Below are 45378 nucleotides of genomic sequence, written 5' to 3'. Positions count from 1 at the left end.
TTCATGAAGCCGATGAAGAACGAATTCAACGGAAGTTACAAGAAAAATAGTCTTCATATAGCCGATGAAGAACAAAGTCAACGGAAAATCCATGAAAAGCGGTCTTCATAACGCCGATGAAGAACAATTTCAACAAAAATTACAAGAAAAGTTGTCTTCATAAAGCTGGTGAAGATAATACCCACGCGGTATCACCCTGGCAGCAGGCATAATAAATAACCCCGGCACCAACACCGGGGTCATCAACTAAAATCTATAGATAACCTGTCTTATTACGCAGATTTTTACCATAAAGCACTGGTAAAACTTATCCCCAAATCTCCTTAGAAATATCAACGATGTACTTCAGCTTAGCCCATTGCTCTTCCTCGGTCAGGATATTTCCGTGATGAGTTGAAGCAAATCCGCATTGTGGACTGATGCATAACTGCTCTAATGGCACGTATTTTGTTGCTTCTTGTACACGTGCTTTGATATTTTCCTTATCTTCCAATTGGCCGTGTTTTGAAGTGAACACACCCAGCACGACTTGCGGGCCGCCATTTGGAATGTATTCGAGTGGCCCGAAATCGCCTGAACGGTCATCATCGTACTCAAGGAAAAATCCGTTGACTTTTTCCTTTGCGAATAATGTTGGGGCAATTTTAGCATAGCTGCCTTCGAATGCCCATTTTGAACGGTAGTTTCCGCGGCAAAGATGGGTAGTGACCACTAGATCTTCCGGCTTATCTTCCAGAACCCCATTTATGACACGCAATGCCAGGTCGATTAATTCTTCACGAGAATAGCCGCTGTCATTGAATGGAATTTCCGGTGCATTTAGGCCAGCAATATAGACATCGTCCAGCTGCAAGTAACGGCAGCCTGCATCATAGAAGGCTTTGATCGCATCACGGTATGCAGCGATAACATCCTTTGTATATTCTTCAATGTCCGGATAGATATCCTGGTTGCGAATGCCTGCATTGAATAATTGGTTTGGACTTGGAATCGTTTGTTTTGCAACAGCGCGGTCCCCGACGATTTCTTTAAATTCGATAAAGTCCTTGATATGCGGGTGGTCTTGGTTAAACGAAATTTTGCCGATCACGCGCACATCGTATCGTTCCGTTTCTTCCCCTTTAAAGGCAAAACCATGATTGGGAACATAGCCCTCGACACCGTTTAAATGCTCAAGAAAATCGGTATGCCAGAATCTGCGGCGGAATTCTCCATCTGTTACAGCCTGCAGTCCGACTTCAATTTGCTTGTCTACGATGTTCTTAATTTCTTCTGTTTCAATTGTGTGCAGCTCTTGCGCTGTAATTTTGCCTTCCTGGAAATCCTTTCTGGCATTATGTATTCTTTCAGGACGTAATAAACTTCCTACATGGTCCGCTCTGAATGGAGCTTTAACGAGTGTTTGTGTCATAACTAATCTCCTGCTTTCTCTATGATTTATTATCTTGATTTGATGTTAACGTAAGTGTAGCACAGGAAAATTATTATAACGTAACACATAAAATCTATCTCTTGTTATAACTTTAGACTATAACTACTGTAGTTCTTCCAGAATCGTTTCTTTTAAATACTGAATGTAGATCTTGGCCAGCGGGCTGGTTGTGACATTTTTATGAGTAATATAGCCAACATTGATCACTTCATCTACCTTTAAAGGAACAGCAATAATATCTTTACTGTTTAATTTATGACTAATGACACCAGTTGAAATCGTATAGCCATTTAACCCGATCAGCAAGTTAAACAAGGTAGCCCGGTCACTCACCCGGATATTCTTCGGCCTGGACAGTGTGCTGAGTATCTCCTCCGAAAAGTAGAAAGAATTATAATCTCCCTGCTCATAGGACAGATACGGATAAGGATCCAGGTCCGGCAAGGTTACATAGTCCTTTTTTGCCAGCGGGTTTTGGGATGAGATAAAGACATGCGGCTTTGCCTCAAATAGCTCATGGAAACTTAAATTGCCTTCCCGCAGAAATTTATGAATGACGTTTTTATTAAAATCATTCACGTACAGTATTCCAATTTCACTGCGCAAGTTTGTCACATCATCAATAATTTCATAGGTCTTTGTTTCTCGTAAACTGAACTCATATTCCTCCCTGTCATATTCTTTCAACAGTCGTACAAAGGCACTCACCGCAAAGGCATAGTGCTGGGCAGATACAGAGAAATTTTGCTGCGGGGACCTTGTATCGGTATAGCGATTTTCCAGGAGTTCTGCCTGTTCAACGACCTGCCTCGCGTACCCTAAAAACTCCGATCCTTCGGGAGTAATCAGAATTCCCTTATTGGTACGGAAGAAAATCGTGATCCCTATTTCCTCCTCGAGCTCTTTCAGTGCGTTTGACAGACTTGGCTGACTAATAAACAGCTTCTGTGCTGCTTTGTTAATCGACCTGCTTCTGGCTACTTCAATCACATATTTCAGTTGCTGTAACGTCATCTTCCATCCCTTTTCTTACGTATGTATTTTCAATCTTATTAGTTTTATTTGACTATCAAATTAGCTTTTATTCCTGTTCTCTCATAAAAAAACACCTCACCTCTGCCAGGACAAGAGGACAAGGTGATTTTAATACCCTTTGAATACGTTCATTCAGCCTTTTGCTTTTAAACACCGTTTTATAACAAAGCAATCAGCAAACAGTTATAGATTACAGGCTTAGCGTGACTCCTTTGGCGGCTGGCACGCATCGCATTTACGCTGGTGATTATTTTTAAATTTCGTAAAAGTTTTCTCGAAATTACTGCCACAAGAACATTGAAATTGCAGCTTTTGAGAAAAACCGTGATATTCCGTCGTTAGAAGCTTACTGTCCGAATTTTTCTCCACAAATTCTTTAATTTTCCCAATTGTCCACTTTTTATTCATCATCAAACACCTCTATTTTTTATCGCAAGGAAAAGCCCTTTTTTGGCATCTGCTTTTTCTAAGTAAATGCCATTAATCCTAAGCTACTTATTATAGCATGCGCCGTCCTACAATGAAACGGTTGTTCTTTTCATGCATATCCGGGAGATTTTAAACTGCACATTGGTACTAATCACCGTTATGCAAAACCTTTCCATGGGTTTTTAGGATGCCTCCCTGTGATATTTGCATCCCCATTGCTACATAAATTAAATAGGGATGTGACACACCCGCCTGCACATTTCTCAATTGGGTGAGTTGGCAGTCTGTTTACTCCGGTTCTTCCATTCCGACTGCAGAATCGAATATTGATACTCATCCACCCACTGCCCCTTTGACATGTAGTTTTCCAGGAAATGACCTTCTCTCCTCATGCCGAGTCGTTCGAGAAGAGTGATGGATTTTTCATTTCTAACATCCGTAAGAGCAATCACTTTGTGCTTGTTGAGAACTGTAAAAATATACTTCAACAACCCGCTAACCGCCTCACTTGCATAGCCCTGTCCCTGGTGCTCCTCGGCCAGGGTGAAGCCTATTTCAACAATACGGGGTTCATCCAGCAGGGTATGAAGTGCGCAATCCCCAATTAATTCATTCGTATGTGCAAACGCAATCGCAAACTGAAACCAAGTTCCAGGCTGATCCGGCTTGAACTTAGACTGCCTTTGAACAAATGACTCCGCTTGATGATATTGATAATCCTCCCAAGACTGAAATTTAGCTACGTTTGGACTACAACGGTACATATAAAAGGCATCGACATCCTCGTGTGAAAATTGTCTTAAAATCAGACGTTGTGACTGCACATATATATGTTCGGGTCTCTCCACTTTGATCCCACTCCCCGCATTCAGGCTTCTGCTAATGGTTAGAAGCAAACCTGTGTTTGTTCCATAAATTCAACAAAAAGGTGCGTTCATCCTGCAAGGAAGACGCACCCCCAAATTTTATATGATGAAAATCACAATACAGGATTCATCCAGGTGATTCTCGAAGTAAGCAAACAGAGGTTGCACTCGGCATAAAAAAACTGTGCATAAAAGCTGCCCTGTACCCTCTCACTGCTCCATCAGTTCACCCAAAAGCATATCTGAATAACCCGTAATACAAAGGTCCCACCATGACGGCAAATGTGGCCAGCATCCAGATTCTTCTTGCCAGTACAGGCATCTCGTCCAGGATCTCTTCCCCTTCATAACCCTTGAGGAGCATGGTGAACGTTAAATCCCACACAAAGGCTGCCACTCCTATGATTTTCCAGGCTGCAGGATTTAGAATCGCTGTTTCCGTAACGTACCCGAACAGTCCTATCCATGGAATGATGGATACAACAAAATCAATTTTGCTAAGTTTCGTCTTATATTTACCTTTTATTAAAAAAGCAAGGGATGCCGTAGCGAGCAGCCCCAAATAAATTGTCCATAAAAAGTCTGCCATATATACTCCTTATTCTATTAATCTATTATTGTACTGTTTGTGTCGCCTTCAACGTCACTTTGCTATTTTAGCTAATCTCCACTGTAAAGGATAGATAAGATGTGCTGTCCTCTCGTATTCCTCTTTTTAAGCGAAACGGGCAAAAAATCCGGCCATTTAAATAGCCGGATTGTATTTGAAGCAAACTTCTGTTACAGACTGGGCTTACACCTATGCAGTTGGTTTTGATTGTAATTGCTTGATTTTCATACGATCAATTCGTCAATAATGCGACTTTTCTTGGTCACTTTATCCATATACATGTTTTGGTCGGCCTGGGAGAATAACCGATCCATTTGTCCTGCTGAATTGGTGGTATAGCTGTAACCAACAGACATCTTCATTGAAGCTTTTGGGTGAGTCGAGTTAAACAGCGCTATTTCCCTGTGCAAATCGACTAACAATTGACTTACTTGATGTTCAGAATGATCCGTTACCACTAAGATAAATTCGTCCCCTCCGATTCTGGCCACAGTAATCGAATCTGAAGCATGCTGATCCAGAAGCTTCGCAAAATCTTTTATTCGTTCGTCTCCGGCTTTATGGCCAAAATGGTCATTTACATATTTAAGATCGTCCAAGTCGCAGACGATTAAGGCGGCAGGAACATTGGCGATATTGAGCTCCTGAAATTTCTTCTCAAAATATGCCCGATTATAAATATCCGTCAAGGGATCATGATGAATCCTGTATTCCAACTCCTCCTGTAACTTTACCTTTTCGTCGATATTCCTCATAATTCCCTGAATGGCGACCAGCTGCCCATTTTCATAAATAGGTGTTGAATATTCTTCAAACCACCTGTAGTTTCCGCTGGTATCCTTCCATCGCTGTATATGGGTCTGTGAATAATCAAGGTCACCTTTTATCTTTTTCATTAATATTTCATGATCATCAGGGTGAACCCTTTCAAATGGTGCTTTAGGATTTACTATCGCTTCCTCAATGACCCCTTTGCCAAGAAACGTTTCAATGGAAGGGCTAATATATTTAAATTTCATTTTTGACAGCTCATAGTGATAAACGACATCTTTTGAACTTTCTATTAGATTAAAAATCGTTTTAAAGTTTCTCTTCCATTTTAACTGCCGGATTATTATGCCAACCTGAAGAACAACGACCACTGCTAATAAAATGATTCCTGTCAGCTTCATTTGTTTACTCCCGCCTTCACAAAAAAGCTTCTCTATTTCTTTCCAATAAAAAATAGACCAACCCAACATAGATTAGTCCATTGATTTGGAAAATGCATATTGGTAACTGGCTGACATTGTCTCGCGACTTTAGTCCCTATAGTTTTGCGTCTTCATCTTTCAATGAATTTGCCCTGACATGATATGTATTTAATATAAAATTTTATCATTATTTTCCTTTATTTCATTATAGTGGTCATTTTTATGCAGGTCAATAGTCTCATATGTTAACTGTGATTTTTTCCCTTTGTAGATATTCCCTAATAGTAAGTCACCAAAAGGGCATCCTCCTGGGGTGTCTTTTGCTGTATAAAGGATTAAATGGAGTCCTTTAAGGAATGCAATACCATCAATATCTTGATGCTTTTACATTCCTGACCACTTTTTCTACAGTGTACTGATATCCATATATTACGATTGCTAAAAATACAGTTATACACCAGTACATACTAGGAGACATTTTTTTGAATTTAAAAAACCCCATCCTTTTCCACATGCCAGCAAAAGGAAAAGCATTAATCCAATCAAACACTATGTTTGCAATTAAATATTTTAGAAATGAACCGTATGTTAGTTTAAATATCCAAAGAGTTGCTACAAAGTGAGGACCTAAAATATAGGTAAAATCGATGGGCACATTAGGAAATAAAGGATTCTTGTATATACCATTTTTTTCGATTAGCAATGACACTTAATACAGTTATGAATAAATTAACGAAAGTTGCTGCAGGTAAAAAACGGAAGAACGATTTCCCCAAAAAAGGAACTGTTAACCAAGGGAGCAATAACATACTTAAAGAAGCCACCATTTTTTTATTCATAAAAATCTCCAATTCCAATTAAAGAATGTCGTAAATGTATTTTTACCTCTTTAAGTACATTTGATGTATTTTTTACAATCATAACTAATTAACTAAAAACAACAAGGTACTTATCACATGTACTGATGCGGAAACTTTAGCTAAAATAATGGCAAAAGGGGCCATATCATCCTTGGAGACGAAGGAACGTTTTACAGTTTTACCATGCACGTGGTTTTCCAATTGCTATGGAAAATGCAATACTTGATCGAAAGGATGATGCATTCTTTGTTATCAACGCGAATGATAAGAAGGCTATGGAATTCTAGGAGTAATAGAAAATGGAGATAAGAATAGCAGGATGACATTTATTTAAGGTAAAAAGGAGCAAGGTTTATGTACAGTGCTCTGTGATGGGGTTAGCGTAACCTTGCTCCTGTTCAGATTGTGTCCATTAATTGTAAAAATTAAACAATTATACGAAGCCCCTATATTTTTTGACCCCATTTTTGGGTAAAAGAAAACGGCTAAATTCGGATATAGCCGTTTATTACTATTAAATAAAATTAGACCGCTTTAACGGTCATCCATCTCTAAAGGTATTTTTTTAAGGTTTCTTGGAGTGTTCCTTTAGTTTCTGCATTTTTTTCAAATCGGATTCCAGCGTGCACCATTTTTCTAACAAGGTCCGGTCGAAGTCCCGTTAGGATTGCCTTACATCCCATCATAGAAACCCCAGCCAAGATTTTTTCAAAATGGTCAATGACATCCTTTTCCATCATGGCTATACCTGAAAGGTCTATAACCAGTGTTTGAATTCTAGAATCACCTATATCATTCAATACTTTTTCCTCGATGATTTCAATCCTAAAAGAGTCTATTGAACCAATTAGAGGCAAAACAGAAACATGTTCGCTTACAGGAATAATTGGAACGGACAAATGCTCCACTATCTCTCTCTGTTTTAAGAACATCGCATCTTTATATTTCGAATAGCTAATAAAAAAACCGTTAAGGAACTGGTCAATCTTATCATTAATCTTTTTTTCCAATGCATAAAAATCATTACGATCTTGCGTAATAATCTTCGTCTCGTCAAGAGTACTTACAAATTGCCATAACGTTCTTCTAATGGCTTGCACCCACTCTAATTTCAACTCAAGCGTTAAGGCGTGTTCCGCCCAGGCAATTCCTTCTATTTCAGCGAAAGATTTTAATTCTTCTTCTTTTTGATCCATCACATAAAAAATCAACCTTCTTGCATTTCTCAATAAATCGATATTTCCTTTTTCTAATATATCCGAGATCTTCGATGAGACATTTACTGCTTCTGCAAGTAAACTATCCTCAAATTCTTGATCATTCTCTTCAATAAAATCCTTTATTTCCTGGCTTAGATTATAGATGGTTTTCATTATGTTTACTCCTCTGAATTAAGTATTAACCATGTAAATCAAAAATTTAACGTTAAAATGATTTTTTTAATTGGAAACTCATTAACCAATTATTTATACCCTGCAGGGAGAGGATTTAAACATATATTTTTAAAATACAACTTGGGTCTAATATCTTATCCCTTTTCTTGTGGTAGCGTTTATTATGAGGGTAATTGGAATAACGTTAGATAAGAGAGATGATAAAAAGTTACTCATCCGGAGCATGATTTCACTAGTCTTATCTCTTATCCATATTTTGCAATTAGGATTAATCTTCATATCTCCAATTTTATTCCCGTTTGGAATACCGCCTTTGTAAGTCCGTTTAGCGAACTCTACAATTCTTGGTTCGCTTTTATGTATACATCAGTGTACCTTTTCTGAACTTTTTTTCTATCTATATTGTTAAATACTGTACTTAAACAAACGTGCGCTCTCATTTAACAAGCAGCATAAAAGGACCCTCACTGTGCGAAGGTCCTTCTTGCGCCTATAACAAAGTTTGAACCAAGCTTTAAGAGTAGAGAAAAGATGTAACATCCTTGCTCCGGCACCCTTTCGTAAAATAAATGTACTTTAGGCTTCTAATTTCATCAAAGCACCAAAATACTGTGACGCAGTAGTAAAGGTAAGAAATGCACAAAGTTCGCTAATTTCCTCATCAGTGAAATGCTCTTTCAATACATGAAAGGCAGCATCCGGCATGTCTCCTTTTTGTTTAATAAATACATCCGTAAATCCTAAGGCAATGGCCATTTTTTCATCGAAGAGATGAGGTTCGGGTTTACCCTTTGCTTTACAATATTGACATCCATTATTTTGCGCCAGTGCTCTCCTTACTTGTTCTTTTAAATGGGCCGAAAGCTTCCCGTCTTTCCCCAGTTCTTCTCCCAGTTGATTCCACGAAGTCATAATCGCTTTGTTATGACCTAAAAGTTTTTGGAAAGGTGTGGATCCGTGCTGTGAATCACTAATTCTTGCCATCCTTTATTACCCCCTTGTATTATTATCATATCGAATTCATTTTTCGTTTCCCATTAAATACAAAACCCATTTTCGAATAACTCTTTCACTTTTTAATGAAATATAGGAGGTTATCTTTAAATATGAAAACAGATTCCATTGATAGGAAAATACTCGATGAATTAATCGAAAACAGCCGATTATCGATGAGCGAGCTTGGCAGAAGAATTAATTTATCTTCTCCATCTGTAACCGAGCGGGTAAGACGCATGGAGTCATTGGGGATCATTAAGAAGTATACAATGGAGGTTGATTACACAAAGATAGGACTTCCAATCCAGTGCATCATTGAGGCTACAGTTAAAAATGGGGATTATAACTCTTTTAGAAAATTTATTGAACGATTGCCGAATGTGGAATTTTGTTACCGAATTGCGGGAAACGCCTGTTATATGCTTAAAATGCATTTTGATACTTTTGCAAAGGCAGAAGAATTTATTGAACTTGCCAATCCATATGCCCATACCGTGACCCATTTTATTTTTTCGAAGGTTCAAACCTCTCTACAGTTTAATTCTCAATAATTACTATAAGTCATTGGTTAAAACTTCATGCTTGCTCAAAAGAAAAAGGCCGCCGGAGCAACCTTGCTTTTGTGTTTGGCACCCAATCACTTTTTTTCTATTAACGAGCCAGTTTCTGGAAATAACGTCCTGTTTAGTTTTGGCATATCCCATAATAATTCCCTGTTACCCCATAACATCAACAAACGTCCCAACCTCTTTTTCAAAAAACAGCTTGACGCTTCCGACGGGGCCGTTCCGCTGCTTGGCAATATCAATTTCAATCAAGTTATTGCCTTTACTATCATTATCGTAATATTCCTCCCTATATAAAAGCATGATAACGTCAGCATCCTGCTCGATGCTTCCCGAGTCCCGGAGGTCGGACATCCGCGGCCGCTTGTCCATTCTTTGTTCCACTCCCCTGGAAAGCTGGGACAAGAGGATGATCGGCACCTGGTATTGCCTGGCAATCTGTTTCAATTCCTTCGTAATGCTTGCAATGGCGAGGTCATGGCGGTCGTACTTTCCGGTTGTCGCAATCAACTGGAGATAATCGATGGTCACGAGATACTCTCCCTCGGGAAATTCTCTCCGTGTCTTTTGAATTTGGGCGCGAAGGTCGGAGACGGTCTGCCTGGACTGGTCATGAATCTGGACGTTCCACTTATGGTAAATATCAAAAGCCATATTGGCTTTATTTTGATCATCCTCATTAAACAGACGATATGGATTCCGCCACTTGGCACCGTCAATCCTGGTCAGGCTGCTAAGAATCCGTTTGACCAGCTGCTTATCCGGCATTTCCAGCGAAAAGATATCCACCACTCCGCCTTTCTTGCAGCAATTGATTGCCAGGTTCAAGGCAAAGGCGGTTTTACCCATCGACGGCCTTGCGGCAAGGATGATCAAATCGCCTTTGTTCCAGCCACCGGTCATCCTGTTCATGGTGGAAAAACCGGTATCGATTCCCTGCAAGCACCCACGGTCTTCATACATCTCATCGAAGATATCCATAAGTACGCCGGTTTTGGTCCCTTCTGCCACACGTCCAACTCCCTGCATCGAGATGAAAGTCTGGTAAAAGTTTTCTGCTTCCTCCAAGCTCCCTTTGTTCAGGAACCCCGCAGCAGCCCGCTTCAGTTCGCGGATTTTATATTGTTCAAGCACGATTCGCTGGTAATCCTCCACATGCTCCGTTGTCGGGCAGGACACCGCCAGACTTGTGAGATAGCTCATCCCGCCAATGTTTTCAATCTGGCTCCCAAGCTGCTCCAGCATCGTAACAGGGTCAATCGGCTGAGCTTTATCCCGAAGCTCAGCCATCGCATGAAAGATCACCTGATTCTTTTTGCTGGAGAAATGACAGGGTTCTAAAATCAGTTCATAAATCGTTTCAGGTTCCAAAAAAATTGCGCCTAGCACCATGTTTTCTGCTTCAAGCAGATCATGGTGTGACTGGTATGGATAGCCATGGCGGCTGTGGTTTTCTCCGGCCGCATTTCTTGTCCCGTTCAATCCGTTCACGTCCTTCCAGCTCCCAACTCATGTTTTTCTCAAGAAAGTGATTCCCTTTATCGGCAAAGGCCGCAATGTCCGCAATCGCCGGGGGAAATGGGCTTTTCGCCATATGAACCAGCAGCTTTTGCATTACCAGGTCAAAGTCCATATCACGAAACATATTCATCCAGATGACCAGCATTTCGTCATTGATTTTGAACTGTGGGTAGATTGCCTGTACCTTGGCCACTATTTCGCAGACTTCATCCGTGCCCACTAAACCTTCCCTCCCTGCATCAGGTTACCTTGCTTTTCAAGCCGGGCCATCCGCTCCTTTAAGGATTCTGCTTTCCTGCCAGCGTCCGTGCGAGCGTCCTTCATTCTCGTTAAGATAGCAGCATGATAGTATTTCATACTGAGGATCGGCTGCACACCGTAATGGTTCTGGATTTCCTCCATCCACGCCAGGAGCTGGTCTAAAGGAATCTCGAGTGCGGCCACTCTTTCCAATGCATTTTGATCCTTGGCCGATAGTGCCGGACCCCGGCTGCGCAGGTCGACGAACTTTTGAGTTAATGTGAAAATCCTGCCATCCTTTTTCGCATCCTCCTTTTGGCCTTTTGGAAGGGCCTGGATGGAATCATCCTTCTTTTCCTTCTTTTCCATCTCTGCCTTCTTCTCTCTTTCTTGATTTTGTACCGGATTCGTTTCACCCTCGTTTTCTCTTCGTTCTGCCACCGTTCCGCGAACAGAAGGGTAAAAAAAATCATTGAAGCCGCCGGTTTGTCCTTCTTCATATTTTGTAAGCGTAAAAAGCGTTCCGACGCTCGTTTCTTCCGTCGCAATCAGGCCTTTTTTTACCAGCGCTTTTGCTGTATTGCTTTTCTCCTCTGCCTTCCCGGTAGCCAAGGTCCTCCGCAAGTTTAGAATACGCCCTGATGTACTGCCCTCGTTTCAGCTGTATGCCATTCACACTTCGGCCATCTTCCCGCGAAGCCTGCATCAATAGCAGCAAGAACAGCCGAAAAAGAACCACTTCCCTCCAAAGCTCCGTCTCCAATACATCCCGATACAATTTCACCCAGCCACACATATCCTTCACCTCGTCATAGTCTTCTCACCCTTTATATATAAAGAAAAGCCGGAAAAGGACAGGGTGATTTAAAATTTTTTATCTCACACGTATGACGCGATTAAAAAAATCCGGCTGATTGTCTGCCGAATCCTTTACTTCGATATGTAGATTGTGTTTTCCAGGCGACTTTTTACTGACACCCACTCACTGTCGATTATGCTGTAGAAAACGGAATGACGATACGTTCCATCTTCTCGGATCATATGGTTTCTTAGAATCCCTTCTTTTACTCCGCCAATTCGTTCGATGGCTTTTTGTGATCGTATGTTCTGCTCATCTGTCTTGAATTGAACACGAATCATCTTTAGTGAATCAAAACAAAAAGGGTCCTCCAGAGCCTTAATGGACTAATTTCGCAATAAGACGAAAAGTGAGTGGCGTTTTTTTGTTCCTTTTTTTTTATTTTTACACTTTGTTTACATAATATTATTATGTAAATCTTCTCTCTTGTCATGCCTTGGGTCCAGTAAATGTGCAAGAATCTAAAAAAGGAATGACTTCGATCATAAAACCGACCATCATTCCTTTCCAGATATCAATCCAAATACTTCCCGACGAAACTCCATACACCATTCCAATAAGTGTCCGGAGCCACTTTTTCGGCTTCCCCGTGACCCGCTTTTGGAATGATGAGTTTTTCCTTCTCTACGTTTGCTGCCTTATAGACTTTGTCCAGCATTTCAAATGGGACGAATGTGTCTGCGTCCCCATGGATGAACATGATTGGCGCTCTGCTTTTGGCTACCTGTTCCACCGCGCTGGCTTCGTACAGGTCATACCCTGCACGAAGGCTGGTAATGGTATTGGCCGCCTGCATCACAGGGAATTCCGGCAGTCCGAAGAGATCATCCAATTGATAGATGAACACATCACTGACGGCAGCATAGCCGCAATCTTCCACAATCACCTTGACGTTTGATGGCAAGTTCTCCTCCCCAGCTGTCATCATCACTGTTGCCCCGCCCATAGAGACACCGAATAACGCAATTTCTGCTTTTGGATCCTTTTCGATGATCTCATCGATCCATAAGAGCATATCTTTCCGGTCATGCCAGCCCATTCCGATATAGTCCCCTTCGCTATCGCCGTGTCCGCGCAGGTCAGGAGCCAGAACATGATAGCCTTTTTCATAGAAATTCCGGACATATCTTGTCATCGAGGAAGCGTTGCCGCTGTAGCCATGGACCACGATTGCCCATTTATGTTCAGAGGAGTCGTTTTCATAGACATTCGCATTTAATTTGTATTGATGCTCATCGTTCGAAACGACGGAGATTTGGGAAGGCTGATGCTCTTTTTTAAAAGCTGCATCCTTTTGTTCCCCTTCCTTTGCAACAGACGCAAGAACCGCCTCGCTCTCCTCCAAATGAGGATTATCTTCCAAAAACTCTTTCTCTCGATCTGCATTTAGAGCAAAATTATAAAAGTAGTTGCCCACCAGCACGTACGCCATGGCGAGAAGGATCACGAGCGATCCAATAATGATTCCAAACTTTTTCATACTGTTTCTCCTGCTTTTATACTAGATTATAAGATCCTTCCTTACTATATACGGTTCATGCCCTCCTGTAAATCCAGCTTACCTGCCAAATTATATTACGGTTAAAATAGGCACATTTCCCTTCAGCCTTACTGTACAAGCTTTGCTGGCTGACACCTTAGCTTCTAAAGGAAAATAGCTCTTTTTATTCCCTTTTAAATGGGAGGGATTTTACTTAATCAAATCACGGATATTTTCTATAGTGAAGGAAACAAACAGTTTCACATGCATAGCCATTCCTCTGTTAATCGCAAATCTCGATCCACTCCCAACGCCATTGGCAATTCATATACATCATTGACAAGTGGGGCATGCACTCATTCCCATGGAGACTCGACTAGATCTTAGGCGTGTAACCATGTGTACAAGCAATATTTCCTCGCTTGAAACCTTGAGTCTACGGCCATCTAAAAGGAACACTATTAAATTGTACACCGTCAAAACCTGATTATAGGTAGTACTTATTTTGTAAATAATGAATACTAATATATAAAAGGGAGAGCACGAGAGGAAGAAATTAAAATGGGCAGTAAAAAACACAACAATAAAGATAAAATAATGAAGCATTTACTTAAAGATGCAAAAGAGTTTGTTGACGCCAAGCCTGAACTTATTAAATATCCCGGCTTAAAGAAATCCAATACGAAGAATAAAGACGTCTAAAAGAACAGCCGTTAATGGAACAGTCCAAACTGGAGAAAATCTTGACGAAATCGGGATGCCCTCCAGTCTTTTTTATTAAGATCGTTTGTGGAGACCGTTTTTCTGACCGGAGCTTCACTTTTGCAAACCGGGGGTGATCTGTACAGCATCTAGAGAAGAGTAATCATAACAATAAATAGGGTTCGGCATGGGCATCCCGAACCCCTTTAGGCAACAAACTGCATGGCGGTGTTTATTTTATCTAAAAATAGTAAATCTGTTATTGTTCTTTGGCCTGCTAACTGGGATTTTTCCTCTTCTATATCTAATGGCCTCTGATGGTACTGGGCTAGTTTTGACGAATTCTTCAGCATCTTTGAGAAGTGATTTTACATTCGCTCCTCCTACCACGCGCTCTTTGTCTCCTCCAATTTTGTCCATCTGGAATCCCTCCTTATAGTAATCTCTTCCCTCTTCTATTATTTTTACTACTGTTTCTTTCCAGCAGACGTTTCTTTTAAAACCCTTATCTCATTTTCTCGTTCGACGAGCATCTCATTAAATTCTAACATCGCTGAAGATTGTACAAACAATTTATGAACAGTTGCAGCAATCGAACTTAATGCTGCAATCACAATCTTGTCATTTTCATCAAATCCATACTCATAACTCTGCAGCACAATGATATATTCTATTGTACCATCCTCATCGAGCCCTTCCACTTTATAGATTAAGTAATTTTTATGAAAAGGCAAATTCTCTTCTTTCCCTATAAAGATTCCGCAGCCGACATCATTGATCGCCTCAAGAGATCTTTTAATGATGCGGGGATAGTTCGATTTTTTTATTTGTTCCCTGGTGAGAATTTCAACATCAAAAAACGATCCGAACTGTTCGTGATAGGTTGCCTGCATTTGTTCAAACATTACAGTTAAATAACCTAAGAGGGTCTTGTCTTCCACACTGCCAGAATACCTTTTTTGGTTACCCAGTGTGATCCAGTGCTTTAAAATATCAAGTTTCGTTCTTTGATTGACAATCATTTGATTTTCAGTGATCGACGTTTGTTCCGATTTCATCCCAAAACCTAAAAAGTTAAAATCGCTAACACCCTTTATTGTGATTAAAACGAAAAGATACAAAACGAAGGTGATAAAGTATACAAGTAAATGAAAGGACCAAACTCCGACTTTCCCTGGGTTCTCCAACAACCCACCTAATACTTCAACCAGATTTTTCGGATTACCTTCGCTTTCTTTAGTGCTTTTTTCTGTTGTAATCTCTCTTTTATTATCTACCGTTTTTTCTACTGTTTTGGTAATGGTTTCTATTTGTTTGTTCTTGTCAAGAATTTCTTTTGGTTCCTTAACAGTAAGTAATCCCCACCCTAAACTGACAGTATTAATGACAAACACGGCAGTCACCACAAGCAATAAAATCCTTTTCGCTTTATCTCTTTGAGTACTAGCATTATTCGGGTTTTCTCGAAAAACCAACTGCCCCGCCCCCTGCCCTTATTAACAAATTACAGTCCAGTTTTATTCATTTTACTAGAGCGGAGCGAACAAAAGAAGCGGTGTTCGCAAATATTTGAAGACTTCCCGCTTACATGTAGAAATTGGATATACGAGATTAATTAAAGGATTATAAATTAGGCTTACCTTTTTACTGACTTATCCATTATCTCACCAGAAATTTCCCTCATAATAAGTATGTCTTCGGCAGCCTTACCGCTTCCCTCTTTAGGCAACTTAATATGCGTGATCAAGTTCAAACTCTATCAGTAAAAAAAGCCTGTATGGATTTTGAATAGTATTTTACAAACGTAGTCACACATCGCTTGGAAGCAATAGTCCACTCACCAATTCTACCTTCCATTTCTTTTCCCTTAATTCATATTGACCGAATTGGTCCTAAAAATAAAGGTACTCATAAGGTCGATGAAGACCAAAACCACGGAAACGAAGCAGGAAAATGGCCTTCATAAGGTCGATGAAGACCAAAATCACGGCAACGAAGCAGGAAAATGGCCTTCATTAGGTCGATGAAAACCAAAGCCACGGCAATGAAGCAGGAAAATGCACCGCAGAGGCAAATCATAATTTTAAATCCCAAATGCACCAGGAAGTTGATTAAAACTTAAACAGTCCTTGCTCCTTCCATTGGTCGAAATACTTTTGATAACCCATTTCATCAGCAGTCATCGTATATTTCGTATCTCCTAATTTAAATGTATGAGTTCCCGACAAGCTTTCATAGGTCGGATTCCTCTCTGCCCCCCCGAAGAGAGTTTCAAATGTTTTCACATCGACTGAATGTGTTCTTCCATTCTCGTAGGTTTCTAGAAGTATGAAATCGGCCTCCTCCAGTCCTGTATGCCCCTTAACCATCAAGCCTGCCTCATTTAATGACAAATACAATGGACCCATATTCAACCTTCCAATCTTCCCTAGAATGTACTCCCTTTTGATTGCTGCACCGTTTGTTCTTTAACATGAGGTTATTTTCCTTGTTTCACGAGCGATTATTTAGATGGTTTGTTTATTAAGGGTTTGGCATTTTCATCAAAAATTTATCATTTTTTTACCTGAGTTAGGTTTGATTTTCGGGAAAAATTCAAACTACTGAAGATTAAATTTACCTTCCCTTTCATCAAATCTTCAACAGAATAAACAGGTGTTCGTTTAATTTCATTCGATTTTACACTTCACCAAAAAAACCACCTATTCGAAAAATCAAATAGATGGTTTTTTGTTAAAATCATTTTGCGGGCTGGCAAGATGCCTGGTCCCTAAACTTACAAGTACAAACACAAGCAGTGATACCAGTACCGGGATTGTTACACTGTTCATCCCAAATACATTATTATGGAAGTGATAAATATAAACATAAGAAACAAGTCCGACGACCATGGAAGCAATCGCTCCGTATTTATTCGCGCCTTTCCAGTAAAGACCCAGCACGACGTTCCACAAAAAGGCCGATTCAAGCCCGCCAAACGCAAATAAATTTAACCATATCAACAGTTCCGGAGGATTTAGAGCAAATAGCACAACAGCGATTCCAACCGCAGTTGTCACTATGAAGCTCATCCGTTTAATTTCTGCATCCTTTGCACTTGGCTTAATAAAGTTTAAGTACACATCTTTTACAACCGTTGAGCTGACTAAAATTAATAACGCATTCACCGTTGACATAATCGCTGCCATTGGTGCAGCCAAAACAATCCCCGCAAGAACCGGCGGCAGAATATCAAGTGTTAGGGTTGGCATTACTTTATCGCCTATTTCAATCCCCGGAATCACGGCTCGTCCAAAAACACCGATTAAATGCATCCCGAACATAATGGTGCCAATCCCGATGGTTCCAATGATGATGGCGCGATGCATCCCCTTCGAATCCTTATAGCTCATCGCACGCACGGCAATTTGCGGCAGGCCGATTACACCGATTCCTATTAAAATCCAGAAGCTCGATACATAAAGTGGCGAAAGGCTGGCATCCGCTCCATACGGGGAAACCAAATTTGGATTCTCTGCAACCAGTTCAGCCATAATTGCAGAAACCCCGCCGCCTTCGATGATCACCGCTACAAGAAGGATCACTGTCCCGATCATCATCACTGTACCTTGCAGCGCATCGGTCAAAGCCACTGCCGCAAAACCGCCAATAATGACATAGACAAGCACGGCCACTGCAAAAATTAGCAGTGCCCCTCGATAAGAAAGCCCTGTTAATGATTCAATCAAACGTGCTCCGCCCACCCATTGTGCTGTCATCGAAGCGAATAAAAACACAAAAATAGCAATCGCAGAAAGCAGCACGATCGCATTGGATTGATAACGGCCTTTGAGAAAATCAATCAACGTAATGGCTTCATATTTACGTGCAATGATTGCAAATTTCTTCCCTAATATCATCAGGACAAAATACCCGGCAGGCAATTGAGCCATAGCAAGCAGCACCCAGCCGAGCCCTGTTTGATACGCTACCCCGGGACCGCCAATAAAGCTTGATGCACTTCCATAGGTCGCCATCATGGTCATTGCGAGCAGGAAGCCGCCCATTTCACGCCCGCCAAGGAAATAGTCGGACAGAAACGAGTCCGATTGCCGGACCTGTGCATTTGCCCAAAACCCAATAAAGAAAATAATAACTAAAAATAGTGCAAGTGGAATAATTACTTGCCAGTGCATTCTTCATCTTCCTCTTCAAGTGAAACTTCGGTAAAGCCGAACTTCATAACCGCAACTATTAACAAGATCATGAAAATCGTACCGGCAATGCAGCTGTAAAAGAACCATGCCGGAAAACCGAGAATGTACGCATATGTCGCCGGATCCTGATTTCCGAGACCATACGCAAAGCCATACCAGATGGCAAAGTTGACTAACACAAGAATGACACCGATGATTGCTTCCCGGTGTGCAATTTTAAATCGCTTATCTTCCATATGTCCACACCTTTCCTTCCTTATTTTAAGGATTATTTACTGAATGACAAGTAATAAACACAATTAAGTGCCCTGCACATCTCTTCTGAAAAAAACATTTCCATGCTGTTCAGTTTCACAGCCCAATTAAACTTATCTTTGTTTCTATCTTTGTCAGGTTACCAACTTTCATGATTTAAAAACAATCTTGCTAATTTTTACCACCACGAGACCATATCACTACTGGAATTAGCAATAAGGATAAAATTCCTCCAGTTAACGATAATGTAAGAAAACTGGAGCCTTCTACAACCATTCCAGACAAGGCTCCCCCAGCTGCTCCTGACAGTGCAATCAAAACATCCACTGTACCTTGAGTTTTAGCTCGTGTAGAACTTTCAGTTGAATCAACAATAAGCGCAGTCCCGCTTATTAAACCAAAGTTCCATCCTAACCCAAGTAAAGAAAGAGATATAATCAGCAGAACTATAGAATCTCCTGGTGCAAATCCTCCTATTACCCCTGCCAGAAGCAATGTAGTTCCCGAGGCAATAGCCATTGCCGTTCGCCCCAGCTTATCAACAAGGACACCTGTAACCAGTGAAGGAAGATACATGGCACCTATATGAAAACCAATAACAAGACCTACTGCACCCAGGTCGTGGCCATGATGTCTCATATGAACTGGTGTCATCGTCATGATCGCTACCATTACAATTTGAGTAAGAACCATGACCGTTGCACCAACGATTATGCCTCTTTTATTTTCAGTATGATCAATTGCTGGCAAATATCCTTTTTCGTTACGTTCCTGACTTGTCGCTTCAATCGCTCTTGCTATAACTAATGGTTCTGGACGAAGCAAAATGAAAAGGACCAAACCTGCTAAAATATAAGCTGCCGCTGCTAAAATGAAAGGACCAGAAAGGGATGGAAAGCCAATAGAAACAGCGAAATTCCCCATCACATTTACTAAATTTGGACCTGCTACTGCACCAAATGTGGTAAAAACCATCGTCGTACTAATGGCTTTTGCCCGCTGTTTACTATTCGCCAAGTCCGTGCCTGCATAACGAGCTTGTAAATTTGTTGCGCCCCCCGCACCATAAATAAGCAGGGAAGCAAATAACAGGAAAATACTATTTATTATTGCTGCAATTATAACCCCTATGGCTCCGAGTCCACCGATCATAAAACCTGCTGTCAGGCCAGTCCGGCGCCCATGGCGCTGAGAGAGTCTCCCAACCAGCAAAGCTGCTCCAGCTGACCCTAATGTCAGCAGAGCTGAAGGAAGTCCAGCAAACGCATCAGTACCGAGCATCTGCTGTGCAAGAAGGGCACCCACCGTAACTCCTGCAGCCAAACCTGCCCCACCAAAAATTTGTGAAATACTTACAATGGTTAACGTACGCTTGTATAACGAATTTCGTTTTTCTGACGATTGAATGTAGCTTTGTATCGTATCTGTTTGAACGTCCAACGCTTTTACACGATCTTTCTGTAACATCTCCTAACCCCTTTTCTAAAAAACCTAATTCAAATTTTTATAACCTCCAACTTGATTTGAATCATCATAACACGCATCAAAAAAGCCATACAATATAATAATTGTATGGCAAACAAATTAGCTAAGATTATAAAGCAAACGTTTAAGGATCATCAATCCTTGCTCAAGTTCTTCGAGCGGTTTCGGAGCACATACAGAAACCCTATATGTTCTGTTCCCTGATAAAACACTTTTCACGGTTGCAGAAGTGGGGTTTTTGAATTCATGAACTCCTCTTGGAAGTCTCTTCACTTTTCAGAGTTCCCCTTTGGCTCCATTTACTCATCATGCCAACACGTCCTTAGGCTACACTGAGCTGGCTGCACGATTCCGTTTTACTTCGTACTATATTCTGTTTTAAGCCAATCTACAGGACTCATATTCACTTTGCCTGCGCCTGCATAGGATGTTAACGTTTGCAAAACACTGTCTAATGGAACCACATTATATGCATAAGGCAGCTTTTCACTATAATTATACTGGAAGGTAAATGGCTCTGCAGGGGGATTTGTTTTGCTCATCTCCTCGCTCCCCACAATATGGGAAGACCATGACCACTTTCCAATCGTGGATTTGTCATACCAGGTAAAACCTTTTGTGAAGAGGTTTTCTCCATAATGATCCCAGCTGCTCCCTGTATAACTTCCAAATTGATTGGTTAGCTGTGAGTTTACGATTAAATTTTGGTTATAAGCGTGCTGGAATCGTTCAGCCCAGGCTTGATCCATATTTGCGGTATCCAGACCTTGAATTTCCGCTCCTGTAATCGGCTCGTTAATATCATTAAACACACAAGAATCTGCAGCAATCGAAGCACCATTTCTGGCATTCAGGGCGCGTGACAGCGTATCAGTTCCATAAGCCGCAATAGCTTCAACATTTTCCAGTACATCATTATGGGTGGAATTATCAATATAGCAATTATACATATGACCAACACCCTGACGGATCATCGGAATTCTTTGCCCAATATTGTTATAGCGGGAATGGGCAATGGTCAGCCGGATTCGTTGATTTCCGTCTTTCACTTCCACACCATTTTTATCTACATAATTGACATAGTCTTTATCTCCTGAACCATTTAAATGGCCCTTACTGTGGTAAGCAGCATAAGCCATGATCTGTTCTTTCGTAGCGCCTGCATTCCGCATCTTAAAGTAGACACTGTCTGGACCAAGCTCATTTGAAACGTATTTACTTTCCATAAAAGAAATGGATTGATAGATATCACTGTCAGGAGGAGGATTTTCGCTGGCCTGCAGTCCGAATTCAGACCATGAAATGGTTACATTGGAAGCGCCATTTTCGAGGTCAATTAATCCATCGGCAGCAATCGAAAAAGTACAATGGTCGATCCATACATTATTTGCACCATTCACTTTAATAAAAGACCAGCCTACTTCCTTATGTTTCCCGGTATCATCCCATTGCCACATTCCATCAAAATTCAAATTCCTCAAAATCAGATCTTTGCTCGATGCTTGCAATTTTATTTCTGCATGTCTGATGGTTTTCCCTTTTTTCGAAAAAATCGTTAACCCATCTACATTGGCAATATTTAATTGTGATACACCAGAGGCAGCAATCGCAGGATTGGTGAATCCATTCATGGGATTTCGATATTTTGTGATAAAATTATACTTTTTCGCTTCTTCTGAAGTCAGGTTTAAATCAGTCCATCCCAAGTTTAGGTCTTTCGCGACTTCAATTACTTTTACACTGCCGCTTCTTGCATCTAAAATAGCCTGCAAAAACTCTCTCCCAGTTTTAACCTGACGATAATACGGGGTGTCTATGTAACTCCTTCGTTCATTCACTCCCAATGAAGCAAAACCAGGTACGGACAAAAAGCTTTTGTCGTAATCCTTAATACTTCTTGTCGTGTTTGGAATTGAATCAATTGCGGCCGCCTCTGCTGTTCTACTTTCACCCAATAATACCGATGAAGCCAGTACGGACAGAACAAGCAGCCATATAAAAGCCTTATCGTATTTCATGATTTTCCCCCTCAGGTTATATTACATTTCCCTTAATCTTTTAATCCCATAGTACTGCCTTCTCAACTCCGCCGTTTATTTCAATAGTAAAATTGATTTATAGACACCACCTCCCTATCAGCAAACTTCATCTTGATTATTTTACCATTTCACTAGTTTCGTTTGTTTACTAAATTTTTAGAATTTTACAAAAGGTTCTTTCCTCCTAGTCTTTTTGTCTTCATGCAGTCCGTCTTCTGTCCCAGTTTTCGATTATAAGGATTGCTTTTTCCCTATTAAAACCATACCCTTTTGGATTGTAAAATCGTCCAAATTTTTACCTTCTGCGTATAGATTCGCTAACCGAATAACAGCTTTCTTGTTCCTCCAAAACCTCCTTCCATTTCCATGAAGAGGCATTTTATTTCCTCTGCTGTTCTATGGAATGTAAAATATATAATTGCTTATGATTTTTCATAAGATGCAGCATATTTGCCAAGCTTAAGTGAAGTAAAGATTTTTTAAATTTACCTCAACAAGGAGGAAGCATAAACATGAACCCAGACAATGAGCCTTTGCTGTCAACCTATACGCTCCCAAATGGGGTCGAGTTAAAGAACCGCATCGCAATGGCGCCAATGACGAACTTCTCCTCGAACCCCGACGGAAGTGTTACCGATGCAGAAGTGAACTATTATGCCCGCCGCTCGAAGGGTGTAAGCATGGTGATTACAGCCTGTACATATGTCACTCCGAATGGAAAAGGATTCCATGGCCAATTTGGCGCAGACCATGATGGCATGATTCCGAGTTTGAAGCAGCTTGCGGAAGCCATCAAGGAACAAGGCGCAAAAGCGGTCCTGCAAATTTTCCATGGGGGAAGAATGTGTCCACCAGAACTGGTTCCAAATGGGGAAATTGTCTCTGCAAGTGATGTGCCGGCTGAAAAAGGCGGCGTTTCCACTGATGAACCGGATGTAAAGCCGAGGGCGTTAACGGAAGCAGAAGTGGAAGAAATCATCGATGCTTTCGGAGAAACCACCCGCCGTGCGATTGAAGCCGGATTTGACGGCGTTGAAATTCATGGAGCAAACGGCTACCTGATCCAGCAATTTTTCTCCCCTCATTCAAATCGACGTGAAGATCGGTTTGGCGGCAGTCTGGAGAAGCGGATGGTCTTCCCTCTTGCCATTGTCGATGAAATCAAAAAGACAGTGAAAGAACATGCAAAAGCTCCTTTCATTGTCGGCTACCGTTTCTCGCCGGAAGAGCCGGAAACACCGGGAATTACAATGGGCGATACTCTCAAGCTGGTCGATGCTTTAGCCGGGAAAGGCCTGGATTATCTGCATGTTTCTTTAAATGATTTCTTTTCTGCGCCAAGAAGAGGTGTTGAGGACCTTACTAAAACGAGGATTGATTATCTGCTTGAAACGATCGACAATCGCGTCCCATTGATCGGCGTCGGTTCGATCTACTCTGCTGAAGATGCCCGCAAAGCCTTTAAGACAGGAGTTCCTTTACTGGCATTAGGGAGAGAGCTGATCATTGATCCTGATTGGGTTCAAAAGGTCCAAGAAGGAAAAGAAGCCGAAATTGTAACGCAGCTGGACAAGAGCAAACAAGAAGAATTGGTCGTTCCTGATCCATTGTGGAATGCCATTGTTAACACCCCTGGATGGTTTCCGGGAGTTTCATAAAAATAGAAAATATATAAATAAAGAAATCCGGGAAGCTCAGCATGCACCCCGGATTTCTTGTTTTGCCGATAGGAATGATGTTATATGGAAAGACATAGTCCCTTATGTAACGGGCACTTATAAAAAAACTCCAGCTTGTTTTTATCTGGTACCCCTAGTTGAACAGGTGCAACCCAATCCGGCTGGCAATCAGTTCATCCCGCCTGCAGCCAGTATCATTTTGCTCATGTCAAAACTGCTCCAAACAAGAGACTGGGGATCGATTATCCCTGATATTCCAGTTTTTTCTCTTTTACCATTAGCTTAGACAGAATTGATTTCAGTGCTTTAATTTTATACATTTTCCTAAATATCAAGTATCCAATCACAGCTCCAAGGGTATTTGCAATCAAGTCATTCACATCCGTGCTCCTGCCGCTCCCCAAAGTGATCCTAATGATTAATTGGAGTGTCTCCAGTGTAAAACTGAATAATAAACCTTTCTTCATGATGGTTTTTACTGAGTCTGCTTTACCGAATATTAATGGTAAATACATTCCAAACGGCAGCAGCATGAGAATATTTAACACAAAGGTTGTCAGATCGATCGTTAAAATTGGGATGAAATTGATCGTTTTATACCACGGTGTAAGATTTGCATACTTCCCGATATTCACCTCAATCGGAAAGAACACTAAATGGATGACGGCTGACAGATACAGTGCAAATGTGATGAGTACAAGATTCTGTCCCGCCCGATACTTTGTTCCAAAAAACAGGTACAGCAAAAAAATACAGAATGCGGACACTAAAATAGGCCATGAGTGAATGGTAAACATAATCGAATCTTCCAATTAATCTTCCTCCTAATATTTCTTAAAAATTTTCAGCAGGCTGCCTTAGTACCCATAGTATATACACCATTTCTAAAGTTTTTTTTAAGAGACTCTTAAGGTTTTCTTAATTTTGTCTATAAAGGTGAAAATCTAAGAAAAACAAAAAACTCTGGAAATACCATTCCAAAGTTTTTTGTTTGCTTCTTGCTATTTTAAATGGGAATGTCCTTAGTACGGCCGGAAACCGGGATATCCATACCCAGGGTAGCCATAGCCAGGATAGCCGTAGCCCGGGTAGCCGCCATAGACCGGATAAGGATATCCCCAGGGACGGCTTCCAAACGCTCCCCCTATTCCTCCGCCGATTAATCCGCCAAGAAAGGCACCTGCCAGGGGCAAGCCCCAAAAGCCGAGAAACCTTTCATCATTCCGATGGTATGCATTTCTATAAGGATACATCTAGCCTTACCTCCTTTTTCTTTATATGCCTATGCAAATAAAGTCTAATTGGAGTGGGCCAAAGGTAAATAAGTGTAGTAACTTTCCTTCAGGTGTATTGATTCTTTCGTGTTATACAGGTTTAATGATTTCTTCAGCATCGATTCCCAAGCTCAATTACTTTAGGAGACAGCCAATATTGGGTATAGTAAAAAGGAAGCATGCATCATGACGAAAACCCGGGAGTGAATGATATGAAAGCTAAAATGAACCGTAACGCAGCTAAAATAATAAATTCACTATTAAGTGAGCCAGAGCAGAAAGGAAAATATCCTAGAGTTGTGATAACAGAAATGCATGGAAACCATGCTCATTATGCGCTCACTTTTGACGATCCAAAGGAACATGATGAAATTGTCCAAACTGATAAAGATATCCCAGTTTTATTGGACAAGCGGGACGAAGAATGGCTTGATGGAGTCTGGATTCAATTTTTCTATGTTCCAGAAGAAAAGTTTGAAATCACGAATCCATCCAAGGGCTGGGGTCATCAGCACCATCATTAATCAGAAATAAGCCAGAAATAGAGCCAGAAATAGAGCCAAAAAAAGAGAAACGTCTGCCGTCGACGGCAGACGTTTTTATTTTGCAGGAAGGTTTCATTTTTAAAGTTTTTGCCATTCCTCGGATGCCTCAGCCTTTGCCTGCTTGAAACCCGGGGTACTGGGTCATGCCTCCGTCAGCAAAGAGAGTGAGTCCCGTAACGTAGCTGGCTTCGCTTGACGCGAGCCATACGGCACACGCGGCAATTTCCTCGGGTTTGCCAATATATCCCATTGGAATCAGCTCGATTACACCTTTTTTTAGTTCCGGGTCAGAAAACTTTTCTGCATTGATTGGTGTATCAATTGCCCCCGGTGCTATGCAGTTAACCCTGATTCCATGCGGTGCGAACTCAAGCGCCAGCGTTTCGGTCATCAGCTTGACTCCGCCTTTGCTTGCTGCATAATGGACAAAGTGCGGCCAGGGAATTTCCTGGTGTACAGAAGACATGTTGATTACTGATCCTTTAATTTTATGCTCCAGCATGTAGTCGATAGCTTCCCGGCACCCTAAAAACTGGCCGGTCAAATTGGTGGAAATCACCTTGTTCCAGTCTTCAAGTGTAAGATCCTCTGAGGGGACCTCATTCTCGATGCCTGCATTGTTGACCATGACATCCATTGAGCCAAATGTCTCCATGGCATGCGAAATCATCCTTTTGATATCCTCTTCCTTTGTGACATCTCCCTGGATGCCGGTTGCCCTGCCCCCGGCATTTTCGATGGTCTCGATGATGCCTTTTACCTCCTTCATCTGGTCTTCACTATAATAATTAATAACAACCTTTGCTTTTTCTTTACCGAACCTCTCCGCCATTGCCTTCCCGAGCCCGGTTGATCCGCCAGTGATGACGACAACTTTTCCTTCAAGACTTGGATACATAACGCTCACTCCTCTTTATCTCTTAGTAAAGCCCAGCAGCACGCCGCCAATGATAATCAGCAGACACCCCAGCAGCACTTTCCATACCTGCTTTTTACTCTTGCGCTCATTTAAAAAGAAAAGGCCGCCAATAGTGGAAATGACAATCCCCGTTTGTGACAGAGAAAAACTTGTCGCTACACCTATTAAAGGCAGGGCAAGCAGAAGCCCGAGGTTCCCCGTGCTCCACAGGATGCCCGTTATAGTATTGCGCAGGGCATACTTGTTATAGGGCTTGTCCCGGATGGTCATGAGAATTGCGCCCACCACCATCCCAATTCCTTGAGGGAGGACGGCAGCCCAGCCATCGATATTGAACCAGCGGATCAGGACCACATACCCGATATATCCAGCAGTGGAAAGAAGCAGGACAAGAAATCCTTTTTTGAGGCTCTTCCCCTCCCCGTTGCCTTCTCCTTTATTAAGCGAAGTCAGCAAAGCGCCGGCAATAATGCAGACAAGGGCGGCCAGTCCAATTACAATGCTTGCAGTTGTTTGCCACTCCTTAAAAATAAAGACTCCAAAGAAGGTTGTCCCAATCAGCTGTAAGCCCGTCGACATCGGCGCCGTTTTGGCGACCCCTAAATACCGGACAGCCCCAAACTGATTTTTCTGCCCGACGGACCAAAACAAGCCGGAAATCACCCCGACAGTCCAGATAAGCGGTGACAAATCAGGCTGCTTATAAAGGTAGACTACGATGGCAAAAATTAAGGCTCCAGCCGTGGTCCCAAGGATTTGGCTGTCCTCATCCCCGCCAAGCTTGTTGCTTACAAAGACAATGGAGCCCCATGTAACAGCAGCCAGAAGGGCTAACAGAATTCCCGTCATAAGTGTGTACCCCATTTAAATGATTTTTTAAAAAAGAATGCGACTCTTTTTAGAGTGCAATTCCGGAAGCAATCTTATGCACTTGAAGAAGGACTTTAGTACCTATAAAAAGTTGTTTTATCGGCAAAATACCGGTCCCTTTCTAATGGGCCCTCTTTTACTTTGAAAGCAGGATGGAAAAAACAAATTGGATTTGATAGTTGATGGATATTCGATCATCACCATTGGCAGCCATTTCCAAGACAGACATGTTTTCGTGTTAGGTACATGTCGTTTCCTTTTTAACAAACAAAAATATAAATAGGTATATATAAATATTTAAAAAAGAAGAATGCCCTTAAAGTTGTTACAAAAAACAACAAATTTTGAAGAACAAATGCTTTATAGTTAAAGAACCTATTTTTATTCCTTTTTGGTAAAAAACTAATGGGAGAGAAGCAATATATGAATAAAAAACCAAGTGAAGACAGGGTTGCATTTCTTGAAGAACAGGTAAATGATTACATGAAAAAACTATTAGTAGATAGCCCGTATCTAGTTCTGATGTATTTTGAAAAACAAGTAAAGAGATATTCAACCATGTTAGAACAGGGAATAGCCTTTCCGGCCAGTGTAGAGATCACTTTACAACATCTAATAGAACATTACTCTTCGCTAATATCATTATTAAAAGAGTACATTCATGTTCAAATAAAAGCTGAAAAGAATTCATCAGGGGATTTCATGACATAATTGAAAATTGATAAGGCGTTTTGAAGTTTAAGCAAACTTTTACTTTCATTTACTAAGTGTTAGAAAAAACACTTTCAAACTGGCTAAACCTTTCTTCTGCGTTTATAGAATTCCAATAACGTTTAAAACCACACCATCGTCCATTTATTGGTGCTGGTATTGTTTTATGTGGTTTCCTGAACGGTTTTATTCGTGGCCTCTGGAAGACCCCGTGCTTATGTTTAGGCTGGGGTTGTTTTAGTTGAATAGCATTTAAGGAGTAATGAGCCATTTACGATAGGCATCTGTCAGGCAGCTTCAATACAAGTGGATCGTGAAAAGTTATTTCTGTTAAGCTTATGGGATACTAACTGATTAAAAGCAAAAACATTCTCCCACTTCGCTTGTTTCCTAATATAATTATAGTGAGGTGAACATCATGTGTGTTTCCAACCATGCATTTGAATTACAAACACATAGAATGTATGAGAGGATTCATAAAGAGTCCATATATCGGCTTGTAAGAATCGTTTATACAGAAGGCAAAAGCATTGATCTCCCAAATGAACATATTAATCTACTCGAACTGATCACAAAGATCACCATAAAAGACAATGAAGGAAACATTTATGAGATTGAACCGAGCGAGGCTGGTTTACGTTTTGCCAGGGGCGACATCAGTTACAAGGAATATTTGCGGCTGCAAAAGAAGGAAACCCGGCAAATGATTACCATATTTCCGGTCTTAACTAGCTCTCTTTTCATCACAGGATGGGCGTTCATCAAGTATCTGATTTGATACAATGGATAGATAAAAAGTTGTATATCATATAAAGGGTAAAGGGGAATATCACTTGAAAACCATTTTGTGGGTAGATGATGAAATAGGGTTGCTCGACTTGCTGGCCCTCTATTTGGCTCCCGGGAAGTACAGCTGCTTCAAAAAAAACTATATCTCAAAACCGAGAAAGTCATTTGATCACTGTTTGGGGAGTGAGATACAAATGGGTGAGCTTAGAGCAAGAAATGGAATTTTTAATTGAACGTATAGGTTCTCATCCCCTTCTTTTCATGTTGATTAGCCTCTTGCTTAATACACTCATAGCCATCTCGGGTATTTTGCCAAGCGCCTTTCTTACAGCGGCCAACATCCTGGTTTTGGGCTTTGCAAATGGATTGCTCCTCTCCATTGCCGGAGAGGCCATTGGGGCAGTGGTTTGCTTTCTCCTCTACCGAAAAGGACTTGCCATAATTCCATCAAGCCAAAAAAAAAGCCAAGTTTATGAATACGTTCCTGAACCGGCTAAGGAAAACGGACGGGATGGAAGCTGTCTTTCTTGTACTATTCCTGAGGTTGTTACCTTTCATCCCCTCCGGCTTGGTGACCTTAACCGCTGCATACAGCAAGATGCGAACCTTGTCTTTTGCCGCAGCCTCTACGGCCGGAAAGATACCTGCTCTCTACATTGAAGCTTACTCCATCGACGTTGCCCTAAATGCAAGAACACAATGGCAAATAGGTGCATTAATTGCCATTATTTTTTTATTTGCGATATGGATACTATGGAAAAGAAAGAATAAAGACATATGAACAGCTGACTCTAGGATTCTAAACACAGCAAAACACCCCTTTACTGTCTATAGAAGTGGCCAAGGGGTATCTGTTTTCTATTTAAGAGGCCGTCTTTCGGCAAGTTCCTCCTATTGGGAGCAAGATTCCGGACATATCTGACAGTGGTTGTGGTTTTTACATTTATTTCCGCAAGCCTGCATAGATCTGCACACAACTGATAAATCTGGCCCTTCATTTCTTATTAAAATACTGCCTAACTAGAGACTTGTGCCAGCAACAGGTTTAAATTAATGACAAGTTCCTGGACCGGTCCTTCTTTATCGAAAAGAATGGAATGCCAACAAAAACTTTGCTTATGATCATCAGGATCAAATCCGCCAGCTGGGCCAGTTTGGATGTTTTTTCACTGGTGATTGCAAGAACAGCTGCACCTTGTTGCTTTGCCATTTTCACCACATCAATAACCTCCTTCGTCTCCCCTGAATCTGATATGCCTATGATTAAGCTGTCTTCTGCCGCCAGCGCTGCATCCATGACAGCCTGATGCAGGTCGGTAATCGACTCGACATTTGCGCCAATCCGAAAAAACTTCCATTTGAACTCTTGCGCAGCGATACCGGAGTTGCCGATTCCACAAACATGAACTTTCTTTGCTGAATCAAGAAGAGACACCGCCTGTTGAAGATCAGGAGAAGTGATATTTCGAAACGTCCCTTCAATGAGCTCCAGATGGTTTTGATAGAGCTTGGACAAGTAAACAATTTCTTTAATGTCGCTTGTCTTCGCAGGTTTATTTTTTAGGTCAAGATAACGTTTTAGTTCATGCTTAAATTCATTAAACCCTGAAAATGTGTGATAAAGTATGTTTTTTACTTTCAAAGAATTTTAATCTATTCCTTTTGACATGATTTTAAAAAAGCTTTAGTATATAGCCCGCCATCACTCGGCCCTGTATGCAGCCTCTTTGGTCAAGTCAATCCTATTTGCGCCTGCTCTTAAATCGCCTCGTCTCCCTCGATATGCCTGTGAATCACATCCGGGACTTCATAGAGTGCGCCTACAGTATAATAAGCACTTACAGGCTTCAACTCAATATCCACAACATTGTACGCCCACTCAGATTCAGCTGGAATGTAAATCGCATTGATGTTTTTCTCAAGTGCTGGGACAATGTCAGTTCTTAATGAATTCCCAACCATCCAGGTCATGCTGGGATCCGCATCAATCGTCTTCAATATATCCGACAGTGCCGTGGTATCTTTATGTCCGGAAATAAAGATCCGGTTCTCAAAGTATGCAGTGAGTTCCAGCTGGGCAATTTTCCTCTGCTGATTGGCTTCGTCACCGCCTGTATGCAAATATAACTCGTGCCCCTCTTTTTTTAGAGCTGTCAGCGTTTCGTTCATATACGGAATCGGCTCAACAGGTATTTCAAAAACCTGATTTCCCAATTGTCTTAGATAATCGGTTTCCTCTTTATTCTTCTCTCGTCCCGTCAAGTCACAAAAGAAGTTATATGTACCGACAAAAGATTCGGGAAAGCGGGCAGAAGCTAATCCGTGCTTTCCTATCGCCTTAATATCAATCTCCAGCTGTTTCCGTTTGAATTCATCGATCGAGACCGAGTCGAACCAGACGGTCATTTGTTCAGCAAACTTGTCTATCACCTGCGCAAAATAGCGATTGCAATAGGCCAGCGTATCATCAAGGTTGAATAAAATAGTTTGTTTTTGCATTTTATACTCCTTCAACAAAGCATTTTCAGTCACTGATTAGCATTCCACATGCTCTGCCTTCGTATTACTTTTTATTCCTGTCCAAAAATATGATCCACAGACTTATAAAGACATATTCTCCGTGAATCTAAAAAACAGGCTAAAACAAAAACCCTCCATTCCTAGCAGGCAGGCCGAAAGAAGGAGAAAAACCAGTTTTCGAAATTGAAACAATAACTTAACCTGGCCCAATTACCTATTTTTCAAAATATAGTATATTTTCAGTTAATATTTATCATGACCTCTGATAAACTATTAATTAGCTTCCCTAAATACATAATGATAGGCAATCAACTTACTAAAAACTGGAGGAATGATGAATGAAAAAGTTTTCAAAAGTGGTCATCCCAACCGCGATGGCCCTAAGCATGGCCTTATCTACACCTGCATTTGCAGACTCTCAATCAAAACCAAATGGCCCGTATATTGAGAATGAGCAAAATATCTCTTTATCAAGCTATATGTCCAATGAGCAATTGACTAACACTCTCAAGAAATTAGAAGCATCCTCCAAAGGAAAAATGAAGCTTGAGATTGCAGGCTATTCCAATCATACTCTTGATGGCTACAAAACCGAAGTAGATAAAGGAGACCCACTGTATGTCGTTAAATTCGGCGATGCAGATCCAAACAAAAAAAGAATCCTCATTACCACCCAAATCCATGGGAATGAACAAATTGGAACTGAGGCTGCCATCGACATTATTCAAAAACTTTCCAGCGGCGGGAAAGAAGTAAGTGACATACTCGATAAAGTGTCCATTTGGGTTATGCCAAGGATCAATCCTGAAGGATCAGATAACCAATACCAGGGAACATGGTATCCTACCCGTTATACGCACCAAACTTGGCTGCCGGAAAATATCCAGCTGCCTGCAGGTACATTGGCACCATGGTATTATAATGCCGACGGAAGTGAAAGAGCACAGAATAATAACGGCCGTGTCGTTTATGGAATTCCTGGATATGATCAAAATCGGGACTACAATCCAAACCTGGATTTCAGGATTGAAAATGAAGACAAGTCTGAAGTAGCTTCTTTCTTAAATAGCAGAACAACTAATAACAGCAATTATGGCGGATTTTTCGTAACGGCTGAAGCACGAACAGTCTCGGGAGTATTTAAAGAATTCAATCCTGATGTATATGTTGACGTCCACCACCGTGGATTTAATACTCTTTCCGATGAAGATAATCGTTCGGTCCCTGTGCAAGTTGCGGCTGTAGTGGCTGACCCTTACACAGATCCTTTTACAGGCAAACAGTATGAAGTGGATGAGGATGTATTGAAGCTCGGCAAACAAGTCAACGCCCTGTCATCACTCGCCCTTCAAAGAGGATTCTCTCACTATGGAGCGGTACAGAAGTATCCTGACGTCAATCTTCCGGGTACGGCACTGGGAGCATTTGCGCTAAACGATACCGCGATTATGTTAATCGAAATCAAGGGACAGAGCCAAACCCTGGGTCAAAAACAAGCCGGAATGTTGAAGGAAACGGTCAAAGTTCCTTTATATGAAGTATTTAAAGGCTTGGCAGACGGCTCCATTAACGAAGTGGATCCTGAAATTTACAATGCTATTCCAGAATCCACAAACAGAATTGAAGATCCAACCACCAGAGATAATGAATAAAATTGTAAATTATATGATGCAGGGAAAAACCCGTTGGTGAACACCAGCGGGTTTTTTAATAATCCTGGGGCTCTGCTTAGCTGTTCAGCTGTTTTTTCAGCTTTCATAGGGAGAACTAATGATTCGCAAATGGATATATCATGGTGTCAAATTATGATTGTTAGACATTTGCTTGGCTTGCTCCTTTTGTACCAGTAAAATGCAAGCATGAGCATGATAACAAACCCTAGAAGAAAGTAGAAAAATCGATGGGCAAGACTGAATCACATAGCAAAAACCAGGCGAAGAGCTTCTAAGATTAATCTAATTAATGCATTAAGAAATGCTAAAAGGTATGTTGATATATGATGCAGGAAATTTGAATCAAAACGAACAACAAGCCGGCACATATTAAAGAAACACCAAGGTTAGAATAAAGGAAAAGACCGGATATGGAGGGCACTAGTATGGTAAAGTCCAGCAAGCAGGAGGAAAAAACTCTTTTTCCGCCCCAGCACCAAGATGAACATCCTGGCATGGAATATTTAATGAATCCTTTGCCTGTCTATGATGATAAACAATACACAGGAAGTCATAAGCTTAAAGATAAAGTTGCTCTTATTTCAGGCGGGGATAGCGGAATCGGACGGGCTGTTGCTTTGGCCTTTGCCAAAGAAGGGGCAGATGTTGTTTTTGTGTACTATAACGAGACAAAAGATGCAGAAGAAACCAAAGATTTAATAACAAGCTTAGGCCGGAAATGCCTCTCTTTACCTGGTGATATTGCAGATGAATCATTCTGTATCCAGGCTGTTCAAAAAACAATTGAGACATTTGGCAATTTACATGTTCTTGTCAATAATGCAGCGGTTCAATATGTCCAAAATGGCTTGGAATCTATATCTTCTGACCAGATGCTTCGAACCTTTCAGGTCAATGTGTTCGGAATGTTTTATTTAACAAAGGCAGCCCTACCCCACTTGGAAAAGAGCTCAAGCATTATTAACACCACATCGTTATCTGCTTATGAAGGAAACCCTAAATTAATCGATTATTCGGCAACAAAAGGAGCGATTGTATCGTTTACCCGATCGCTGGCCACATCTTTGGCCGATAAAGGGATTCGAGTAAATGGGGTGGCTCCAGGAAAGGTTTGGACACCGCTTATTCCTTCCTCCTTCCCTGCAGAGCAAGTGGCAAAATGGGGTGCCAATACAGCTATGAAACGTGCTGGACAGCCTGTGGAATTTGGACCTGCCTATGTTTTCTTAGCATCAAACGATTCTTCCTATATGACAGGTCAAATATTACACTTAAATGGCGGATTGTTTGTGACTAGTTAAAAGAATGCCGAAAAAGACCGCCTGCTATTCAAACCGGACGGTCACTAGGAGAAGTGCTCTAAAATCGTCAGCTTTTCAGACACCTGTTACATTTATGAGACCTCTTTTATCCAGCAGGTTTCCAATTCGGGGCATCAGGCAATTTGCTGAACGTTGAGACCTGCATCAACAAAGATAGTTGCATCACCAGACTAAAAACTAAAGAAATAAGCGTCAATCCAGTCAGCTGATCGCTGGACATATTGATCCTGAAGGATTGAAAAAAACAAACCATAAATATGGCGACCATGTACATTTTACATGTCCCAGACGTCTGTTTTTCCAGACGCCGATCACCAATGCTTGCGGCAACGCTGATCATCAGCTGGAAAATGAAATAAGCCAGTATCAGGTTCAAGATTCCCATTATAGACATATAGATTGCAGCCGGGGATGTAAGAATCGTATCGTGAACCCCATTCTGGATGACGATGGTAGGAAGCGAAAGCAAGATTAACCCGGCAGCAAGCCACTTTCCTTTACGGTTCATTTCATACCGGCTGGTTAAAAGATTCAACCCTGATAAAATATAAAAATAGCCAAGCGGATCCAGCAGTAGATCGAAAGCAACGATGTGAATCTCAACCAGTACAAGAATCAACCCCCAAAAGATTTTCCGGAAACCATCACGCAGCATTATTTCTCTCCTCCCTTTTCCGCAATCATCTTGTCGATGACAGTCTGTTCGAGGTCGGGAGAGTCAATGATTGGTATGCTGTCCACAAAGGTCTTCCCCGCCTCTGTTGTCCCTTTTATCAGGATGGGAAACTGGAAAAAGCTAGCCCGGTCAGGGTGGAAATACATATTTAAGTGAAGCCAGTCGTTTTTATCAAACCGTAAAGGAAAAACTCCCTGGTCAATCAACGTACCAGGAACCTCCTCCCACTCCTTGCCTTCGTCCAGCCAATGAGGGGAATTGCCTTCTTCCGTCAGGGCATCCAGTTCCCTTAGCTTTTCCTGGTCGAGAGTGATCTTGATTTCGACTTCCTCCTTTAAATCAGGCCAGGGAACCGTTATTTCCTCAATAGTAAGACCTTCATTCGCTAAAAGCGCCGAGTCGCTTCGATGCTGATTGCTGCTGGATGACATCCTATTTTCGAATACCCCCTCATTTTCCGGTAGACGGTTGAGTGTAACTTTCCCAACATCTTCAACAATATGGGTCTGATTTTGAAAATAAACGGATATGTTTTCAAAGGTGAAGGAAGCTTCCTTGGAATCCCAAGCAAACTCTTCACTAAACTCCAGGGTGACTGATTTTAGCAAATAATGACTGTACTCATGTATGAAGTTCGTTTCATCCTCTCCCCAAAACTCGCCCCCTACAGCCATGACGTCCACCCCCTCCAGCCCTTCGATGACAACATGGCTCACTTCTTCTGAATTCTTCTTGTTAGTCAGATAATAAAAAGGCAGCTGTGCTCCTTCATCGATAAAGGTTTCATAATAGTGTTCTAGAAAGATAGGTTTTTCAAGCTGCTTTGACTGGAAATAGACATAATTAAATGCCCAGCTCATACAGATCAGGACAAGTCCTCCCCACATCACTCTTTCCTTCAAGTCGTCCCTCCTCAGTTGTCCCGCATAGCGCTAATGATCCTGCAGCGTTTAAAATTAGCGAAGAAAGTTCTATTGTTTATCATAAAGGCAAAGAAACGTTTTTATGTCAGAACTCAAAAGAAAAAGGCGTCTGCCTTTGCAAACGTCCTTTCCGATTAATTTTAGTGTGAGATTCGAAATTTCAGAAATGAATCAGCTTTCGACCGGCTGTATTCCCGCTTCCTTAAGGAGTTCCCTCAGCTTCTGGATTTTCTCATCCGATAATTTCCTTGATGGGGGCAGCACGCTGGTTGAAATATCAAGCCCGGTCAGTTTGATGGCTTCTTTTACTACATTGACAAACGGGGAATCCAGCTGATACATCAGCGGCAGCGGGGCCAGCCTTTGATGGAGCTCCACCGCCTTTTCATAATTTCCTTGTTTAAAAGCTTGATAAATGCCAATCGTCAGCTGCGGGGCGAAATTGGCGGAAGCAGAAATGGCCCCGTCTCCTCCCAATGCAAGAGTATTCAACAAGTGATCATCAAAGCCGCAAAGTACAGAGAAGCGAGGGTGTTTTTTCTTCACCTTCAGAATCACCTCCCTAATATGGCCTGCTGTATCTACTGTCTCCTTAATCCCAACCACATTTTCATGAGCGTCAGCCAGTTTTAACACTAACTCCGGACTTAAATCCTGCCCTGTAAGGTTAGGGAAGTTGTACAAAAGAATCGGCAGTTCAACACTGCTTGCAATTTCGCTGTAATGCTCAAATAAATGTTCCTGTGATAACGACCAATAATATGGGTTGACGACTACGACGCCATCGGCCCCTGCCTGCTCGGCATGACGGCTCAGCTCAATGACCTCTTTCGTTGATGTGCTGCCTGTCCCGATGAGGACCGGAACTCGTCTATCCACATAATCAACCGCAAATTGCGCAATCTCTTTCCTTTGTTCTGCGGACATTTGGGAAAATTCGCCGCCAGTCCCCAGAAAGAATAGCCCATCCACATCAGACTCTATTAAAAAATCAATTAACAGACCCATGCCGTTTTGATCCAGATTGCCCTCTTGATCCAGAATAGTCGATACGGGCGGAATAATTCCTTCAAATTTCACCACGTTTACCCCTCCTTATTTTACCAGCACCAGCTATACTATTCATGTTACTATAATTGGCATGAAAATATAAAGCGGTTACACTCAGCCAAAAAACAAAGGACACTTCCATCAAACGGAAGTGCCCTTTTTTCGGATTATTTAGAAGCTACACTGCCCTGAAAAGCCTGTTTCAAAGCAGCGGATGCCTGTTCGATTGATTTTCTGCCCTGCTCAAGAACTCCTGGCATCCAGAAAAAGCCGTGAATCATGCCGTCATATCGATTAGCCTCTACAGGGACTCCTGCTTCTTTCAGTTTTTCTGCATAGGCTTCTCCTTCATCCCGGAGCGGATCGAACTCTCCTGTAAGTACAAGTGCCGGCGGCAGGCCTCTGAGGTCGCTTGCCAGCAGCGGAGAGGCATAAGGGTTTTTGCCGTCCTCTTCATTTCTGAGATAATGATTCCAGAACCAGATCATACTGTCTTTCGTCAACAGGTAGCCCTCCGCATTTTCCGTATAGGATTCCGTTGCATAAGAATGGTTGGTTACCGGATAAATCAGCATTTGATAGGCTAAGGAGATTTCCCCTTTGTCCCTGGCCATCAAGGCCACGACCGCAGCAAGATTTCCGCCGGCACTGTCTCCGCCAACAGCAATTCTCGTTGGGTCTGCCTGGATGGAAGCTGCATTTTCCGCCACCCATTTGGCCGCTGCATAAGAATCATCTGTGGCCGCCGGGAACTTATGCTCCGGTGCCAGCCTGTAGTCGACCGAAACCACCACACAGTTGGCCTGGTTAGCCAGCATCCGGCAAGGTACATCTACGGTCTCCAGGTTTCCGATCAACCAGCCGCCGCCGTGATAATAAACCAACACAGGGAACGGGCCTTCGCCTTCCGGAGTATAAATACGGACCGGAATTTCTCCTGCTGGGCCGGGAATCTTTCTGTCTTCCACCTTCGCCACTGCCTCCGGCTCACCCGCCAGTGCACTGAAATCGGTCGTAAGTCTTGCTTCCTCCGGCGAGAGAGTATGCATCGCCGGCCCTCCCATTGCTTCCATTTGGTCCAAAATGAATTTTGCCTGTGGATCTAGCGCCATCTTTTTTCCCCCTAATTTGTTTTTAAAATAAAGCCTATTGGATTAATTCGTTTACAACGCTTTCCTCCGATGCCTGCAAGGTGAATCCTTCATAGCCTTTTTCTGCCACGTCATCGCAGATTTGCCGGTATGGGCCAACTCCGCCCAGGTAGATCTGGAACCCACGGGCCTTTCCTTCAATATTTGCTCCCATATACCAGGAATCGGTCTTCACATACAGAGTCGGTTCCGCCACCTCTCTGCAATGCTTCGTCCAGGCATTCTCTGCCTCGACGTTTGCTTCGATGACGCCCTTATGATGGTCTCGCATGTAGTTAATGCAGTCGGAAACCCATTCCACATGCTGTTCAATCGAAACCATCATATTGCTGAGCACCGATGGACTCTCAGGGCCTGTCAGCATGAACATGTTCGGGAAGCCGGCGGTTGAAATTCCAAGGTAAGTCCGCGTTTGTTCTCCCTCTGCCCACTTTTCCTTCAGCGACACTCCTTCCCTGCCGCGAATATCCATTTTAAACAGCGGTCCAGTCATGGCATCAAATCCCGTCGCGAATACAATTATGTCCAGTTCATATTCGGCATCGGCCGTCCGCAGACCTGCTGGTATAATCTCCTGGATTGGAGCTGATTTCACATCAACGAGCGTGACATTATCCCTGTTGTAGGTTTCAAAGTAATCTGTATCAATAATAGGACGTTTTGTGCCATAAAAGTAGCTTGGGAGCAGTTTCTCTGCCACCTCCGGATTTTTGACAATTCTCCGTATTTTCGACCGGATAAATTCGGCCACGGTCTCGTTCGCTTCCGGTTTGATGGCTAAATCATTATAGGCATATGACAAAGAAAGAAGTCCGCCTTGCTCCCATGCTGCTTCAAACAGCTGCCGCCTTTCTTCCGGTGTATCGTCAAGTGCAGACCGATTTCGCGGCTCCATCGGGATGCCTGTAAGGGACTTGCGCATGTTCTTCTTGATTTCCTCGTAATTTTCTCTTATTTGCTGTATATAGTCTGGATCATTGAGTACATTTCTGGCGGGAATGCTGTACTGAGGAGTGCGCTGAAATACAAGAAGCTGTTCTGCTTCTTTGGCAATGGCCGGAATCGACTGGATACCGCTCGACCCGGTTCCAATGATACCAACCCGTTTGCCACTAAAATCCACTTTCTCGTGAGGCCAGCGACCAGTGTGATACCATTCTCCTTGAAAGCTTTCGAGGCCCTTGAATTTAGGCACGTTTGAAGCGGACAAACAGCCCACGCCAGTAATAAAATACCTAGCCGACACAATCTGTCCATTGTTCAATTGGATGGTCCATCTGTTCCCTTCTTCATCAAATTGCGCGGAATCCACTCTTGCCTTAAACTGAATATCCTTACGCAAATCGAATTTGTCCGCAACAAAATTTATATAGCTTAAAATTTCCGGCTGCTCCGCGTATTTGGCAGACCATGTCCATTCCTTCAGAAGCTCCTCAGAAAAAGTGTAATTGTAATAGATGCTCTCAACATCGCATCTGGCCCCGGGGTAACGGTTCCAATACCATGTGCCCCCAACATTGTCCCCCGTTTCGAACACACAGGTGGAAAATCCGGCTTCTCGCAAGCGATAGAGCATGTACTATCCTGAAAAGCCAGCTCCAACAATCACCGCATCCACAGTTTTTACAGTATCCGGGTTTTGAGTTTGTGCCATTTCGATCTGCCTCCTCATTTTTTCATTCAGAAATCCATCAGAGTATAGACATGCAGCACATTGAAGTTCATGAAGCTCATTATGTAATTGACGTAGAAGAAAATGACGTTAACTTGTAAACGGTTACAATTTAAGGCACCTACTTTACAACATCACCCCCATTACTCCAAGAGCAGGTTGAACGATACCTCCCCCTCATCAGAAAGATTATCTATAGAATAGGTCATTTTTTTCTCTTTGAATATTCCTGTTTTTAGACGTGGTCTATCCCTAAAAAGGAGGTATTTGAAAGAACTACTATAAAAAAAACAAATGGAGCCATCCGTAATGGTGGCTCCAGTCAGCTATTGTTAATAAGGATCAAACCCCTTCTGCGAAACCAGGAGCTCGGCATCCGGGATTTCTTCTCTAAGCATTTTCAGGACAATTTTATGGGCGTCGGGATTGTACCATTTATCCAGCCCCAATTCCTCGTAAATCCTTCGTACACCTAGTTTTCCAGTACGCTTTCCTCCGCTTCCATCCCCCATCCAAAAGTCATCCAGTGTCACCCGGCTGGCAATGCCTTTCAATTTTTCAGGGAAATCTCTTGAACACGGCAGAAGCGGTGAGATGGTCGCCTGGGTAGGAACTCCTGCCTCGGTGATTTCCCGAAGTGTCTTCATTCTTGCCTGAATGGGAGGCGCTGACGTTGAAAAGGCTTTTCGGACTTCTTCCTTATCCGTTTCAATCGTCATCGAGATTCGAATTTTGTCTCCAAATCTTTTAAATAAATCAAGATCCCGCTTGACCAGAGGCGAGCGCGTCTGAACAAACAGGAAATCCGGCTGGTTTGCGAGCATTACTTCAAGCAGGCTTCGGGTAAGACCCACTTTTGCCTCGACAGGCTGATAAGGATCGGTCGCCGATGACATAAAGATGGTCACCTTCCCCTTTTTCCTTGCTTTTACTAGTTCTTTTTCAAGAAGCTGGGCTGCGTTTGATTTTACATCTACCCAGGTTCCCCATTCTTCTTCACAGAAAAGCCCAACCGGAAGCTGTCTGACATAGCAGTAGCTGCGGCCAAAAGCGCAGCCCGCGTAGGGGTTCAGCGAATGAGAATACCCTTCAAGGAGCCCTCTTCCCGGGGTTAGGATGCCTTTTGAAATGATGTCGTTTATCTGTATGGCCATGCTTTTCCCACCCAACTGTTCATCATAAACTCTATTATAATCCTGGAAATTGGCCTTTGTTTATGTAAAATATTCCATAAAGGATTTTATATGAATAGTACTTTCCTTAAGGATATAAGTGGAAAAATCCTGCCAGGATCCATACCCAGATGGTTGCCGCAAATGGTAAAATCAAAATATCAAAAGAAAAAGGCAGTTGATTGAACGATGCTGACATCCCACTATATTAGAAGTGTCACGTTAAAAAGAGATGATGTTCCTTCATTTACTCTTTATCCTTTTAATCTCCCCAGTTTGAAGACAATGGAACAGCTGACCTTTCATCCAAAAGTTACGTTTCTAATTGGCGAAAATGGGATGGGGAAATCCACCTTACTGGAGGCAGTGGCCGTTGCTTTAGGGTTTAATCCAGAAGGCGGTTCGATGAATTTCAACTTTTCGACGTATGATTCCCATTCTGCGCTGGCTGATTTTATTCAAGTAAGCAAAGGAGTTTTTAAGCCGGAAGATGGTTTTTTCCTGCGTGCCGAAAGCTTTTATAATGTTGCTTCCAATATTGAAGAAATGGACCGGGAAGGGTTCGGACCAAAAATAGTAGATTCATTCGGAGGATTATCCCTTCATGAACAATCCCATGGCGAAGCCTTCTTCTCCACCTTCATTCACCGATTTCGCGGAAACGGAATCTACATACTGGATGAACCAGAAGCAGCCCTCTCCCCATTACGGCAAATGTCCCTGCTAACAAGGATCCATGATTTAGTGTCCGAAAACTCGCAGCTCATCATTGCAACCCATTCACCGATCGTCATGGCTTACCCCGAGGCAGACATCTACGAATTTACCGAAGATGGTATACACAAAAGGAAGCTCGAAGAAACAAATCATTACCGCATGATGAAACAGTTCTTTGATGACCATAAACGGATGGTGCATCATTTGTTAAATGAGTGAGAAGAAAAAAATTATAACCCTGTCCTAAAAAAGAGGACAGGGTTTATCATAAAGTTGCTTATTTAAACTACCAACGAGCTTAAAACAAAACAATCACATTAGGCTCTAAGGCTACTATTTACCCACAAAGTTAGTTCTGGATGATCTGAATAAGGTTGCCGCACGTATCGTCAAAGACGGCTAGTGTTAATTCGCCCATTTTTGTCGGCTCCATCGTAAATTTTACACCTAGCTCCAATAATCTTTCGTACTCTTTGTGTACATCTTCAACGCCGAACATGGTTGCCGGGATCCCTTCAGCATAGATTTTCTTTTGATACTCCTTGGCCGCTGGATGGTTATTCGGTTCCAACAAAAGCTCGGTACCTCCTTGATTCTCGGGAGAAACAAGAGTAATCCACCTGAATTCTCCTGTGGGAACGTCATGCTTTTTTACAAAGCCCAGGGTTTCTGAATAAAATTTGAGTGCCTTCTCTTGATCTTGTACAAATATACTGGTAACAATGATTTTCATTCTGTTTTTGCCTCCTTGACGTTATGTATGGTTATCTGGTCAATCCGCCTGTAAGTTATTCGTTAGAAGTCCTTTTCCGAATTTATCTTAACACTTTTAGTCAATAATACGAAATCAAGTCTTTAACAAATCTGCCGTTCAGTTTGAAGAAAAAATATTCGGACATATGCAGCAGCTTCTAAGCTATTACACCCTTCTGTTGAATAACGATCATTGGCTAAATCCATTTATTAAGAAATATTTTTAGAGAATAGAACACGGTCTTGTCCTAAACCTGCATAATCCTTCCTTAAGGACATGGAAAAACCCATTGATTGATGAAATGAAATAGAACCTTCATTGGCTGGAGAAGTAATGCATCGAACAGTATGACAACCTAATCTTTGAACCTCTGTAAAAAACACTTTATAAAGTTCTCTGGCTAAACCGTTCTTCCTATGTTTTGGATTGACCCCCACAAAGTGTATATAGGCTACATTTTGATGTGTTTGTGATATAAATCCAATTAAAAAGGCAGCCATTACATCATTACCTTCAACTATGAAACTTGTTGACTGGAAATGTTCGAAAAACAGTCGGGGCAACAAATGTGTCATCTGCCGCCCACCCCACCAATCATTCAAAACGTTAATTACCTTATAATAATCATCTTCTGAGATATTCCGAATGTCCATTGATAAACCTCCTTTCTATATGCATTAAGTTCTACATAAACAAAATCAAAAACTAACCCTCTTATTGAGAAACCACCCAGTTAACGAAACAAATAAACCGATCCTCCCAATATTGAAGCATCGTATCTGTTTGTAGAACAAGAAACTAACTTGAGAATTCCAAAAAAAATTTTCTTATATCCTCTGGCAATTCTTCAACCCCAAGAATTTTTAATTTTTCAAGTTCCAGGCGAAGTCATAATTACATATGACTTTTCTTATACTCAATAAGAGTAAATTGTCCGATTCTATCAGCTGAATTTTCCTGAATATAGTCCAAGTCTTCTTCTGTAAAATGTCATCATAACCATCTAATATAAGTTTCTCTACTCCCTCGAAATGCCTATAAAACAAAGGAAGGGAAGAGGAAACCAAGTAATCCTAGTGATAGAGTGTAATAGGAATGAAAGATAGTATGTTACGGAAATTCTTGACGAGAATGAAGCCCTTGGTTTTGCAGCAATTGAACAGGACAGCCAGGAATGAACTGTTCATTTAGAATGTTGAACTTATGGTGTCATGGTGTCAACGGTGTTGAATATTATCCAATTCCCGTTCTTCAACTAATCGGCCCGTCAGTTCAGCAATTTCAATAAAAAGAGCGTCAATCCTTCATGGATCCACACCCCTATGCGAAGCTAAGTTTTAACATCTAACATATTTTCGTTTGAAACCAAGCCTCCCTCTATCCTTTTCTTTTTGGATACTTTCGTAAGCGTTTAGGAAACTGCTTTTTTTCTTGTCCCGTTTGACTTCTACTGTACCTACTTCCATTGCGGTCTCAATTGCCTTTTCATTTAGTGGTAAATAGGAAATCCCCACCGTATATAGAAAATTATTCATAGCAGATTTCGTTCGTTCCGGGGAATCATGAATAGCATTTTTCACGATATCGAGCATATTGGAAATCTTGCCTTCAGAGAATTCATTGTCTGCCCTATTCCCTAAAAGCCAGCAGTAACAACTCCAGCCAGCTGACATTCTCAGCTCCTCACCGCTTGCGATCCATTTATCGGCAACGTCTTGTGCAAGATCTGACTCCGATAATGTTACTGCTACCACATAATCGGACAGCATATAAAAGTACGCTCCATCCATCCAGCGATCAAAATCCGACTCTGTCATGGCTTTTGGGTCTGCAATAATGCCTGCAAAATACATCGCATCATAGTTACCTGTAGCATAAAGCTCTTCAGCTAAACGTTGATTTATTTTTATTTTCTTTGCGATTGGTTTCATAGCACCTGTAGCCACGCCAAATAGCGGTTCGTGCGCACCATTGGATAGGTATATTTTTTTCGTTCGTTCCTTTCCTAGGGCTTCAAGCTCCCGCATAACTGTTTCGAAGTCCATCATTTTGTACTTCCCTCCTTAATATTAATACCTAATAATTGTAAGAAACCAGTTTACATTCTATTTTAAAGTCATTCATCCTTCTCAATTTTACCATTAATCTTATTCAAGTATTCTGGCACAAAAAAAATGCTGCATCAACAGCACTTAACAGAATTTCTTATATAACTCACTTCTCAAATGTTAACTAGATAGTTCTATAAACATTAAAGCATAAAAGTATCATATTAATCCTAACCTGTTAGTTTAAGTTCAAATTTCCACCCATTGTTACGTGTATCTTATTTAAGCCTATCATCACGAACTTAAACGATTTACCGACGGTCACTACAAATTCAGAGATACACAAGAACCACTAATAGACATTAAACTTTTTAGTAAAACCTTTTTTCTTTTATGATCACCCTGATTAATACTTGCTAACACTAACTTATATTTTCATTTTGAGTTGGGTATTATGGCGTTCTATTTCACGTTAGATTCCTAAATAGTTGATTGGAGTAATTTCCCTCCCTCTATAAATATTGATATATCAACGGTTTGACCCGTTGGTGGGATGTCAAAAAATATTTTTTTGACATACGCCCTAACAGATATTAATAAATATGTGATTCTCTTACAGTTGGTGGATACGCTGCGCGGTCACTACTGGTTAAAGGTGGTAAAGTAGTGATCAGTAATTATGCGATGCACAATGGATCTCTGCGTAGCTTATGATGACGTACCCTCCCATGTCTCTGGGCATCTAAGTGCCTACA

48 protein-coding genes, 2 pseudogenes and 1 riboswitch are annotated in these 45378 nt (G+C 41.7%); of the genes and pseudogenes, 11 read left to right on the top strand and 39 right to left on the bottom strand.

The window, feature by feature from the left end:
* Window positions 1-307: 307 nt before the first annotated feature.
* The 9 genes from EV146_RS22785 to EV146_RS22745 all read right to left on the bottom strand — a co-directional run bounded on the left by EV146_RS22785 (window position 308) and on the right by EV146_RS22745 (window position 8803).
* The gene (locus tag EV146_RS22785; protein WP_132011052.1) at window positions 308-1411 is read right to left on the bottom strand and encodes a 5-methyltetrahydropteroyltriglutamate--homocysteine S-methyltransferase; all 1104 of its coding nucleotides are present in this window, start codon (window positions 1409-1411) and stop codon (window positions 308-310) included.
* Window positions 1412-1534: 123 nt separating this feature from the next.
* Window positions 1535-2446, bottom strand: coding sequence for a LysR family transcriptional regulator (locus EV146_RS22780; protein WP_132011051.1), 912 nt, complete (start codon window positions 2444-2446; stop codon window positions 1535-1537).
* Window positions 2447-2665: 219 nt separating this feature from the next.
* Complete coding sequence (locus tag EV146_RS28020; protein WP_121614004.1) at window positions 2666-2875, bottom strand: hypothetical protein; 210 nt, start codon at window positions 2873-2875, stop codon at window positions 2666-2668.
* A 284-nt stretch (window positions 2876-3159) separates the two neighbouring features.
* A complete protein-coding gene (locus EV146_RS22770; protein WP_422392563.1) occupies window positions 3160-3720 on the bottom strand; it encodes a GNAT family N-acetyltransferase in 561 nt (186 codons plus the stop codon).
* A 268-nt stretch (window positions 3721-3988) separates the two neighbouring features.
* Window positions 3989-4351 carry a hypothetical protein gene (locus EV146_RS22765; protein ID WP_132011047.1) on the bottom strand — a complete coding sequence of 121 codons (363 nt, stop codon included), beginning with the start codon at window positions 4349-4351 and terminating at the stop codon, window positions 3989-3991.
* Between the two features lie 245 nt (window positions 4352-4596).
* Complete coding sequence (locus EV146_RS22760; protein ID WP_158287180.1) at window positions 4597-5544, bottom strand: sensor domain-containing diguanylate cyclase; 948 nt, start codon at window positions 5542-5544, stop codon at window positions 4597-4599.
* A 98-nt stretch (window positions 5545-5642) separates the two neighbouring features.
* Window positions 5643-5727, bottom strand: a riboswitch (cyclic di-GMP riboswitch).
* Between the two features lie 494 nt (window positions 5728-6221).
* Window positions 6222-6404, bottom strand: coding sequence for a hypothetical protein (locus tag EV146_RS22755; RefSeq protein ID WP_132011043.1), 183 nt, complete (start codon window positions 6402-6404; stop codon window positions 6222-6224).
* Between the two features lie 572 nt (window positions 6405-6976).
* Window positions 6977-7798 carry an STAS domain-containing protein gene (locus EV146_RS22750; RefSeq protein ID WP_132011041.1) on the bottom strand — a complete coding sequence of 274 codons (822 nt, stop codon included), beginning with the start codon at window positions 7796-7798 and terminating at the stop codon, window positions 6977-6979.
* 597 nt (window positions 7799-8395) lie between these two features.
* A complete protein-coding gene (locus tag EV146_RS22745) occupies window positions 8396-8803 on the bottom strand; it encodes a carboxymuconolactone decarboxylase family protein (protein WP_132011039.1) in 408 nt (135 codons plus the stop codon).
* A 122-nt stretch (window positions 8804-8925) separates the two neighbouring features.
* On the opposite strand from EV146_RS22745, the gene EV146_RS22740 reads away from it, so the two are divergent.
* A complete protein-coding gene (locus tag EV146_RS22740) occupies window positions 8926-9366 on the top strand; it encodes an Lrp/AsnC family transcriptional regulator (protein ID WP_132011037.1) in 441 nt (146 codons plus the stop codon).
* A gap of 165 nt (window positions 9367-9531) precedes the next feature.
* On the opposite strand, the gene dnaB is transcribed toward EV146_RS22740, so the two are convergent.
* From dnaB to EV146_RS22715, 6 genes and pseudogenes are all read right to left on the bottom strand, one after another.
* A complete protein-coding gene (gene dnaB, locus EV146_RS22735; RefSeq protein ID WP_241994025.1) occupies window positions 9532-10863 on the bottom strand; it encodes a replicative DNA helicase in 1332 nt (443 codons plus the stop codon).
* Entirely contained in the window at window positions 10793-11122 is a 330-nt protein-coding gene (locus EV146_RS22730; protein WP_132011035.1) for a replicative helicase loader/inhibitor, read from the bottom strand. The genes dnaB and EV146_RS22730 overlap by 71 nt, the downstream gene beginning before the upstream one ends.
* Window positions 11122-11766, bottom strand: coding sequence for a hypothetical protein (locus EV146_RS22725; RefSeq protein WP_199232711.1), 645 nt, complete (start codon window positions 11764-11766; stop codon window positions 11122-11124). The genes EV146_RS22730 and EV146_RS22725 overlap by 1 nt, the downstream gene beginning before the upstream one ends.
* Window positions 11767-11768: 2 nt before the next feature.
* Window positions 11769-11936 (bottom strand): hypothetical protein, encoded by a 168-nt coding sequence (locus EV146_RS27250; protein WP_158287179.1) that lies wholly within the window; start codon window positions 11934-11936, stop codon window positions 11769-11771.
* Between the two features lie 136 nt (window positions 11937-12072).
* Window positions 12073-12303 (bottom strand): annotated as a pseudogene (locus EV146_RS22720) (GNAT family N-acetyltransferase); the annotation flags it as partial.
* Window positions 12304-12515: 212 nt separating this feature from the next.
* Window positions 12516-13481, bottom strand: coding sequence for an alpha/beta hydrolase (locus EV146_RS22715; RefSeq protein ID WP_132011031.1), 966 nt, complete (start codon window positions 13479-13481; stop codon window positions 12516-12518).
* Between the two features lie 561 nt (window positions 13482-14042).
* On the opposite strand from EV146_RS22715, the gene EV146_RS27245 reads away from it, so the two are divergent.
* Window positions 14043-14183: a hypothetical protein gene (locus EV146_RS27245; protein WP_158287178.1), complete on the top strand. Its 141-nt coding sequence runs from the start codon at window positions 14043-14045 to the stop codon at window positions 14181-14183.
* A 237-nt stretch (window positions 14184-14420) separates the two neighbouring features.
* Here EV146_RS27245 and EV146_RS22710 read toward each other — a convergent pair whose 3' ends face one another.
* The 8 genes and pseudogenes from EV146_RS22710 to EV146_RS22680 all read right to left on the bottom strand — a co-directional run bounded on the left by EV146_RS22710 (window position 14421) and on the right by EV146_RS22680 (window position 22137).
* Window positions 14421-14603, bottom strand: coding sequence for a hypothetical protein (locus tag EV146_RS22710; RefSeq protein WP_132011029.1), 183 nt, complete (start codon window positions 14601-14603; stop codon window positions 14421-14423).
* A 47-nt stretch (window positions 14604-14650) separates the two neighbouring features.
* A complete protein-coding gene (locus tag EV146_RS22705) occupies window positions 14651-15658 on the bottom strand; it encodes a hypothetical protein (protein WP_132011027.1) in 1008 nt (335 codons plus the stop codon).
* A gap of 636 nt (window positions 15659-16294) precedes the next feature.
* Window positions 16295-16576 carry a hypothetical protein gene (locus EV146_RS22700; protein ID WP_241994024.1) on the bottom strand — a complete coding sequence of 94 codons (282 nt, stop codon included), beginning with the start codon at window positions 16574-16576 and terminating at the stop codon, window positions 16295-16297.
* Between the two features lie 321 nt (window positions 16577-16897).
* A complete protein-coding gene (panF, locus tag EV146_RS22695) occupies window positions 16898-18358 on the bottom strand; it encodes a sodium/pantothenate symporter (protein ID WP_132011023.1) in 1461 nt (486 codons plus the stop codon).
* Window positions 18343-18615 carry a YhdT family protein gene (locus tag EV146_RS22690; protein WP_132011021.1) on the bottom strand — a complete coding sequence of 91 codons (273 nt, stop codon included), beginning with the start codon at window positions 18613-18615 and terminating at the stop codon, window positions 18343-18345. The genes panF and EV146_RS22690 overlap by 16 nt, the downstream gene beginning before the upstream one ends.
* Before the next feature lie 190 nt (window positions 18616-18805).
* Window positions 18806-20101 carry an MFS transporter gene (locus EV146_RS22685; protein WP_132011019.1) on the bottom strand — a complete coding sequence of 432 codons (1296 nt, stop codon included), beginning with the start codon at window positions 20099-20101 and terminating at the stop codon, window positions 18806-18808.
* Window positions 20102-20218: 117 nt separating this feature from the next.
* Window positions 20219-20314, bottom strand: a pseudogene (locus EV146_RS28015) (hypothetical protein); the annotation flags it as partial.
* A gap of 161 nt (window positions 20315-20475) precedes the next feature.
* Window positions 20476-22137, bottom strand: coding sequence for a pectate lyase family protein (locus EV146_RS22680; protein WP_132011017.1), 1662 nt, complete (start codon window positions 22135-22137; stop codon window positions 20476-20478).
* A gap of 533 nt (window positions 22138-22670) precedes the next feature.
* Between EV146_RS22680 and EV146_RS22675 the strand changes: the two genes are divergently transcribed.
* Window positions 22671-23816, top strand: a complete 1146-nt coding sequence (locus EV146_RS22675; protein ID WP_132011015.1) for an NADH-dependent flavin oxidoreductase — start codon at window positions 22671-22673, stop codon at window positions 23814-23816.
* A gap of 263 nt (window positions 23817-24079) precedes the next feature.
* Here the strand turns inward: EV146_RS22675 and EV146_RS22670 are convergent, their stop codons facing one another.
* Complete coding sequence (locus EV146_RS22670) at window positions 24080-24649, bottom strand: VanZ family protein (RefSeq protein ID WP_132011013.1); 570 nt, start codon at window positions 24647-24649, stop codon at window positions 24080-24082.
* Between the two features lie 210 nt (window positions 24650-24859).
* Window positions 24860-25090 (bottom strand): hypothetical protein, encoded by a 231-nt coding sequence (locus EV146_RS22665; protein ID WP_121612512.1) that lies wholly within the window; start codon window positions 25088-25090, stop codon window positions 24860-24862.
* A 233-nt stretch (window positions 25091-25323) separates the two neighbouring features.
* Between EV146_RS22665 and EV146_RS22660 the strand changes: the two genes are divergently transcribed.
* The gene (locus EV146_RS22660; RefSeq protein ID WP_132011011.1) at window positions 25324-25635 is read left to right on the top strand and encodes an iron-sulfur cluster assembly accessory protein; all 312 of its coding nucleotides are present in this window, start codon (window positions 25324-25326) and stop codon (window positions 25633-25635) included.
* Window positions 25636-25762: 127 nt separating this feature from the next.
* On the opposite strand, the gene EV146_RS22655 is transcribed toward EV146_RS22660, so the two are convergent.
* Window positions 25763-26554 carry a glucose-1-dehydrogenase gene (locus EV146_RS22655; protein WP_132011009.1) on the bottom strand — a complete coding sequence of 264 codons (792 nt, stop codon included), beginning with the start codon at window positions 26552-26554 and terminating at the stop codon, window positions 25763-25765.
* 15 nt (window positions 26555-26569) lie between these two features.
* Window positions 26570-27424, bottom strand: a complete 855-nt coding sequence (locus EV146_RS22650) for a GRP family sugar transporter (protein ID WP_132011007.1) — start codon at window positions 27422-27424, stop codon at window positions 26570-26572.
* A 444-nt stretch (window positions 27425-27868) separates the two neighbouring features.
* Here EV146_RS22650 and EV146_RS22645 point away from each other — a divergent pair, with 444 nt between their 5' ends.
* The 3 genes from EV146_RS22645 (at window position 27869) to EV146_RS27710 (ending at window position 29178) form a co-directional block, all read left to right on the top strand.
* Window positions 27869-28156: a hypothetical protein gene (locus EV146_RS22645; protein ID WP_121612509.1), complete on the top strand. Its 288-nt coding sequence runs from the start codon at window positions 27869-27871 to the stop codon at window positions 28154-28156.
* Between the two features lie 418 nt (window positions 28157-28574).
* On the top strand, window positions 28575-28934 hold the full coding sequence (locus EV146_RS22640) for a hypothetical protein (RefSeq protein ID WP_132011005.1): 360 nt from the start codon (window positions 28575-28577) through the stop codon (window positions 28932-28934).
* Between the two features lie 55 nt (window positions 28935-28989).
* On the top strand, window positions 28990-29178 hold the full coding sequence (locus EV146_RS27710; protein ID WP_199232710.1) for a hypothetical protein: 189 nt from the start codon (window positions 28990-28992) through the stop codon (window positions 29176-29178).
* 12 nt (window positions 29179-29190) lie between these two features.
* Here EV146_RS27710 and EV146_RS28335 read toward each other — a convergent pair whose 3' ends face one another.
* The gene (locus tag EV146_RS28335; protein ID WP_338419227.1) at window positions 29191-29325 is read right to left on the bottom strand and encodes a hypothetical protein; all 135 of its coding nucleotides are present in this window, start codon (window positions 29323-29325) and stop codon (window positions 29191-29193) included.
* 92 nt (window positions 29326-29417) lie between these two features.
* Here EV146_RS28335 and EV146_RS28010 point away from each other — a divergent pair, with 92 nt between their 5' ends.
* Window positions 29418-29726, top strand: a complete 309-nt coding sequence (locus tag EV146_RS28010; protein WP_338419226.1) for a VTT domain-containing protein — start codon at window positions 29418-29420, stop codon at window positions 29724-29726.
* A gap of 264 nt (window positions 29727-29990) precedes the next feature.
* On the opposite strand, the gene EV146_RS22625 is transcribed toward EV146_RS28010, so the two are convergent.
* Both EV146_RS22625 and EV146_RS22620 read right to left on the bottom strand, forming a co-directional pair.
* Window positions 29991-30587, bottom strand: a complete 597-nt coding sequence (locus tag EV146_RS22625; protein WP_132011003.1) for a MurR/RpiR family transcriptional regulator — start codon at window positions 30585-30587, stop codon at window positions 29991-29993.
* A 116-nt stretch (window positions 30588-30703) separates the two neighbouring features.
* Entirely contained in the window at window positions 30704-31444 is a 741-nt protein-coding gene (locus tag EV146_RS22620) for an HAD family hydrolase (RefSeq protein WP_132011001.1), read from the bottom strand.
* A gap of 359 nt (window positions 31445-31803) precedes the next feature.
* Between EV146_RS22620 and EV146_RS22615 the strand changes: the two genes are divergently transcribed.
* Entirely contained in the window at window positions 31804-33117 is a 1314-nt protein-coding gene (locus EV146_RS22615; protein ID WP_132010999.1) for a M14 family zinc carboxypeptidase, read from the top strand.
* Window positions 33118-33563: 446 nt separating this feature from the next.
* Entirely contained in the window at window positions 33564-34439 is an 876-nt protein-coding gene (locus EV146_RS22610) for an SDR family oxidoreductase (RefSeq protein ID WP_132010997.1), read from the top strand.
* Between the two features lie 106 nt (window positions 34440-34545).
* On the opposite strand, the gene EV146_RS22605 is transcribed toward EV146_RS22610, so the two are convergent.
* The 6 genes from EV146_RS22605 to EV146_RS22580 form a co-directional block, all read right to left on the bottom strand.
* On the bottom strand, window positions 34546-35115 hold the full coding sequence (locus EV146_RS22605) for a hypothetical protein (RefSeq protein ID WP_132010995.1): 570 nt from the start codon (window positions 35113-35115) through the stop codon (window positions 34546-34548).
* On the bottom strand, window positions 35115-36038 hold the full coding sequence (locus EV146_RS22600; RefSeq protein WP_132010993.1) for a hypothetical protein: 924 nt from the start codon (window positions 36036-36038) through the stop codon (window positions 35115-35117). Before EV146_RS22600 ends, EV146_RS22605 begins: the two co-directional genes overlap by 1 nt.
* Before the next feature lie 192 nt (window positions 36039-36230).
* Window positions 36231-37142 (bottom strand): 4-hydroxy-tetrahydrodipicolinate synthase, encoded by a 912-nt coding sequence (gene dapA, locus EV146_RS22595; RefSeq protein ID WP_132010991.1) that lies wholly within the window; start codon window positions 37140-37142, stop codon window positions 36231-36233.
* Between the two features lie 134 nt (window positions 37143-37276).
* Window positions 37277-38221, bottom strand: coding sequence for an alpha/beta hydrolase (locus EV146_RS22590; protein WP_132010989.1), 945 nt, complete (start codon window positions 38219-38221; stop codon window positions 37277-37279).
* 34 nt (window positions 38222-38255) lie between these two features.
* Entirely contained in the window at window positions 38256-39836 is a 1581-nt protein-coding gene (locus EV146_RS22585) for a flavin-containing monooxygenase (RefSeq protein WP_241994023.1), read from the bottom strand.
* 428 nt (window positions 39837-40264) lie between these two features.
* A complete protein-coding gene (locus EV146_RS22580) occupies window positions 40265-41086 on the bottom strand; it encodes an SPL family radical SAM protein (RefSeq protein ID WP_132010987.1) in 822 nt (273 codons plus the stop codon).
* A 207-nt stretch (window positions 41087-41293) separates the two neighbouring features.
* Between EV146_RS22580 and EV146_RS22575 the strand changes: the two genes are divergently transcribed.
* Complete coding sequence (locus tag EV146_RS22575) at window positions 41294-42040, top strand: AAA family ATPase (RefSeq protein WP_132010985.1); 747 nt, start codon at window positions 41294-41296, stop codon at window positions 42038-42040.
* Between the two features lie 130 nt (window positions 42041-42170).
* On the opposite strand, the gene EV146_RS22570 is transcribed toward EV146_RS22575, so the two are convergent.
* The 3 genes from EV146_RS22570 to EV146_RS22560 form a co-directional block, all read right to left on the bottom strand.
* Entirely contained in the window at window positions 42171-42554 is a 384-nt protein-coding gene (locus EV146_RS22570) for a VOC family protein (RefSeq protein ID WP_132010983.1), read from the bottom strand.
* Between the two features lie 230 nt (window positions 42555-42784).
* Window positions 42785-43228, bottom strand: a complete 444-nt coding sequence (locus EV146_RS22565; protein WP_132010981.1) for a GNAT family N-acetyltransferase — start codon at window positions 43226-43228, stop codon at window positions 42785-42787.
* A 684-nt stretch (window positions 43229-43912) separates the two neighbouring features.
* Window positions 43913-44620: a DNA alkylation repair protein gene (locus EV146_RS22560; protein WP_132011155.1), complete on the bottom strand. Its 708-nt coding sequence runs from the start codon at window positions 44618-44620 to the stop codon at window positions 43913-43915.
* Between the last annotated feature and the right edge of the window lie 758 nt (window positions 44621-45378).

Origin of the sequence: Mesobacillus foraminis (genome assembly GCF_004340465.1) — a bacterium.
GTDB lineage: Bacteria > Bacillota > Bacilli > Bacillales > Cytobacillaceae > Mesobacillus_B > Mesobacillus_B foraminis.
This window is presented reverse-complemented; position numbering and strand designations above follow the sequence as displayed.

Coding starts and splice junctions, on each gene's coding strand:
- EV146_RS22785 (WP_132011052.1), bottom strand. CDS start 1,411: ATGACACAAACACTCGTTAAAGCTCCATTCAGAGCGGACCATGTAGGA.
- EV146_RS22780 (WP_132011051.1), bottom strand. CDS start 2,446: ATGACGTTACAGCAACTGAAATATGTGATTGAAGTAGCCAGAAGCAGG.
- EV146_RS28020 (WP_121614004.1), bottom strand. CDS start 2,875: ATGAATAAAAAGTGGACAATTGGGAAAATTAAAGAATTTGTGGAGAAA.
- EV146_RS22765 (WP_132011047.1), bottom strand. CDS start 4,351: ATGGCAGACTTTTTATGGACAATTTATTTGGGGCTGCTCGCTACGGCA.
- EV146_RS22760 (WP_158287180.1), bottom strand. CDS start 5,544: ATGAAGCTGACAGGAATCATTTTATTAGCAGTGGTCGTTGTTCTTCAG.
- EV146_RS22755 (WP_132011043.1), bottom strand. CDS start 6,404: ATGAATAAAAAAATGGTGGCTTCTTTAAGTATGTTATTGCTCCCTTGG.
- EV146_RS22750 (WP_132011041.1), bottom strand. CDS start 7,798: ATGAAAACCATCTATAATCTAAGCCAGGAAATAAAGGATTTTATTGAA.
- EV146_RS22745 (WP_132011039.1), bottom strand. CDS start 8,803: ATGGCAAGAATTAGTGATTCACAGCACGGATCCACACCTTTCCAAAAA.
- EV146_RS22740 (WP_132011037.1), top strand. CDS start 8,926: ATGAAAACAGATTCCATTGATAGGAAAATACTCGATGAATTAATCGAA.
- EV146_RS22715 (WP_132011031.1), bottom strand. CDS start 13,481: ATGAAAAAGTTTGGAATCATTATTGGATCGCTCGTGATCCTTCTCGCC.
- EV146_RS27245 (WP_158287178.1), top strand. CDS start 14,043: ATGGGCAGTAAAAAACACAACAATAAAGATAAAATAATGAAGCATTTA.
- EV146_RS22710 (WP_132011029.1), bottom strand. CDS start 14,603: ATGGACAAAATTGGAGGAGACAAAGAGCGCGTGGTAGGAGGAGCGAAT.
- panF (WP_132011023.1), bottom strand. CDS start 18,358: ATGCACTGGCAAGTAATTATTCCACTTGCACTATTTTTAGTTATTATT.
- EV146_RS22690 (WP_132011021.1), bottom strand. CDS start 18,615: ATGGAAGATAAGCGATTTAAAATTGCACACCGGGAAGCAATCATCGGT.
- EV146_RS22685 (WP_132011019.1), bottom strand. CDS start 20,101: ATGTTACAGAAAGATCGTGTAAAAGCGTTGGACGTTCAAACAGATACG.
- EV146_RS22680 (WP_132011017.1), bottom strand. CDS start 22,137: ATGAAATACGATAAGGCTTTTATATGGCTGCTTGTTCTGTCCGTACTG.
- EV146_RS22675 (WP_132011015.1), top strand. CDS start 22,671: ATGAACCCAGACAATGAGCCTTTGCTGTCAACCTATACGCTCCCAAAT.
- EV146_RS22665 (WP_121612512.1), bottom strand. CDS start 25,090: ATGTATCCTTATAGAAATGCATACCATCGGAATGATGAAAGGTTTCTC.
- EV146_RS22660 (WP_132011011.1), top strand. CDS start 25,324: ATGAAAGCTAAAATGAACCGTAACGCAGCTAAAATAATAAATTCACTA.
- EV146_RS22655 (WP_132011009.1), bottom strand. CDS start 26,554: ATGTATCCAAGTCTTGAAGGAAAAGTTGTCGTCATCACTGGCGGATCA.
- EV146_RS22650 (WP_132011007.1), bottom strand. CDS start 27,424: ATGACGGGAATTCTGTTAGCCCTTCTGGCTGCTGTTACATGGGGCTCC.
- EV146_RS22645 (WP_121612509.1), top strand. CDS start 27,869: ATGAATAAAAAACCAAGTGAAGACAGGGTTGCATTTCTTGAAGAACAG.
- EV146_RS22640 (WP_132011005.1), top strand. CDS start 28,575: ATGTGTGTTTCCAACCATGCATTTGAATTACAAACACATAGAATGTAT.
- EV146_RS28335 (WP_338419227.1), bottom strand. CDS start 29,325: ATGGAGAGGAGCAATCCATTTGCAAAGCCCAAAACCAGGATGTTGGCC.
- EV146_RS28010 (WP_338419226.1), top strand. CDS start 29,418: ATGAATACGTTCCTGAACCGGCTAAGGAAAACGGACGGGATGGAAGCT.
- EV146_RS22620 (WP_132011001.1), bottom strand. CDS start 31,444: ATGCAAAAACAAACTATTTTATTCAACCTTGATGATACGCTGGCCTAT.
- EV146_RS22615 (WP_132010999.1), top strand. CDS start 31,804: ATGAAAAAGTTTTCAAAAGTGGTCATCCCAACCGCGATGGCCCTAAGC.
- EV146_RS22610 (WP_132010997.1), top strand. CDS start 33,564: ATGGTAAAGTCCAGCAAGCAGGAGGAAAAAACTCTTTTTCCGCCCCAG.
- EV146_RS22605 (WP_132010995.1), bottom strand. CDS start 35,115: ATGCTGCGTGATGGTTTCCGGAAAATCTTTTGGGGGTTGATTCTTGTA.
- EV146_RS22590 (WP_132010989.1), bottom strand. CDS start 38,221: ATGGCGCTAGATCCACAGGCAAAATTCATTTTGGACCAAATGGAAGCA.
- EV146_RS22585 (WP_241994023.1), bottom strand. CDS start 39,836: ATGCTCTATCGCTTGCGAGAAGCCGGATTTTCCACCTGTGTGTTCGAA.
- EV146_RS22580 (WP_132010987.1), bottom strand. CDS start 41,086: ATGGCCATACAGATAAACGACATCATTTCAAAAGGCATCCTAACCCCG.
- EV146_RS22575 (WP_132010985.1), top strand. CDS start 41,294: ATGCTGACATCCCACTATATTAGAAGTGTCACGTTAAAAAGAGATGAT.
- EV146_RS22570 (WP_132010983.1), bottom strand. CDS start 42,554: ATGAAAATCATTGTTACCAGTATATTTGTACAAGATCAAGAGAAGGCA.
- EV146_RS22565 (WP_132010981.1), bottom strand. CDS start 43,228: ATGGACATTCGGAATATCTCAGAAGATGATTATTATAAGGTAATTAAC.
- EV146_RS22560 (WP_132011155.1), bottom strand. CDS start 44,620: ATGGACTTCGAAACAGTTATGCGGGAGCTTGAAGCCCTAGGAAAGGAA.